Genomic DNA, 55,371 nt, shown 5'->3' on the forward strand with positions numbered 1-55,371 from the left:
GGGTCGGGGCCGGGGGGGGGCCCCCCCGCGGGTCGCCCCCCACGGGGGGGCCCCGGGGGCGGCCCGCCCGCCCAGGACGTGGACGGGCGGCCCGCCGCTTCGTCGTGTCCCGATGGGCCGTCAGGAACGCTGATCCGGCGGCAGCAACAGGACGGCGAGCGCGTCGGCGCAACCGCGGGCGTGACCGAGGAACCAGTCCAGCCGATCGTCGGTGAGGTGCGCGGGCGTCGAGCGGACCGCGAGGGCGAACCGCGCCTGCCCGGCGCCGTCGAGGACGGGCACGGCGACCGTCCGCACCCCGGCGGCCGACTCGCCGTCGTTGAGCGCGTACCCGGCCGCTCGAACCTTCGCCAACTCGTCGTCCAGGAGCGCTGGTTCGGTGATCGTGCGGTCCGTGAAGGAGGGCAGCGGTCCCAGTGCCGCCGGCGCCGTCTCGCCCGGGCGGGGCCAGGCCAGCAGGATCTTGCCGAGGGCTGTGGAGTGCAGTGGCCGACGCAGGCCCAGCCCGGTGTCCGGGCGGACGGAACCGCCGACCAGGATCACGGCGTGGGTGCCGCTGCGGATCGCCAGGTCGGCGGTCGCCTTGGTGCGCCGGGAGAGCAGGTCCAGCTCGGGCCCGGCCAGGTGCAGCCCGCGCTGGTGGAAGGTGAGTTGGCCGAGTTCGGCGACGGCAGGACCGAGCCGGTAGCGGGCGGTCTGTTCGTCCTGCTCCAGGAATCCGGCGCTGACCAGCGTGCGGGCCAGCCGGTGCGCCGTGGAGACCGACAGGCCCATCCGGCGGGCGAGGTCCGAGGCGCTCAGGTCGGGGCCGTTGTCGTGGAAGCAGTGCAGCAGCCCGAGCGCGCGCTGGACGGCCTGCGCACCGGCCGGCGGACTCTGGACGGCGGTGGCGGCCTCGGCCATGGCACCTCGCGTTTCGGTTCGGAACTCCGGACGGAAGGCCGGAGGCGGTCTCAGCGTAGGGCAGCCAGTGCTGCGGGAATGTGTCGACGACGTTGCAATGGAATGGCATTGATGAACAACTGATCCCACGATGTGGCAAAAGCTTGCTTCGGGCTCGTCTGCCGTGGAACGCTCCTCGCATCGCGTCGAACGGCCACTCGGCCTCGGCGGTGACCGTCCCGATTTCCACGGAAGGAGAAGCGCCGTGACGTCCCACCGGTGTCTCCCCTCCCGTGCGTGTTGTCGCTGAACGACCCCTCCCGCGCCGCCCGACCCTCCCGCACCGCCTGCCGTCCTGCACCGTGGCGCACAACTTCTTTGCGCACCAGGCCTCATGGGCCTCCGTGCGGTCATCGATCCCGAGCTCCTCCGGCCGTCGTCGGAGCCCCCGTAGAGGACCAACTCCGTTGTCCAGTCGTACCCAGAACGCCTCCTCGCTTCCCGACACCCTCTGGTTCACCCGTTGCCCGGTGCCCACCGCGACCGGGATCGCCGCCGATCAGGGTTGGCTCGCCCGCGAGTTCGCCACCGACGGCATCGCGGTCCGCTCGCTGCAGGACGCACCGCCCGAGGTGGCCGCGGACCACCACTACACCCACGCGCTGACCGGTCTGTTCCGGGAGGGCGGAAACGTCCCCGCGCTGTGGGCCCGTTCGTGCGGCGAGGCGACCAGGCTGATCGGCCTCACCTGGATCGAGGAGCGCCAGGTGGTACTCGTCCGGGCCGGCAGCGGCATCACCAAACCCGGGCAATTGCGTGGACTGCGACTGGCGGTGCCACATCATGACATCGGCATCGACTTCTGGCGGGCGATGGCGCTGGCCGGCCTCCGGGGCGCCCTCGGGCTCGCGGGCCTCACCCTGGCGGACGCCGAGCTGGTGGACGTCCCCGGTTCCGAGGGCGGCGGGCAGTGGTCCGCCGAGCTGGCCGCGCTGCGGGACGGCACGGTGGACGCGGTGTACGTGAAGGGGGCGCTCGCCGTCGAGGCGGCCCGCCGGGTCGGTGCGGAGGTGGCCGTGGAACTGGACGCGGCGCCGGACCGCCGGGCCCGGGTCAACAACGGCACGCCCCGGCCGATCACCGTCCACCAGCGGCTGCTGGACGAACACCCCGAGCTGGTGGCCCGGTTCCTCGCCGTGCTGCTGGAGGCCGCCGACTGGGCGGCGGAGCGTCCGGAGGAGGTCGTCCGGATCCTGCGGGCCGAGACCGGTGCCGGTGCCGAGGGCGTCGCCGGAGCCTATGCGCCGGGCAGCCACCGAACCCTGCGGCTCGACCTGTCGGCGGAGCGGCTGGAGCTACTCGCGATGCAGGAACGATTCCTCAGGGAGCAGGGCTTCCTTGCCGCGCCGGTGGACGTCCAGGCCTGGGCCGACCCGGAGCCGCTGCGTGCAGCGCGCGAGTTGTTGCGGGTGCGGCGTGCGGGTGAGGCGGCGGGCGCGGGTTCCGGTGCCGGCGGCGTTCGGATCACAGACTTCAGGTAACAGCGTTCAGCTAACAGATTTCGAAAGTTGTCAGCTGTCGGCTGTCATCTGTCACCCCTTGGAGACCCCCGTGAAGACCCCTCGTCCCGCGCTCGCCGCCACCGTTCTGCTCGCCTCCGCCGCCCTCACCGCCTGCGGCTCCTCCGCCGACGGGGCCAAGGCCTCCGCCGACGGCGGGGCCGGCGGCAAGGCCGACGTGGTGCTCCGCCTGCCCGATCCCGGCAACAACGGCTTCCTGGCCCGCGGCAAGAAGGACGGTTCACTGGACCGCACCCTGGCCGCGGTCCACGCCAAGGTCGCCTGGACCGGCAGCGCCGGCCCCTTCGCCCCCGCCGCCCAGGCCCTCTCCGCCGACCAACTGGACATCGCCCAGGGCTCGATCACCTCGGCCGTCGCCGCGCTCGCCCAGAAGCCCGGCTTCAAGCTGTTCGCCCAGACCGCGCCCGACGGCGTCGGCGAGGGGATCCTGGTGAAGAACGACTCGCCCGTCAAGTCCGTCCAGGACCTGGTCGGCAGGAAGGTCGCCGTCTCCCAGGGCGGCACCAGCGAGTACCTGCTGCTCAAGGCACTGGCGAAGAACGGCGTCCCGGCCGACAAGGTGGAGCGGGTCTACCTGCGCGCCGACCAGACCTCCGGCGTCTTCAACTCCGGCCAGGTGGACGCCTGGGCGACCTGGAACACCTTCTCGACCCCCGCCATCGCCAACGCCGGTGCGCACTTCCTGGTCAACGGCCAGGAGGTGGGCTCCGACAACTACGCGGTCTGGGCGGTACGCAACGGCTTCGCCGACAAGCACCCCGAGGTGGTGAAGGCCTTCTACGCCTATCTGCGGGAGAACGGCGCCAAGGAGAAGGCCGACCCGGCCGGCTACCTCAACGTGTTCACCGACGCCGGCCCGACCGCCGTCACCCCCGCCGAGAAGGACGTCGCGGTGAACGTCGGCAAGCAGGGCACCCCGGCCGACGCCATCTCCGACGCCGACATCGCCCGCTTCGGGACGGTCGCCCAGTTCTTCGCCGACCAGAAGGTCACCAAGCAGCCGGTGGACGTCAAGCCGTACCTGATCGACATCAACAAGCTCGGGGACGGTGCCAAGTGACCACCGCAACCCGGCCGTTCACGCCGGAAGACACCCGGGCCGCACTGGACTCCGGCCTGGTCGCCCCGCAGAGCCGGCGGCACCGGCCCCGCCCCCGGGCACTCGCCGTGACCCTGCGCACCATCGGTCCGCTCGCCCTGCTCGGCGGCTGGGCACTCGCCTCGGCCACCGGCGCGCTCACCCAGGACGTGCTCGCCTCGCCCGCCCAGGTCGCGCAGGCGGTGGGGGAGTTGTGGGGCAACGGCCAGCTGACCGACGCCCTGTCGGTCTCCCTCACCCGCGCCGGACTCGGACTGTTCTTCGGCGCGACCACCGGACTGGTGCTCGGCGTGGTCACCGGATTCACCCGCCTCGGCGAGGAGTTGCTCGACTCCGCGATCCAGGTCCTGCGCACCGTGCCCTTCCTGGCCCTCGTCCCGCTGTTCATGGTGTGGTTCGGCATCACCGAGACCGCGAAGGTCGCCCTGATCGGGGTCGCCACCAGCTTCCCGATGTACGTGTCCGCCTCGGGTGGGGTCCGCAGCACCGACCGCAAGTTGGTCGAGGCGATGCGCAGCTTCGGCCTCGGACGCTGGGCGATCGTGCGCACGGTCGTGCTGCCCGGCGCCCTGCCCTCGCTGCTGTCCGGACTGCGCCTGTCGATGACGCTCAGCGTGATCGCCCTGATCGCCGCCGAGGAGATCAACTCCACCGAAGGCATCGGCTACTTGATGGCCCAGGCGCAGAACTACTCGCGCACCGACGTCCTCGCCGTCTGCATCCTGATCTACGGGCTGCTCGGCCTCGCCGCGGACGGTGTCGTCCGGGTCCTGGAGCGCGTGCTGATGCCGTGGCGCCAGGTCGTCCAGGGAGCGGCCCGATGACCGCCGACACGTTCACCACCGCCACGTCCTCGTCCTCCACGCCGTCCTCTCCGTCGGTCTCCTCCGCCTCCTCGGTCTCCTCGGTCTCCTCGGTCTCCTCGGCCTCCTCGGCCTCCGAGGAGACGGTCCCGGCCGTCCACCTGCGCGGTCTGCGCCGGGTGTTCGGCACCCGGGCGGTGCTCGACGGGGTCGACCTCTCCATCGCCCGTGGGGAGTTCGTCGCCCTGCTGGGTGCGAGCGGCACCGGAAAGACCACGCTGCTGCGCATCCTCGGGGCGCTCGACCAGGCGGACGGGGGCACCGTGCTCGTCCCGCCGGTCCGAACCGTGGTGTTCCAGGAGCCCCGCCTGGTGCCGTCGAAGCGGGTGCTGGCGAACGTCACGGTCGGCCTGCCGCGCGGCGCCGCGACCCGGGAGACCGGGCTGAAGGCGCTCGCCGAGGTCGGCCTGGAGCGGCACGCCGAGGCCTGGCCGGCCACCCTGTCGGGAGGTGAGGCGCAGCGCGTCGCACTCGCCCGGGCGCTCGTCCGGGAGCCGCAACTCCTGCTGCTCGACGAACCGTTCGCCGCCCTGGACGCGCTCACCCGGCTGCGCATGCAGGACCTCGTCGGCGACCTGGTGCGCCGCCACCGCCCGGCGGTACTGCTGGTCACCCACGACGTGGACGAAGCCGTGCGGCTCGCCGACCGGGTCGTGGTACTGCGCGACGGCCTGCTCGCCCGGGACGAAGCCGTCACCGTCGAGAGCCCGCGCGACCCGGCCGATCCGGCCTTCGCCGACCTGCGGCGACGGCTGCTCGCCGACCTCGGCGTCCACTGACGCCCGCGATCCACCACGGTCCACCGCGATTCCCCGCAGTTCCCCGAAGTTCCCCGCGGTTCCCCGAGAACCCCCGCTACCCTCCCGATTCCCCCCGATTCACCCTGACTTCCGACCAACCGAGCCCGCACCACCGGAGTTGACCAGATGACCGTCACCCTCGGCGTCCACGCCAGCAACCCGTCGCTCTACTACCTCGCCCGACTCCCCTACCTGGACGAGGAACTGGCCCCGCACGGCGAGACCGGCGCCTTCCACCACTACGCGGACGGCACCCGCACCGGCGCGCTGCTCGCCGAGGGCGTCATCGACTTCGGCGGCACCGGCTCCACCCCGCCGATCACCGCCCAGGCGGCCGGCCACGACCTGGTCTACGCGGCCGTCTCCGCACCCCGCCCCGACCACGGCGCCCTCCTGGTGCTGGACTCCGGCCCGGTGCGGACGGTCGCGGACCTCAAGGGTGCCGCCGTCGTCCTCGCCGTCGGCTCCTGGCAGACCCACCTGCTCGCCAAGGCCCTGCACGCGCAGGGACTTTCGTACGGCGACGACGTCACCCCGGAGCGCCCGGCGGCCGGCCAGGACCAGGCCCGGCGGCTGCGCGACGGCGAGATCGCCGGCTGGATCGCCCAGGGCGCCGAACTCGCCGCCGCCCGCCGCACCGGGGAGTTCCGCGAGCTGATCCGCACCGGTGACGTCATCACCGACCGTTCGGTGTTCTTCACCCGCCGGGACTTCGCGACCAGCCGCCCCGAGGTGGTCGCCGCGATCGCGACCGCGCTGCGCCGGGCGGACGCCTGGGCGGCCGCCAATCCGGCCGAGGCCGCCGCGATCGCCGCCGAGGAACTGGGCGGCACGGCCGCCGACTGGCAGTCCGCGCTGGTCGCGCTGCCCTGGCGGTTGGAGCCCGCCACCGCCGGGTTCGTCGCCGAACAGCAGGAGGCCGCGGACATCTTCCACGGTGCGGGCTTCATCGACCGGGCACTGACCGTCGCCGACGCCCACCTCCCCGCCCTGGAGGCCCCGGTGGCCGCCGCGCTCGCGAAGGCGGTCTGACCCGTGGCCTCCGAAGTCCTCTGGTACATCATTCCGCGCGAGGGGCACTACCCCTGGGAGCCGGCCGGCCGCCGTCCGGTGGACCTCCGCTACCTCCAGCAACTGGCGGGCAGCGTCGAGCGACTGGGCTACACCGGCGCGCTGCTCGCGACCGACCTGTACGACGTCTGGACGCTCGGCAGCGCGCTCGCGGCCGCCACCACCCCGGCCTTCAAGCCGCTGCTGGCCGTCCACCCGGGGCTGGTCTCACCCACCCTGCTGGCCAAGATGGCACTCAGCTTCGACCACCTGCACGGCGGCCGGCTGCGCTTCAACGTGGTGAACGGCTCGACCGCGCAGCTGCGCGAGTACGGCCTGGACGTCGAGCACGACGACCGCTACCGGCTCAGCGGCGAGTACTGGTCGATCGTCAAGCGCCTCACGACGGGTGAAGTCTTCGACCACAAGGGCGAGTTCTACGAGCTGAAGAACGCGGGCGCGAGCCTGCGCGAGCTGACCCCGGTACAGCCCGGCGGCATCCCGCTCTGGTTCGGCGGCAGCTCGGCGGCCGGCATCGAGATGGCCGCCGAACACGTGGACGTCTACCTGACCTGGGGAGAGCCGCCGCACCTGCTCAAGGAGAAGCTGGACCTGGTCCGCGAGCGGGCCGCCGCCCACGGCCGGTCGGTGCGGATCGGGCTGCGGCTGCACCTGATCGTCCGCGACACCGAGGACGAGGCCTGGGCCGCCGCCGACCGGCTGCTGGACGTCACCGGTGAGGCCACCTACGCGCGCCAGCTGGGTGGCGCGACGGCGGAGGACGGGGTCGGCTGGCAGCGGCAGTTCCGCCAGCACGGCGGGAAGGTGCCGGCGCGGGCCCGGGAGCTGGAGGTCTACCCCAACCTCTGGCCGGGAATGAGCCTGTTCCGCCCCGGGCCCGGTACGGCGGTGGTCGGCTCGACGGCCCAGGTGATCGAGCGCCTGCAAGAGTTCGAGGCGCTGGGTGTCGACACCTTCATCCTCTCGGGCAACCCGCTGCTGGAGGAGGCCCATCGGGTTGCAGAAACGGTTCTGCCCGCTCTGGGCATCAAGCGGCCGCACACCGGTAGCTGACTGGTGACAGCTGGCAAGTGACGGATAGCGGATAACGGATGACAGCTGACAGATTTCGAAATCTGTCAGCTGTCATCCGTCGATCGTCAGCTGTCAGCCGTAGCCGTAGCCGTAGCCATCAGCCGCAGCGATCATCCTCGGCCTCCGGTCGGCGCCTCCGCCCCGCTCAGCGGCTCAGCCGGTCGATCTCCGCCAGCTCCTCGGCCGTCAGCGGCCCGCCCGCCAGTGCGTCGAGGTTCTGGTCCAGCTGGGCGACGCTGCTCGCACCGATGATCACCGAGACCACCCGCGGGTCCCGCAGCACCCAGCACAGCGCCAGCTGCGCCAGCGTCTGCCCGCGCCGCTCGGCGACGGCGGCCAGCGCCCGCAGCTGCTCCAGCTTCCGTTCGGTCAGCGCCTCCTCGGTGAGGAACTTCCCGACCGACATCCGCGAGCCCGCCGGAACCGCCCCGGACAGGTAGCGGTCGGTCAGCAGTCCCTGGGCCAGCGGCGAGTAGGCGATGAGGCTGCTCTGGGTGTCGCCCACCGCGTCCAGCACGCCGCCGTCCTCCACGTGCCGGTTGAGGATCGAGTACGCCGACTGGTTCATCAGCACCGGCGTCCCCAGCTCGCGCAGGATCGCCACCGCCTCCCGGTGCTGTTCCGCCGGGTAGTTGGAGATCGCCGCGTACAGCGCCCTGCCCGAGCGCACCGCGCTGTCGAGCGCGCCCATCGTCTCGTCGATCGGGGTGTCCGGGTCGTACCGGTGCGAGTAGAAGACGTCGACGTAGTCCAGCCCCATCCGGTCCAGTGACTGGTCGAGGCTGGCCAGCAGGTACTTGCGGCTGCCGCCGTTGCCGTACGGGCCGGGCCACATGTCCCAGCCGGCCTTGGTGGCGATGAACAGCTCGTCCCGGTACGGCCGGAAGTCCTGGGCGAACAGGTAGCCGAAGTTGCGCTCGGCGCTGCCGTACGGCGGGCCGTAGTTGTTCGCCAGGTCGAAGTGCGTGACGCCCCGGTCGAAGGCCCGGCGCAGCACCGCCCGCTGCACGTCCAGCGGCTGGGCGTCACCGAAGTTGTGCCAGAGCCCCAGCGAGACGGCGGGCAGCTGGACGCCGCTGCGGCCGGCCTTCCGATAGGTCATCGAGTCATAGCGGTCATCCGCGGCGAGGTAGCTCATGCCGGACATCCTGCCAGTCCGTCGCGGCGGATCAAGCCTTGCCCCGTTCCGGGCCGGTGCCTATGCTCGCGGAGGATCGCGTGCGTGCGAGGCGAGGGGGAGGCGAGATGGCAGTCCGGACCGTGGCCGTGGCCGCCGCCGCAGCCCGCTGTTGTTGTCGCCACCGCCGCAGCACCGACCGCTGACGCCACCCGCGAGCCCCGCCGCCCGAGCGGCCCACCGCCCGCCCCGTCGGCCGTTCCGCCGGTGCCGCCCGTAGGAGCGCAGCGCCGGACCGCGCACCGGCTCCCCGCGCTCCGCTCTCCGTGCGGCTCACCGAATCCCGGGACGCTCCGGCCCGCCGGTCCCGTCCCGGTCCTGCTCAGCTCGTTCCCATGCTCAGCCCGTACCCGGCCCGGGGCCCGGTCCTGTACCCGGCCATGGCCCCGGCCCGACCCTGGTCCGGCCCGAACCCGACCCCGGCCCGACCCTGGTCCGGCCCGAACCCGACCCCGGCCCGACCCTGGTCCGGCCCGAGCCCGACCCCGAGCCCGTCCCGAGCGCCCAAGGAGACCGCCGTGCGGTTCACCGTCTCGTCCCTCGTCGCCAACGCCCCCGACCCGGTCACCGGTGTCCGGCGCACCCCGCAGCAGAAGCTGCACAACGTCATCGACCAGGCCGTCCTCGCCGAGCAGCTCGGCTACGACGGCTACGGCGTGGGGGAGCGGCACGGTGAGCCGTTCCTCTCCCCGGCGCCGCCCCTGCTGCTGAGCGCCATCGCTGCCCGCACCTCCACCATCCGGCTGTTCACCACGGTGACGGTGCTCAGCGTCCTCGACCCGGTCCGGGTCGCCGAGGACTACGCGATGCTCGACCAACTCTCCGGGGGTCGACTGGAGTTGATCGTCGGCAAGGGCAACGACCCGCGCCACTTCGGTCTGTTCGGCCTCCCCGAGGAGCGCCAGTGGGAGGCGCTCGCGGAGAACTACGGCCTGCTGCGCAGGCTCTGGCGCGAGGAGAAGGTGACCTGGGAGGGCTCGACCCGCCCGCCGCTCACGGACGTCACGGTCTGGCCGCGCCCGCTCCAGGACCCGATCCCGGTGTGGCACGGCAGCGCGACCAGCACGCGGTCCACCGACCTCGCGGCCCGCCACGGCGACCCGCTCTTCTCCGCCAACTCCTTCCATCCGCTGGAGAAGTACCGGACGCTGGTCGAGCACTACCGCGAGCGCTGGGAGCACTACGGGCACGACCCGGCGCGGGCCCGGGTGGGCGCGAGCTTCGGCGGACTGTTCGTCGCCGAGCGCTCACAGGACGCCGTCGAGGGCTTCCGCCCGTACTGGAACGCACTGTTCGACTCGGCCGCGGGCCGGCACAACAACTCGCCGTTCACCTCGCTGGAGGACGCGCTGGAGCGCGGCTCGGCGCTGGTCGGCAGTCCGCAGCAGGTGATCGAGAAGATCCACCGCTACCACGAGGCCTTCGGCAACGAGGTGGTCGGCATCGGGGTCGACGCCCTCACCGAGGGGGCGCAGCGCGAGCAGTTGGAGCTGTTCGCGAGCGCGGTGGCGCCGGAGATCCGTCGGGCGCTGCCGTAGCGGTCCACGCCCGCCGCGCGCTGCCACGGCAGCCCGGATCCCCCGCCCGCCCGCGCAATGCGCCGTGCACCCCCTACGCGGCGTGACGCCGGCAACCGTGCGTGACGTGACGCGCGCCACCAGGTGCGCCGGAATGCCGTTCGGCGGGGCGGGGGATGACGAACGGTCGAGGGGCCGTGGCCGCCGGGGGGCGGCGCACGGCCCTCAATCGTTCCGCCCGGCGGGGGTCCCGGGGAGCCGCCCGGGCACCCAGAGCCAGGGCCAGGGCCAGGGCCAGGGCCAGAGTCGGCACCGGCACCGGAGCCCTGAGCGCGAGCCCGAGTCGGGTCAGGTCGGTCGGAGTCAGCACTGGCCTTCTGTACCTACTGGTATGTACAGTGGTCCGCATGAGCACCCAGGACCGCCTCATCGAGAGCACCCAGGCCCTCCTCTGGGAGCGCGGCTACGTCGGAACCAGCCCCAAGGCCATCCAGCAGCGCTCCGGGGTCGGCCAGGGCAGCATGTACCACCACTTCGCCGGCAAGCCCGACCTCGCGGCCGTCGCCCTGCGCCGCAGCGCCGAGCAGATGCGCGGCGTCGCCGAGGCCGACCTCGCCGCCCCCGGCAGCGCCTACGACCGGATCGCCGCCTACCTGCAGCGCGACCGTGACGTCCTGCGCGGCTGCCGGATCGGCCGGATGGCCCAGGACCCGGACGTGGTCGCCGACCCGCTCCTGCGCGCGCCCGTCGAGGAGACCTTCGACTGGCTGCGCGGCCGGATCGCCGGACTGATCGCCGACGGCCAGGCGGACGGCGAGTTCGCCCCCGGCCTCGACCCGGCCGACACCGCCGCCGCCGTGGTCGCCGTCGTCCAGGGCGGCTACGTCCTGGCCCGTGCCGCCGACAGCGCCGAGCCGTTCGACCGGGCCGTTCGTGGCGCCCTCGGCCTGCTCGCGGCACACCGCACGGCCTGACCCGCCAAGCCCGCCCGGCCGGCAGCCCGCCTGCCTGCCGGACCCGTCGAACCCGAGGAGCCCAGCCGTGCACGCGATGCAGTACGAGATCACCCTGCCCGCCGACTACGACATGGGCGCCATCCGCAAGCGCGTCGCCGACAAGGGCCACCTGCTCGACGCGCACAGGGGCCTCGGCCTCAAGGCCTATCTGGTCCGCGAGCGCGGCCGACAGGGCTCGCCCGTCAACCAGTACGCGCCGTTCTACCTCTGGCGCACCGTCGAGGGCATGAACGGTTTCCTCTGGGGGCCGGGATTCCGCGGCCTGAGCGCCGACTTCGGCCGCCCCGCCGTCCGGCACTGGCTGGGCGCGGGCCTGACCCGCGGCGCGTCAGGAACCTCGGCGGCCTCGACATCGGCCTCGGCCTCGGAGGCGGCGTCGCCAACGGAGGAGGCGGCCGCGCCGCCGACCACCGCCACCCGCGAGACCGTACGGCTGCCGGAATCCGCCGACCCGGCCGAGGCCGTCGAGCGGGCGCTCGCCGACCTGCCCACGCACCCGGCCCTGCACTCCGCTGCCGTGGCCGTCGACCCGAGCCGCTGGGAGCTGCTCCGCTTCGCCCTCTGGCACGGCCCGGCCCCCGAGGACGAGCCCGGCGTCCGTTACCAGGTGCTGCACCTGTCCCGCCCCGAACTCGACCGGCTGCCGGCCGGCCGCCACTGGTGAAAGGACCCACCGCCCCGATGTCCCCCGCGACCGTTCCCATCGGCACCGACCTCACCCCGGCCCCGACCGACCGCACGGCCGGTTACGCCCTGCTCGCCGAACTCGCGGGTCCCGGCGCCGCCACCACGCTCGGGGGCCTGGACGCCCTCGCCCCCGGCTTCCCCGACTGGATCGTCACCAGCCTCTTCGGCGGTACCTACCAGCGTCCCGGACTCGCCCTGCGCGACCGCCAGATCGCGAACCTGGCCGCGCTCACCGCACTCGGCGGCGTCGAGCCGCAGCTGGCCGACCACGTCCGCTACAGCCGACGGATCGGCCTGACGGAGGCGGAGATCACCGAGGTCATCGTCCACCTCGCGCCGTACGTCGGTCTCCCCAAGGCGCTGGCCGGCCTGCGCGTCGCCACCGCCGCCTTCGCGGACGCCGCGGCCAGGGCCGAGGCCAAGGCCGGGACCGGAACTGGCCCCGAGGCCGCGGTGGAGACCGTCGCCGGGAGCACCACCCCGGAGGCCGACGCATGAGCCGCACCGTCCGCACCGTCCGCACCGTCCTCGGCGACCTGGACCCCGCCGACCTCGGGGTCACCGACTCCCACGACCACCTCTTCATCCGCAGCCCGCTGCTCCCCGGCCAGGAGCTGGACGATCCGGCCGCCGCCGAGGACGTCCTGCGGGCCTACGCCGCCGCCGGTGGCCGTGCCCTCGTCCAGTGGACCCCGCTCGGCCTGGGCCGGGGCGCGGACTCCCTCGCCGCGCTCTCCCTCGCCACCGGCGTCCACGTCGTCGCCGCCACCGGCGCGCACCAGGCGGTCCACTACGCGCCGGGCTTCTTCCCGGACGTCGACGGCGACCCGGCCGAGCGCCCCGGCGCGTACGCCGACCTCGCGGAACGCTTCGTCGCCGAACTCACCACCGGTCTGCCCGGCGCGCCCGAGGGCGTCCGGGCCGGACTGATCAAGGTCGCGGGCGATCCGGGGCCCGTGAGCCGGCACACCCGGTGGACGATGGCCGCGGCGGCCGAGGCCCACCACGCCACCGGTGCCCCGATCGCCGTCCACCTCGAAGCCGACGGCGCTCCGCTCCGGGTCCTGCACCTGCTGCACGACCGGCACGGGGTCCGGCCCGACCGGATCGTCCTCGGCCACCTCACCCGGCTCCCCGACCGCGCGCTGCACCGTGCCCTGGCCGCCGAGGGGGTCCGGCTCGCCCTGGACAGCCCCTCCCGGTCCGGCCGGTCCGGCGACCACCAGGCCTTCGACGTGATCGCCGACCTGGTCGAGGCGGGCCACGCCGACCAACTGCTGCTCGGCGCCGACACCACCACCCGGAGCGCACGCGCGGCCGCCGGCCCGGTCGGTCTGCTCGCCGACCTCGCCCCGCGCCTCGCCCGCAGCTACGGCCCGGAACTGCCCGAGCTGCTCCTCGTCACCAACCCGGCCGCCGCCTTCGCCGCCGACTGGCGCACACCGTAGGCGGGGCTCGTCGCCTGCGGGTCCCATCGGCCGCGGCTGCGGCTGCCGGAGCGGGCATTCGGCAGACGGCCGCCGGGCGGGTCTTCTACGGTGCCGGGCATGGTGATGCTGACGCTCCGAACCCTCACGACCGCCGACTGGCCGCTCTGGCGGGACCTCCGTCTCGCCGCCCTGACCGGCGCGCCGGACGCCTTCAAGGCCGGCCTGGCCGACTGGGACCAGGGCGGTGAGGACCGCTGGCGCGACCGGCTCCGTCTCCCGGACGCCCTCCACGTCGCGGCCCACCTGGACGACGACCCGGTCGGCCTGGTCGGCGGACTGCCCGGATCACCGGACGGCGTGCGGGAGTTGCGCTCGCTCTGGGTCGCCCCGCGGGCGCGCGGCCGGGGCGTCGCGGACCGTCTCGTCGAGGAGGTCGAACGCTGGGCCCGGGCCACCGGCGGCACCACGCTGCGCCTCGCCGTGCTCCCCGGCAACGGGGCGGCGTTCGCCCTCTACCGCCGCCACGGCTTCACCCCACTCGCGGAACCCGGGGACCTGCTCGCCGACGGGGTCGGCCGCGAACTCCTCCTGGCGAAGCCCCTGCGGTGACCGCCGCCGCACCCGGCTCGGTACCGGGGCCGCGGCCGGCCCGGCCTTCCGAGAGCGACGGGACGGCCTGGGGACCACGGGAAGGCGGGGCCTGTGCCGCACGGGGGACGGCACAGGCCCCGCCTTCCCGAGGTCGAGCGGTCAATCGGTCGAGTGGTCTGGCGGGTCGGCGGGTCGACCGGCGTCACATGTGGGTGCCGCCGTCGATGCGGAGCTCGGTGCCGGTGACGAAGGCGCCGTCGTCGGAGGCGAGCATGGCGATCACGCCGGCCACCGTCTCCGGGCCGGCGAAGCCCTGGCCGAGCGCGGGGGAGAGCTTGGCCAGCAGGCTGAGGTCGGCGTCGGCGGGCAGGCCCGGGTTGTGGGTCATGCCGCTGTCGATGCTGCCCGGTGCGACGCAGACCGCGCGCAGGCCCTGCTTCGAGTACTCCGAGGCGATGGCGTGGGTGAAGGACTGGATGCCGCCCTTGGTCGCGGCGTACGCGGCCATGTAGGGGTGGGCGAAGCTCGCGGAGGTGGAGCTGAAGTTGACCACCACGCCCTTGCCGCCGGCGAGCAGCGCGGGGAGCGCCTCGCGGGTCATCAGGAAGGTGCCGGTCAGGTTCACCGCGAGGAGCCTGTTCCAGAACTCCAGGCTGGTCTCGTGGGTGTGCGAGGAGCGGAGGATGCCGGCCGCGTTGACCAGCACGTCCAGGCCGCCCAGGCCGGCGATCGCCTCGGCCACGCCCGCGACGACGGCCGCCTCGTCCGCGATGTCCAGCACCTGGACGGTGAGGCGGTCCGCGGTTCCCTCGGCGGTGGCGCGGTCCAGGGTCTTCTTCAGGCCGTCCTCGTTGACGTCGACGGCGACGATCTTTCCGCCCTCGGCGAGGATCCGGTACACGGTGGCCTGGCCGATGCCCGAGCCGCCGCCGGTGATCAGGACGTTCCGTCCGCTGAAGCGCTCCATGGTGGTACTCCGTTCGTTCGTGCTCTCTCGACCTCAATAGGCACGTTACGCCCATGTGGCACGTTGTGCCAACAAGTCCATTCGTGCCGATTCGTCGTGACGTGCCGCCTTGGCATCCGCCCGCGTAGGCTGACCCCGTGACCGGACGCCCGACCCTGACCCAGCGCCGCCGTGAGGCCACCCGGCTGGAGATCGCCCGTACCGCCGCCGCGCTCTTCGCCGAGCGGGGCGCGGACGCGACCACCGCCGAGGAGATCGCCCTCGCCGCGGGCATCTCGCTGCGCACGTTCTACCGGTACTTCTCGGTCAAGGAGGACGCCGTCGCTCCGCTGCTCGCGGCGGGCGGGCAGGAGTGGGTGGAGCTCTTCACGGCCAGCCCCGCTGACCTGCCGCTGCGCGAGGCGCTGGAGCGTGCTGCGGTCGCGTCGCTGACCCCGGCCGACGAGGTGCGGGTCGAGATGATGCAGTGGGCCCGCGGTCTGCTGCGCGACCCGAAGCTGAACGCCACCTGGCAGCGCGTCCACGCCGACTCGGAGGAGCGGCTGCGGGCCGCCCTCGCCGAGCGCTGCCCGGACGGCACCGACCCGCTGGAGATCCGGCTGGCGGCCGCTGCCGCGACCGCGGCGATCCGGGTGGCCCTGGAGCAGTGGGCCGCTTCCGAGGCGCCCCTCGCCGGTCCGGGTTCCCCGCAGGACCTCGGCGCTCGCTGCATGCGCGAGCTCACGGAGGGGCTGCGGCTGTGGGGGCGGGTCGGCTGAGCCCGGGGCCCGGCCGTCGACCGGCCGGTGACGGCCGACAGCGGACAGCCGACAGCCGACAGATTTCAGATGACAACTTTCGAAATCTGTTATCTGAAAGTTGTCATCCGTCCGCCCGGCTCCCCGTAACCTCCCAGCCGCGGTCGGCTTTCTCCCAGCTGGCGTTAGGGTTGGTCCTCGCGCCCCGGCAGGGGGGAACCGGGGTGACCTCCTCGGATGTCCCCAGCGGAGGGGACTGGAGTTCGAGGCGTGGGAGCAAGCAGGACATGGGTCTGACGAGCCACAAGGTGCTGGCGCTGACCGCACTGATCGCGGTCGTGATGATGGTCGGCACGGTCTGGCTGTGGCCCAGACTCGCGAAGAAGACCTGGCAGGCAGTGCTCGGCCGGATCGGCGCACTGCTCGCCACCCAGCTCACGGTGCTCGCCGCGCTCGGCCTGGTCGCCAACAACTACTTCGCCTTCTACAGCAGTTGGGACGACCTGCTGGGCATCGGCGACACCGGCCCGGTGGTCATCCACAACAAGGCGGACGCCTCCGGCCGGCTGATGGTGGAGACGATGGGCCAGGCCGCGGTCAAGGGCGGCGGCGCGATGGGCCGCGAGCCCGGCCAGTCCGGCGAGATCCGCAGGATCAGGATCGACGGCGCGGTCAGCCGGCTGTCCACCGAGGGCTACGTCTACCTGCCGCCGCAGTACTTCCAGCCGGAGTACGCCCAGAAGCAGTTCCCGGCCGTGATCGTCAGCACCGGATTCCCAGGAATCGCCGAGAATCTGATCACCCGCTTCAACTACCCGGGTGCGGCGCTCAAGCTGCTGCAGGAAGGGCGGATGCAGCCGACCGTCATGGTCCTGGTGCGCCCCTCGCCCGCGCTGCCCCAGGACACCGAGTGCGAGGACGTCCCGAACGGCCCGCAGTCCGACACCTACTTCACCAAGGACGTGCCCTCGGCGATCCAGGCCAGCTACCGGGTCTCCTCCGACCCGCGGGCCTGGGCCTTCATGGGCAACTCGACCGGCGGCTACTGCGCGCTCAAGCTGGCCATGCGTCACCCGGACGTCTTTCCGACCGCCGTCGCCCTCTCCGCCTACTACGACGCGGCCGACGACCCCACCACGGGCGACCTCTTCGGCGGCAGCAAGCAGCGCCGCGACGAGGCCAACCTGATGTGGCGGCTGAAGAACCTGCCGCAGCCGAAGGTGTCCGTGCTGCTGGCCGGCACCAAGAAGGGCGACGGCAGCTACCGGCAGGAGACCGAGGCCTTCGTCGACGCGGTGCAGAGCCCGATGAACGTCTCGTACAGCATGCTGGAGAACGGCGGCCACAACTTCGAGACCTGGAGCGCCCTGCTGCCCTCCTCGCTGGAGTGGCTGTCCCAGCACCTCAAGGTGCCGAACCAGACTGTATGAACCGACCCGGCCGCACCTGGCCGATCTGAACGACCGAACCCCCGGAGCCGCGGCCCCGGGGGGTAGGTCGGCCAGGTCGGCCAGGTTGTTAAGGTCGGGCGGGCCGTTCAGGAACCGTACGGCTCCCGCCCGGCGGTCCGGCCGCTCAGGCCACCCGCTCCAGCGTCCCGGTGTGCAGCTGGCCGACCCGGCCGCCCTCGCCCTCGAAGGTCCAGAAGGCCCGCACGGTCAGCTTGCCGAGGTCCATCACGTGGCTGACGGTGATCCCGCTCTGCTCCGTCCAGCTGATGAAGTAGATCTCCGGCGCGACCTCGGCGACGTGCAGTCGCACGTCCTCCCACTGGCCCGCGGACTCGCCGAGGCCCTCCCAGCGCAGCCGCGTGCCGTCGGCCGAGTAGGTGTTGCGGAAGGCCGCGCCGTTGTCGACCCGGAAGAGGTAGGTGCGGCCGGCGAAGGCGGGCAGGGGCGCGGTCATGGTGGGGCGGGTCCTCGTCTCTGTCAGGTCGTGGCGAGCGTCCGGTCGGGCTCGCCGCTCTTGTGCACGGCGGATGATGTCAGGCTTCCAATTTATCCGACCGGGCGCACTCGGTCAGGCACTCGCCACGGTACGGTCCGCCACGGCGCGGCCGCGCGTGTGCGGCTGGGGCGGGGCCCGGCTCGGGGGCTCTCCGGTCGACGTGGCGGCTCCCGGCGCCGGAGAATGTTCAACTCGACTGCCACGCAGGGCCGTTGATCGACACCACTGTGAGCTGCGCCCTCGCGGACCCCGCCGCCGGGACGTCCACCCCGGCCCCGGCGCCGACCACCACCCCGAGCACCCTGGCGCTGTCCTCCTCGGTCGCCGAAGAGGCGCTGACCTGGTCGGACGAGTTCAACGGCGCGATCAGCTGGGGCCACCTCCGGACCCGGCCACCTCCGGACCCGGCCACCGCCGGGACGGTTCCGCCGGCCGGGCCGGCCCCGCCGGCGGAACCGCGCGACTCAGGAACCGGCAGTCGCCTCGACCACCCTGATGTCGAACGGCTGCCGGTTGTTGCCATCGTTCCGGTCGTCCGCGCTGCGCACCGTGACCGAGCCGCCGCTCAGTCTGCCCACCGGCAGTTCCGGGTCGAGTCGGACCGGGATGAGGGCGGTCGCGCTGCGCCCCTCCCGCAGCCCGGCTCCGAAGACGCACCGCACGACGCGGCCGTGGCCCGTCACCCGGCAGTCGGACGGGAAGTACGGGCCCTCCGGGCTCACGCCCTCCGGCAGGGTGATCACGACCGTGAACGGGGAGGCGGTGGTGTCCGGGCCTCCGTTGCCGACGAAGGCGTGGATGGTGGTGGTGCCGCCGGGCGTGGCCGGGTCCGGGTCGATCCGGACCACCTCCAGGTCGGAGTCGGACGGTCGGGCGGCGGCGGGTGCGGGCAGTGTGGAGGCTCCGGCCGCTTCCGAGCCGGTACCGGTGCCGGTACCGGAAGCGGCCGTCCCCGCCCCGGGCTTGGCCGGTGCCGGCAGGGTGGAGGCGCCGGTCGTCACCGGCGCAGGCAGGATGGACGCCTCGGGCGCGCCCGTCGCGACGACCTCCACCGCAGGCCGGGGCTCGGGGCGTAGCAACGCCCAGGACGGGTCGGTGGCCAGTACCGTCACCGCGCACCCCGCCGCCACGGCCGCGACCAGCCCGGCTCCGCCGAACCCCCTGCCTCCCGCGGCACGCCGGCCGTCGCCCAACAGGCCGGCACTGCGCAGGCCACGTCCCCGCAGACCACGTCCCCGCAGGCGACGGCCCCGCAGGCCACCGCCCGCCGCGACGTCACCTGCCGCGCCACCGCCCGCCGCGCCACCGCCCGGCACGTCGTCACCCCGTACCCCGCCGCCACCGCCCTGAACGGCGCTCCGCACGTCCCGGTGCTGCTGCTCCATCCCCGCTCACCCTGCCCTCGCGTCCCGGCCGCCCGCGCCGTTGCGAGCCGCGTCGGCACCAGGGTGGCGGAGCCGCCGCCGGAGCCCGGCGGCAACCCGCCCGGCGTCCGCTCGAACGGATGACGCGGCACGCCGCTCCGACCGGGTCGACCGGCAACGGTGGTTGACGTGCCGTCAGGGTGCGAGGACCTGACCCAGCCGGGTCGCGATCTGGTGCATCACCGGTACCAGCGAGGCGGCCCCGGCCTGCTCCTCCAGGGCCCGGATGCGGGCCTCCGGTCCGGAGACGGAGAGGGCGGTGGGCGTCGGCGCGCCGGGGACGGCGAGCGCGATGCACCGGACGCCGATCTCCTGCTCCTGGTCGTCGACCACGTAGCCGCGCTCGCGCGCCTCGGCGAGCTGGCGCATCAGCTCCTGCGGGTCGGTGACCGTGTACTCGGTGTGGGCGGGCAGGGGGTTGGGGCCGAGGACGGCGCGGGCCTCGTCCTTGGGCAACTGGGCGAGCAGTGCCTTGCCGACGCCGGTGCAGTGCGGCTGCACCCGTCGGCCGACCTCGGTGAACATCCGCATCGAGCGGCGCGACTGCACCTGTCCGACGTACACCACCTCGCCGCCCTCCAGCACCGCCAGGTTGGCGGTCTCGCCGGTGGCCTCCATGAGCTCGGCCAGGTACGGGCGGGCCCAGCTGCCGAGCAGTCGGCCGGCGGTCTCGCCCAGGCGGATCAGCCGGGGGCCGAGGGTGTAGCGGCGCGCGGTGTCCTGGCGGACATAGCCCTGCTGGACGAGGGTACGAACCAGTCGGTGGATCGTCGGCATCGGGAGGCCGGAACTGGTGGAGAGTTCGCTGAGCGTGGCCACGCCTCCGGAGTCGGCGAGCGCCTCCAGGAGTTGGAAGGCGCGCTCGACGGACTGCACGCCGCCGCTCGCGCGCTCGGTGCCTGTCGTCGATGCTGGGTCGGGGGTCGCAACCACCGGCGTTTCCTTCACTGTCGGGGGAGGAGTAGAGTCCCGGCGACCTCTTCAACAAACCGTTGAAATTCTGTATCGCGGAAACTAGTCTCCACTTTACAGAATCGAACTCGCCGACAGGCGGGTTCCGATCGAGGAAGTTCCCCGGGGAAGTTCCTACCGGAGCTCCCTTCGCCAGGCTCAACCGTCTTAGGAGTGTCCTGCTCATGGCCGCAGATCAAGGGCCCCTCGGCGCCTCCCCCGCCGCTCCGGTCGTCACTGTCGCCGGTCCGCGCGTCCACCGGGCGGAGGAGGTGCTCACTCCGGAGGCGATCGCCTTCGTCGCCGGGCTCCATCGCGCCTTCGAGGGGCGCCGGCAGGAGCTGCTGGCCGGGCGCAAGGCCCGCCGTACCGAGATCGCCGCCGCCGGCACGCTGGGCTTCCTCCCCGGGACCGCCGGGATCCGGGCCGCGGACTGGAAGGTCGCCGAGGCGCCGCGCGCCCTCCAGGACCGCCGGGTCGAGATCACCGGCCCGACCGACCGCAAGATGGTCGTCAACGCGCTCAACTCCGGGGCGCGGATCTGGCTCGCGGACTTCGAGGACGCCACCTCCCCGACCTGGGAGAACGTGGTCGGCGGCCAGGTCAACCTGATCGACGCCTTCGAGGGCCGGATCGACTTCACCAGCACGGCCGGCAAGGCCTACACCCTCAAGCCCGCCGCCGAGCTCGCCACCGTCGTCGTCCGCCCGCGCGGCTGGCACCTGGACGAGAACCACCTGCTGGTCGACGGCACCCCGGTGGCCGGTGCGTTCGTCGACTTCGGGCTCTACTTCTTCCACAACGCCGCCCGGCTGCTGGCCAGGGGCGCCGAGGACCCCAACTCCGGCCCGTACTTCTACCTGCCGAAGACCGAGAGCCACCTCGAAGCCCGTCTGTGGAACGACGTGTTCACCCACGCCCAGGCCGAACTCGGCATCCCGTACGGCACGATCCGGGCGACCGTGCTGATCGAGACCATCACGGCCGCGTTCGAGATGGACGAGATCCTCTACGAGCTGCGCGACCACGCGGCCGGCCTCAACGCCGGGCGCTGGGACTACCTGTTCTCGATCGTCAAGAACTTCCGCGACGCCGGCGAGCACTACATCCTGCCGGACCGCAACAGCGTCACCATGGCCTCGCCCTTCATGGCCGCCTACACCCGGCTGCTGGTGCAGACCTGCCACCGGCGCGGTGCCCACGCGATCGGGGGCATGGCCGCGTTCATCCCGAGCCGCCGCGACCCGGAGGTCAACGCCTCCGCACTGGAGAAGGTCAAGGCCGACAAGGACCGCGAGGCCGGCAACGGCTTCGACGGCTCCTGGGTCGCCCACCCCGACCTGGTGCCGGTCGCCCGGGCCTCCTTCGACGCGGTGCTCGGCGGGCGGCCCCACCAGAAGGACAATCCCGGCCCGGCCGAGCCGGTGACCGCCGCCCAGCTGCTCGACATCGCCGGCGCCGGCGGCACCTGCACCCGTGCGGGGCTGCACAACGCCGTCCAGGTCGGGATCCGCTACATCGAGGCCTGGCTGCGCGGCCTCGGGGCCGTCGGCATCTTCAACATGATGGAGGACGCCGCCACCGCCGAGATCTCCCGCTCGCAGATCTGGCAGTGGATCCACAACGGGGTCGTGCTGTCCGACACCGGCGAGAAGACCACCGCCGATCTGGTCCGCACCCTGGTCGCCGCGGAGCTGGCCGAACTCCTCGCCGAGCTGGGCGAGGAGGCCTACGGTGCCGGCCGCTGGCGCGAGGCCGCCGAGCTCTTCGAACAGGTCGCCCTGGCCGAGGAGTTCGTGGACTTCCTGACCCTCCCCGCGCTGCCCCTGCTGGGCTGATCCCCACCTACCCGCCGGTGTCACCGCTGCCGTCCGCCGGGACGCGGCACTCCGGCGGTCCACCGTTCCGTTCCGTACGGCGACGAATCCGCCTGTCCTCTCGTCGCCGTACGGAACGGTCCGTTCCACGCAAGGAGTTCACCCATGGCGCGCATGTTCTTCAACGGCCAGGCGATGACCGGCGGCCCCTTCCACAGCAAGGTCGCCGACTCGCTGCTCGGGCCGGCCAGGACCGCCCCCGGCTACCGATTCTTCTCCATCGACCACAGCGGCGGGACGGACGTCTGCCCGGGGCTGCTGGCGGACCCGGAGGCGGGCACCGCGATCGAGGGCGAGCTGTACGACATCCCGCTGGAGCGACTGCGCGACGTCATCCTGCCGGGCGAGCCGCGCGAACTGGAACTGGGCGTGATCGAGTTGGAGGACGGCTCGGCCTGCCTGTCGATGCTGCTGGCCCGCGGCGAGGTCGAGCGCGGGGTGCACCGCGAGATCACCCACCACGGCGGCTGGCGCGCCTACCTCAGGACGATCGGACGCGAGGCCTGACGGCGGACGGCCCGCGCCGGCCGGGATGGATGACGGATGACAGCTGACAACTTTCATCATCTGTCATCTGTCATCCGTCCGCTGAAATCCGTCACTGAAATCCGTTCGCCGAAAGCCGTCAGCCCCCCGCCGCGAGGTGCCGGCGCCCCGCCACCACCGCGTCGCCCAGCCGGCTGCGCCGGTACAGCACGCTGCGGCCGAGCCGGTTGCGCTCCAGCAGCCCGGCCGCCGCGAGCGCGCCCAGGTGGCGGCTGACCGCACCCGGGGTGACCCCGAGCCGGTGCGCCAGCTCCGTCGTGCTGGCCGGGGTCTCCAGCAGTGCCAGCAGCCTGGCCCTGGGGGCGCCGATCAGTCCGGCCAGCGGCCCGTCGGCCACCGCCCCTGCCCCGGCGCCGGCGGGCCCCAGGCCCTCGGCCATCGTCGCCTTGCCGCGCGCCGGGTAGCAGACCAGCGGCGGCCCCGCCTGGGTGACATCGGTCTGCGCCCCGAGCCCGAACAGCGTCGGGATCAGCACCAATCCGCGCCCGGCGACCTTCACCGTGGTGCCCACCGCCTTCACCGCCGGGTGCGGGTCGACGAGCCGCAGCACCCCGGCGTGCCAGCTCAGCCTGGCGTCGAGGTCCGCGAACAGCCCGTCCGCCCCGTGCTCCGAGAGCATCCGCCCCCGGTGGGCGATGTCCGCCTCCAGCACCGAGCGGGCGCGCGGCCACCAGGCGGGGGCGAGGCAGCGCGTCCAGTACGCGTCCAGCGCCTCGGCCGTCCGGGCGGCCAGCGCCGCCGGGTCGTCGATCAGCCCGGCCAGCACCGGCGGCAGCGGGCTGGGTTTCCCGCCGCCCCGGTAGGCCTCCAGTACGTCGGCCCGCACCACCTCCGGCGGGGTGGCCGCCAGCCGCGCCAACTCGGCCGAGAAGTCCGGACGGGGGCCGAGCGGACGGGGCGTGAGGAAGTCCGGCACGAAGCCGACCGGCGCGATCATCGACTCCAGCAGTGCGGTGTCCAGCGTCTCGTAGCGGTCCTGCCAGCCGGCGATCCACGGCTGCTGCTCCGGGTAGCGCAGGGGCCAGCGGCGGGCGCGCAGGCTCAACACCGCCTCCTGCAGGGCGGAGTAGCCGAACCAGGTGGCGGCGAGGTCGTCGACGCCCAGATGGAACTCGAACATTGACCGTAACGGTAAAAGAGTTCCGCCGCCGGGGGAAGCCCGCTGTCCTACTGCCATGACCTCTGCCGCGGTGCTTCCCTCCGCCGTCCGACGGCTGCTGCCGGCCGACCCCCTGCTGCGCAGGCTCGCCCTGATGAGCCTGGTGAACACCGTCGGCAACGGTCTGTTCGTGACCGTCGGCGTGCTGTTCCTGACCCGCTCCGTCGGCCTGACCCCGGGCCGGATCGCGCTCGGGCTGAGCGCGGCCGGCGTCTGCGGGGTGTTCGCCGGGCTGCCGATGGGCCGGCTCGCCGACCGGGTCGGCAGCAAGCGGCTGCTGATGGTGGTCGGGCCGCTGGAGGCGCTCGCCGTGGTCGGCTACGCCTTCGTGCACTCCTTCGCCGCCTTCGTCGCCCTGGCCTGTGCGGCCACGGTGCTGGAGCGCGGCGCGGCGGCGGTGCGCAGCGCCCTGATCGCCCGGACGCTGCCGGCCGAGAGCCAGGTGCGTTCACGGTCGCTGCTGCGCTCGGTGATGAACGCGGGGCTGGTGGTCGGGTCCGGCGGCGCGGCGCTGGCGCTGCAGTCCGACAGCTACGCCGGGTACGTCACCGTGATGGTCCTGGACGCCGCGAGCTTCCTGGGTGCGACGGCGCTGCTGGCCGGCCTCCCCGTCCGTGACCTGACGGTCGGCCGGGACGGTGCCCCGGAGGCCGCCGCGGGACGGCGGACGGTGCTGCGCGACCGCCGCTACCTGCTGGTCACCGTGCTGCACGCGCTGCTGGAGCTCCAGCTCCCGGTGCTCACCGTGGGGATCCCGCTGTGGGTCGTGCTCGCGACGGACGCGCCGGCGGCGGTGGTCGCGGCGGTCAGCGTGGTCAACTGCCTGCTGGTGGTGGTGTTCCAGGTCCGGGCGAGCCGGGATGTGGACGACGTTCCGTCGGCGGCCCGGGCCTGTGCCCGGGGCGGCCTGCTGCTGGCGGGCGGCTGCCTGCTCTACGCGGCGGCGCAGTCGGGCCCGGCCGCGGTCGCCACCGCGGCGATCCTGGTCGGCGCCCTGGTGCACAGCCTCGGCGAGCTGCTCACCTCGGCGGGCGGTTGGACGCTGAGCCTGGACCTGGCCGATCCGCGTTCCCACGGCGAGTACCAGGGCGTGTTCATGAGCGGCCAGGCGGCGGCCCACGTGATCGGCCCGCTGGTGATCAGCCTGACCGTGGTCGACCACGGCGTGGTCGGCTGGGCCGTCCTGGCCGGTGTGTTCGTCCTCGCGGGCGCCGCTCTCCCGGCCGCCGTCCGGTACGCGGAGCAACCGGCCGCCGCCCGCTGACCACGAACCCTGGTCAACCGGCCCCGGTCAACGGGCCCTGCTCCGCGGCCCCGGTCAACGGCCCCCGGTCAACGGGCCCGGTCAAACGAGACCCGAACCGCGGCCCCCGATCGTCCGGCCCGCTTCCCACGGGGGTGGGAGCGGGCCGGAGGCACGCCGCGGCCCCGGATCCTCGCCGTGGATCCGGGGCCGGGGTCCGCACACCCGTCGGGGTGTGCGGAGTCCGGGGGCGCACCGTCCCTGGGCGCTCCCGGAGTCAGGGGTGGGCATCAGAGCGGACGGGCCGCCAGTTCGCGGGCGGCGCGCGCGCAGTCGCGCGCGATCCGGTCCTCGTCGACGGTGGTCAGGCGCCCCTTCTCGACCACCGCGTTGCCGTTGACGAACACCACCGACAGCGGCGGGAGCGCCCCGAAGGTGAGCGCGGCGACCGGGTCGGCGATGGACGAGTGCATGATCCCGTCGATCTTCCACAGCGCCAGGTCGGCGAGCTTGCCGGCCTCGATCGAGCCGATCTCGTCCTGCCGGCCGAGCACCCGGGCGCCGCCCATGGTGCCCAGGCGCAGTGCCTGCCGTCCGGTCAGTGCGGTGGGGGAGCCGTGCAGGCGGTTGATCAGCAGCGCGTTGCGCAGCTCCGTGCCCAGCTCGCCGGATTCGTTGGAGGCGGTGCCGTCGACGCCGAGCCCGACCGGGACGCCGGCCCGGAGCATGTCGGGCACCCGGGCGATGCCGGCCGCCAGGCGGGCGTTGGAGGACGGGCAGTGGGCGACGCCGGTGCCGGTCTCGGCGAACTTGGCGATGTCGGAGTCGTTCATGTGCACGCAGTGCGCCATCCAGACGTCCTCGCCGAGCCAGCCGACCGACTCGAAGTAGTCGGTCGGCCCCATGCCGAACAGCTCCTTGCAGAACTGTTCCTCCTCGGCCGTCTCCGAGCCGTGGGTGTGCAGCCGGACGCCCTTGCGGCGGGCGAGTTCGGCGGACCGGCGGAGCAGGTCGGTGGAGACGGAGAAGGGGGAGCAGGGCGCGATGGCGATGTGCAGCATCGAGCCGAAGGAGGAGTCGTGGTACCGGTCCACGGCGGCCTCGGAGGCGGTCAGGATGTCGTCCAGTTCCTCGACCGCGTGGTCCGGCGGCAGTCCGCCGTCCTTCCGGGAGCGGTCCATCGAGCCGCGCAGCGCGGTGAAGCGCAGGCCGAGTTCCCGGACGGCCTCGATGGAGGCGCCGAGGACGTCGCCGCCACCTTTCGGGAAGACGTAGTGGTGGTCGGAGGCCGTGGTGCAGCCGGACTTGAGCAGTGCGGCGGCGGAGCCCTGGGCGGCGGCGTGCACGAGCTTGTCGTCGATCCGGGCCCAGGTCGGGTAGAGGGCGACCAGCCAGTCGAACAGGATGTGGTCCTGGGCCAGGCCGCGGGTGATCCACTGGTAGAAGTGGTGGTGGGTGTTGACCAGGCCGGGGGTGATCAGGTGGCCCTCGCCGTTGATCCGGCGCACCACGTTGTCCAGCCACGCGGGGGCGGGGCCGTCGCCCACCGTCTCGATGGTGTTGCCGAGGACGACCACGTGGCCGCGGGCGTACTCGGTGTCGTTCGCGTCCACGGTGGCGATCGCGGCGTTCTCGATCACGATCCGCTGGTCGGCGGGCGGGGGCTGGACTGCCATGGTGTGACTCCTTGGGGGAGGGCCGGGAAGGGCCGGGGGAGGGCGCGCACCGCACGGTGCACGCCCCTCCCGGGCCGGTCAGGACGGTGTCGCCGTCGGTACCGTCGCGCCGGGGCCTGGCCGGACCGGGACCGCGGGCGGCTCCGACGTGGTGGAAGAGCAGGTTGAGCAGGACGGCCATCACGCAGCCGGCCGAGATCCCCGAGTGCATCAGGGTCCGGACGGCCTCCGGGAAGGAGTCGTAGAACGTCGGCACGGCGATCGGGACGATGCCGACACCGAGCGAGACCGACACCAGGATGGTGTGCGAGCCGGACTCCATGCCGGCCTCCGCGAGGGTGCGGATGCCGCTGGCCGCGACCGTGCCGAAGAGCACGATCCCGGCGCCGCCGAGGACGGGCTGCGGAACCAGGGAGACGACCGAGCCCAGCACGGGGAACAGCCCCAGCAGGACCAGGATGCCTCCGCCGGCCGCCGCGAGGCAGGCACGAACTCCGGTGGGTGGGGGGTGGGGGTGGAGAAACCGCTGGTGCGGACGGAACCGCTGGAGCGGATGGAACGGCTGGTGCGGGTGGAACCGCGGGAGCGGTTGCCGTGGATGGAGCGGTCCGCCCGCACCCGACCGGTCCGTGGGGGCCGGAGGTGCGGCGATTTCCGGGCGGCGTCCACCGGGTGGGGGAGGTCAGGCGACCGGGATGACCGGGACGACGCCCTCGCGGTGCACGGTGCCCTCGATCAGGCCGTACATGCGGTCCGCGGCGAAGTAGACCTCGTTGTCGTTCTTGAGGCCGAACGGTTCCAGGTCGACCAGGAAGTGGTGCTTGTTCGGCAGTTCGAGGCGGACCTCGTCCACCTCGGCGCGGTTGTTGAGGACCCGGGTGCCCATCGCGTGCAGGGTCTGCTGCAGCGAGTAGGAGTAGGTCTCGGCGAAAGCCTCCAGCAGGTGCCGCCTCACCCGGGTGTAGGAGCGGTTCCAGTGGGGCTGGGCCTCGCCGTCCTTCCCGCTGTAGCCGAACTTCCAGCGGGCGGTGACCTGGGTGGCGAGGATGCGGTCGTACGCCTCCTGGAGGGTGGTGTAGCCGTCCTTGATGTAGCCCCAGAACTCCGAGTTGGTGGAGTTCATGACGACGAGGTCCTTCAGGCCGGAGACGACCTGGACGGACTCCCCGTCGTAGACGATCTCGCTGGTGCGCACCTCCTGGCCGCTGCGGACGAAGGAGTGGCCCACCTCCTCCGAGCCGATGAAGCGGGCCGAGCTGTCCGGCGTCCTGATCCGGTCCCAGGCGTACTCCTCGATCCGGATCCGGGCGCTGTGCACGACGCCGCGCTCGGTGTCGTCGACGAAGTGGCGCGCCAGGAGGATGCCGAACGCCTCGGCCGACTCGATGCCGTGCTCCTTGGCGAAGGCGTAGACGGTGTTCTTGGTGGTGTCGGTGGGGAGGCAGTTGGCGTTGGACCCGGTGAGGTGGACGTCCTCGAACTCGCCGCGGAGCGAGACCGAGACGTTCAGGTCCTTGATCTCGTGCCGGGAGGAGTCGCGGTGGATCCGGACGATGCGGTTCTCCGCCTTGCCGTACTGGTTCTGACCGAGCACGTGGGCCATGACGTGGCTCCTAAGCTTTTCAAGGTCGGTCCACTAGCTTCCGCGGTAGACCGAGTATCCGAACGGGTTGAGCAGCAGCGGCACGTGGTAGTGGTGCTGTTCGGGCGCGACCGTGAAGACGATCGAGACCTCGGGGAAGAACGGCGGTTCGGCGGACTTGAGCGCGTGGTACGCGCCGGTGCCGAAGAGCAGCCGGACGACCGAGCCCGCCTCCACGGCCGGCAGGTCCGCGACCCGGCCGTCGGAGTCCGTGGCGGAGGTGCCGAGCACCTGCCAGCCACCCTCGGTGTGCAGTGCGAGCTCGACCGGGACGCCTTCGGCCGGCCGGCCGAGGCTGGTGTCGAGCACGTGGGTGGAGATGCCGGTCATGGGTGAAGTGGCCTTACTGATGGCGGAGGTGATGATGCGTCAGATTTTCGCTGGGATTCCCGGGAAGGTTCGGTGCGACAGCATGTGACGGTACGTCAGAAAGTGTCGAGCAGGCGGTCGAGCCGGATGTCGTTGATCTTGCGCAGCTCCTCGCGGACGGTCTCCGCCTCGGCGGCGGCGTCGTTGGGGTGGCGCTCGCGCAGGGCGGCGAGCATGCCGACCGCGGTGCGGCCGGTCGCGCAGATCAGGAACACGTGGCCGAACTTGGCCTCGTAGGCGGCGTTGGCCTCGCGCAGTTCGTCGAGGACCGCCTGGTCCACGCCCCGGATCCCGGCCTGTTCGCGCTCGGAGGTGGCGTCGCCCGCCACGGGCGTGCCGATCCGGGCGTGTCCGGCCATCGCGTCGCGCAGGTCCTCGGTCGTCAGCGACGCCATGGCCGCCGCGTTGGCGGCGAGCAGGGCCTCACGGTCGGACCACGGCTGGGCCGCCGCGACCGCGGCGGCCCAGCGGGGGCTGGAGCACACCTCCAGCAGGATCTCTTCCAGCTCCGCGGCGTCGGCCGCGGCCAGGGCGTCAAGGGCGTGGGGGTGGTTGGTCACGGGTGGACCTCCTGAAGAGTGGTGCCACCCGGACAAGCTAGATCGACCCCACCCGGCCGTCAACACTTTGTTGAACTGTTGGTGGTTACGTTTTGAACCGGGCCGCGATGCCGGGCCCTTTCGTGTGCGATTCGCCAAGTGTGCCCCGCCGCAGGCCGATCCACTCCTGCCGTGCCGGCGGGGTCACCCGTTCGGAAGCCCCCGGGGCGGGGGCCCGCACGTGCCCCGGAGGGCGTCGAACCGGGGCGTCAGGACGGCTTGGCGCCGTCCTGGCGATTCAGGTAGTTGTACACGGTGAAGCGGCTGACGCCCAGGGCGGAGGCGACGGTCTCCACGCCGTGGCGGACGGTGAAGGCGCCGCGCTCCTCCAGCAGGGCGACGACCCGCTGCTTCTCCAGCCGGTCGAGCCCGGCCAGCGGGCGGCCGTCGAACTGGCGGGTCATCTCGGTGAGCAGCCGGTCCAGCGCGCTGCCCAGGTGGGGCAGTCGGACGGCCAGGGCCGGGACGCCCTCCCACTCCAGGACCACGTCGTCGGGCTTCGCCTCGTCCAGGGGGACGGGCGTCGCGCCGACCGCGGCCAGCAGTGGCTTCACCGCCGCGGCGAGCGGGTGTTCCACGTTCTCGGTCACGGCGTACCGTCCTCCTCGCCCAGCACGCTGACCTGGACCGAGATCCGGGTCGCCCCGGCGTCCAGGGTCTCCCTGAGCAGCTTGGTCACCGCCGCGAGGACCTGCTCGGCCCCGCCCTCGGCGCCGGTGCCGAAGGGGCCGACCGACACGGCCAGGCCGGCCTCGTCGACGACCTTGCGGGCCGCCGCGGCGTGCTCCGGGAACGTGTCCAGTTCGAACGGTTCTGTCGTGAACTCCACCATCAATCGCACGGGGTCACTGTAGCGAGCGGGGGTGCGGGCGGGCAGGGCCCGGGTGATCGAACAGTCCGGCCCCGGGCGGCGGCATGCCCATGAGGCGGCTTCAACAAATTGTTGCGACTCCCTTGACGCTCGCTCGGCGGGCCGGAAATGCTTCCATCACACAGAACCCCTCTTTCGGATCGTGGAAGTTGCGGATGAAGGAAGAGGGAAGAGAGGTGAGCGACGTGACGGCGGCAGCCCAGCACGGCTTCACGGTCAACCTGTCGATCCTGTTCGGCGAACTGCCGCTCCTGGAGCGCCCCGCCGCGGCCGCCGCGGCCGGCTTCACGGCCGCCGAACTGTGGTGGCCCTTCGGGGCGGAGCACGACCCCTCGCAGGCCGAACTGGACGCGCTGCGCAAGGCGTTCACCGACGCCGGCGTACGGCTCACCGGCCTGAACCTCCTGGACGACCTGAGCCGGGGCGCCCGCGGCACCGTCTCGGTGCCGTCCGAGCGGGACCGCTTCCGCGCCAACCTCCCGGTCGCCGCGGAGCTCGCCGCCTCGCTCGGCGCCACCGCGCTCAACGCGCTGTACGGCAACCGGGCCGAGGGCGTCGACCCGGCCGAGCAGGACGCGCTCGCGCTGGAGCACCTGGTGCTCGCCGCGCGGGCCGCGCACGGGATCGGCGCGATCCTGCTCGTCGAGGCCCTGAACAAGGACGAGTCGCCGCACTACCCGCTGGTCTCGGCCGCCGCCGCCGTCGAGGTCGTCGACAAGGTCAACGCCGCCACCGGCCTCGGGAACGCCAGGTTCCTCTGCGACCTGTACCACCTGGCCAGGAACGGCGAGGACCTGCCGGCGGTCATCGACGCGTACGCCGACCGGATCGGCCACGTGCAGATCGCCGACCACCCGGGCCGCAACGAGCCCGGCACCGGCGACCTGGACTTCGAGGACCTCTTCGCCAGGCTCACGGCCGCGGGTTGCAGCGGTTCGATCGGCCTGGAGTACCGCCCCTCCACCGGCGTCAGCGCCGACAGCTTCGGGTGGCTGCCGCGCGAGCTGCGCGCCGTCGGGTAGCCGGCCGCGCGGCGGAGTCGATGAGCGCCGCCGAGCCGCATGCCGCCGGCGTGCGCGCCGCCGAGCCGTGTGCCGCCGACGTGCGCGCCGCCGAGCCGCATGCCGCCGACTCGCGCGGCGTCGCCGGGCCTCGCCGGGCCTCGCCGCCGACCCACCCGACCTCCCACCCGCACACGTAAGGAAACTCGACGCGATGAGCCGCAAGATCGCCTTCATCGGCCTCGGCATCATGGGCAGCCCGATGGCCGCCAACCTGGTCAGGGCCGGCCACCACGTCACCGGCTTCAACCTCACCCGGCCGCCGATCGACGCCCTGGTCGCGGCCGGCGGCCACGGTGCCACCAGCATCGCGGACGCGGTGAAGGACGCCGAGGTGGTCATCACCATGGTCCCGGCCGACCCGCAGGTCGAGCAGGTCGTCCTGGGCGAGGGCGGGGTGGTGGAGAACGCCGCGCCCGGCGCCCTGGTGATCGACATGTCCTCGATCACCCCGCAGACCTCGATCAAGGTCGAGGCCGCCGCCGGGGAGAAGGGCGTCCGCACCCTGGACGCCCCCGTCTCCGGCGGCGAGGCCGGTGCCGTCGAGGCCGTCCTGTCGATCATGGTCGGCGGCGCCGCCGAGGACTTCGCCGAGGCCAGGCCGCTGTTCGACGCGCTGGGCACCACGGTCGTCCACGTCGGCCCGGCCGGCGCCGGCCAGACCGTCAAGGCCGCCAACCAGCTGATCGTCGCGGTCAACATCCAGGTGCTCGCCGAGGCCGTCGTGTTCCTGGAGAACGCCGGCGTCGACCTGGCGGCCGCGCTGGACGTGCTCGGCGGCGGCCTGGCCGGCTCCACGGTGCTCAACCGCAAGAAGGCGAACATGCTGAACCGCGAGTTCGCCCCCGGTTTCCGGATCGACCTGCACCACAAGGACATGGGCATCGTCACCGACGCCGCCCGCGCCGTGGGCGCCGCGCTGCCGGTCGGCGCCGTGGTGGCCCAGCTGGTCGCCTCCGCCCGGGCCAACGGCGACGGCTCGCTCGACCACTCGGCGCTCCTGCGCGGCGTCGAGCGGCTCTCCGGGCGCGGGGCCGCACAGGGCGGGTCCGACCGGCCCTGATCCCCGGGGGCTCCCTCGCGGAGCCCCCGGCCCGAGCTCCTCCTGGCGGCGTGTACCCATTCCGGTCGTGCCCGCGCCGCCAGGAGGCCAGGCCCGGCCGGCGTGCGGGCCGGGGCTCATCCGTCCGCCCGCCGGCCGCCCCGGCCCGGGCACTGGCCCCCCGGGACACCCGGGCCCATGCTGGACGCACACCGCAGAGCCACCGCCGGACCCGTACGGAAGCGAGGACCGCACCATGCCCGCCATCCCCCACCAGGGCCATGTGGTCGTCGCCCCCGACAAGTTCAAGGGCAGCCTGGAGGGCGCCGAGGCGGCGGCCCGGATCGCCGCCGGCATCCGGCGTGCCGCGCCCGGCACCGAGGTGCGCGAACTGCCCGTCGCCGACGGCGGCGAGGGCACCCTGGCCGCCGCGCTCGCGGCCGGGTTCGACCGGGTCCCGGCCAAGGTGGCCGGCCCGACCGGCCTGCCGGTGGACGCCGCGCTGGCCGTCCGGGACGACACCGCCGTGGTCGAGCTGGCGCAGGCCTCCGGCCTCGCCCGGCTGCCCGGCGGTCGCGCCGCCCCGCTCACGGCCGGGTCCTACGGGGTCGGCCAGCTGATCGCCAGGGCGGTCTCGCTCGGCGTGAAGCGGATCGTGCTGGGCCTGGGCGGCAGCGCCGGTACGGACGGCGGCGCCGGCATGGTGCAGGCGCTCGGGGTACGGCTGCTCGACGCCGGCGGCGCCGAACTGCCGCCCGGCGGCGCCGCGTTGCGCCGGCTCGCGGAGATCGACCTCGGCCCGCTGGCCGAGGCCCTGGGCGGGGTCGAGGTCGTGGTGGCCTGCGACGTGGACAACCCGCTGCTCGGCCCGCGCGGCGCCCCGGCCGTCTACGGCCCGCAGAAGGGCGCCGACGGCGAGGACCTGGTGGTGCTGGAGGAGGGGCTGACCCGGTTCGCCGACCTGGTGGCCGAGGCCACCGGGCGGGACCTTCGGGAGGCGCCCGGCGCCGGCGCCGCGGGCGGGGTGGGCTTCGCCGCCCTGGCCCTGCTCGGCGCCACCATGCGCCCGGGCATCGAGCTGCTGCTCGACCTGTTGGGCTTCGACGGGGCCGTGCGCGGGGCACGCCTCGTCGTGACCGGCGAGGGCTGCCTGGACGCGCAGACGCTCCACGGCAAGGCCCCCGCCGGAGTCGCCGCCGCGGCCGCCCGGGCGGGGGTTCGGGTGGCCGCCGTGGCGGGCCGGCTGGAGCTCTCCGAGCCCGAGTGGCGGGCCGCCGGTTTCACCGCCGCGATCGCCCTGACCGATCTGGCCGAGCGGCCGGGGGAGAGCATGACCAGGGCCGGTGAGCTGGCCGAACTCGCGGGGGAGAGGCTGGCCGGCGAGCTGCTGCCGGGCTGAACCCCGGCACGTACCGGACCGTCCGCGGGCCCGCGCCTCACGCGTTCAACCATTGACGTTTTGTTGAAGGCGGGCCTAGGCTCCCGGCAATCCTTCGCCTCCACCCTGCTCCACCACCCTCGACTCCCAGGTTTCGGAGGTCCCCCATGCCTTTCGGCCGGCCCACGGTGATCCGCTCCCGCCGGGCGGTCCTGCCCGACGGCGAGCGCCCCGCGGACGTGCTGATCCAGGGCGGGACGATCACCCGCACGGCCCCGCACGGCTCGCTGGCGGCCGCCGGGGGCGAACTCGTCGACCTCGGTGACACCGCCCTGCTGCCCGGCCTGGTCGACACCCACGTGCACGTCAACGAGCCCGGCCGCACCGAGTGGGAGGGCTTCGCCTCCGCCACGCGGGCCGCCGCGGCCGGTGGCGTCACCACGATCATCGACATGCCGCTCAACTCGATCCCGCCCACCACCACGGTGGCGGGGCTGGCGCTCAAGCGGAGGACCGCCGAGGGCCAGGCCTGGGTCGACCTCGGCTTCTGGGGCGGCGCCGTCCCCGGCAACGTCGCCGACCTCGAACCGCTGCACCGGGAGGGCGTGTTCGGCTTCAAGAGCTTCCTCGCCCCCTCCGGGGTGGACGAGTTCCCGCCCGTCGAGGCCGCGGACCTGGAGGCGGCGCTGGCGGAGCAGGCCCGGATCGGGGCGCTGGCGATCATCCACGCCGAGGACCCGGCCGTGCTCGCCGCCGCCCCGCAGCAACCCGGCGTCCACTACCGGGACTTCCTGGCCTCCCGGCCCGCCGGCGCGGAGACCGCGGCGGTCGCCCGGCTGCTCGACGCGGCCCGGCGCACCGGCGCCCGGGTGCACGTCCTGCACGTCTCCTCCGCCGCCGTCCTGCCGCTGCTGCGGCAGGCCCGCGAGGACGGCGTACGGGTGACCGCCGAGACCTGTCCGCACTACCTGACGCTCGCGGCCGAGCAGGTGCCGGACGGCGACACCGCCTTCAAGTGCTGTCCGCCGATCCGCGACGAGTCCAACCGGGACGCGCTCTGGGAGGCCCTGGCGAACGGCGAGTTCATCGCCGTCGTCTCCGACCACTCGCCGTCCACCCCCGATCTCAAGCTGCTGCCCGAGTACGGTGGCAGCGGCGACTTCGCGGCCGCCTGGGGCGGCATCGCCTCGCTCCAGCTCGGCCTGCCGGCCGTCTGGACCGAGGCCCGCCGCCGCGGCCGCACCCTGTCCGACGTGGTGCGCTGGATGGCCGCCGGACCGGCCGAACTGGTCGGCCTCACCGGCACCAAGGGCGCCATCGCCGCCGGTCACGACGCGGACCTGGTCGCCTTCGACCCCGAGGGCGGCTTCGCCGTCCGGGCGAGCGGGCTGCACCACCGCAACCCGGTGACCCCCTACGCCGGCCGGACCCTCACCGGCGCGGTGCGCACCACCTGGCTGCGCGGCCGCGAAGTGGACCCCGCGGCCCGCCCCTTCGGCCGGCAGCTCGCCCGGCCCCGATCCCGTCCCACCACCACCCCGCCCGTACGCGCCTGAAGGAGAGTCAGTGACCACTGCCGACACCCCGAGTGCTCCCTTCACCGAGCTGGTCGACCTGGCCTCCCGACTGCTCGGCGCGGGCGTCGTCGCCACCAACGAGGACACCTTCGCGGACGCCGAGAACCTGCTGGTCGCCAAGCCGGCCGAGTTCCGCCCGCACACCTTCGGCCACAAGGGCCAGATCATGGACGGCTGGGAGTCCAAGCGCCGTCGCGGGGTCTCCGCCGAGCAGCCGCACCCCACCGACGAGGACCACGACTGGACGATCGTGCGGCTCGGCGTCGCCGGGGTGGTCCGCGGCGTGATCGTGGACACCGCCCACTTCACCGGCAACTACCCGGAGTCCGCCTCGGTCGAGGCCGCGTCCGTCCCCGGCCACCCCTCGCCCGAGGAACTCCTGGGCGCCGAGTGGACCACGATCGTGCCGCGCACCGCGCTGAGCGGCGACACCGCCCACGAGTTCGCCGTCGCGGACGGCACCCGTTACACCCATGTGCGGCTGAACATCTTCCCGGACGGCGGCGTCGCCCGGCTGCGGGTGCACGGCGAGGTGCTGCCCGACCCGCGCGAACTGGACGGTCTCACCTTCGACCTGGCCGCCCAGGAGTACGGCGGCGTGGCCGAGGCGGCGTCCGACCGCTACTTCTCCTCCCCGCACAACCTGAACGCTCCCGGCCGTGCCTCCGTCATGGGCGACGGCTGGGAGACCCGGCGTCGGCGCGACAAGGCCAACGACTGGGTGCAGATCGCCCTGGCCGGGGGCGGTGAGGTCCTGGCCGCCGAAGTGGACACCTCCTGCTTCGTCGCCAATGCCCCCGGCTGGGCCGACCTGATCGGCTTCGACGCCTCGACCGGGGCGGACCCGGCCGACGGCGAGTGGTTCGAACTCCTGCCCCGCACAAGGCTCCAGCCCGACACCCGGCACCGCTTCCGGCTCGACGCCGGCCGCCCGGTGACCCACGTGCGCATCAACGTCCACCCGGACGGCGGCCTGGCCCGCCTCCGGCTCACCGGCCGCCTCACCGGGGCCGGCCGCGCGGCCCTCGCGCTGCGCTGGTTCAACGCCCTCCCGGCCGCCGAGGCCGTCGCGGCCCTCACCGGGGCCGGTGCCGCCGCGCAGGAGGCCGCCGCGCTGACCGCCGCCCGTCCCGCGGCCGACCCGGTGACGGCCGCGACCGTCGTCCGGAGCCTGTTCGGCGGCTGACGATCCGTCGGCTTCCTCGCCCGGAGCCCGTGGAACCCATGGAACCCGTCCGGGCGGGGATCTGACGATACGTCATTCACGCCTCGGCGCACCGCCCTACGGCGTGGTGGAGCGCAACCTCGCCCACTTCCACGCCGCGGACGAGGAGTTCGGCGCCCGGCTGGCCGCCGCCGTCACCACCCTGCGGGCGGGCGACGAGGGCTGAGCGCCGGCGGCGGGCCGGCCCACCATCCGCACCACCGTCCCCACGGCCGCCGGGCCCGCACCCGGCGGCCCCGCGGGCGGGCTCCTCCCCCCTGGGCAGTGGGGGAGGGGCCCGCCGCGTCGTCCCAGGTCGGGCGGCGGGGCGCCACGGATTGTCCACGGATATGCACGGACGGCAGCCGTCGGAGCCGCCGGGTCGATAGGCTGGTGGGTGCCCGCGGTCGCTCCGTGGGGGGACATCGGAAGGGGACGACATGTCGACACCAGCCCCGGGTCGTCACGCCGCTTTGGACCAGGGCCCGACGGGCTCGTTCACCTCCCTCCAGCACGCCCTCAGACTGCTGGAGGCGGTCGACCGCCACCCCGACGGTGCCACCCTGGTGGCCCTCGCCCGGGAGACCTCGCTCGGGCTGCCCACCGTGCGCAGGCTCGCCGAGATCCTGGAGGTCGAGGGCTATCTCCAGTGCCAGGACGGCGGTTGGCTGCTGGGCGGCACCTTCGCCCTGCTCGGCCAGCACAACCGGGAGCAACTGGTGAAGGCCCGGCTCAACCGCAAGCTCGCCGAACTCCGGGACGAGCTGGGCGCCGCCGTGTACTTCAGCCGGTACCACGACGGCGAGTTGTCGGTGGAGGCGGTCTCGGCCGCCGACTACGCGCCGGCCGTGCAGGAGTGGGTGGACTTCCGGGCCACCGCGCACGCCAGCGCGATCGGCAAGTGCCTGCTCGGTCAGCTGGACGCGGACGCCCGGCGGGACCACCTCTCCCGGCACCCGGTCGCCCGGCTCACCTCCCGCACCGTCACCGACGCCGACCAGCTGATGCACCGGTTGGAGCGGCAGCCGGCCACGGTGCCGGTGCTGGACATCCAGGAGTACGCGCTGGGCACGGTGTGCGCGGCGGTGCCGATCACGGCGGGCAGTACGGTCGGCTGCCTGGCCACCTCGATGCCGGCGGACAGTGTCCACAAGCTGAAGGCGGCCGCCGAGCTGCTGGCGGCCCGGGCGGCGCCGCTGATGCTGGCGATGGCGGTCTGACGTCAAGCCGGCGGTCGCGCACACGAGTTCGAGGAGGCCCTGCCGGGAGACCGGTGGGGCCTCCCGCGTTTCCCGTGGTGGCCGCCGGTGCGCGGCACTTATTAGACTCGATGTCGATAAGGGTGGCCGAACCCCTTGTCCTGACCGCTACCCGCGAGTACGTTTCCCTGGAGCCGAGCCGCCGCCCCCAGGTCAGGAGGGCCTGCCATGCCCCGTTCCACCCCCGTCCCCGCCCTCGCCGCCCCCGCCGCGCGCGTGCACGACAGCCTCGTGCTGGAACCCCGGGACGTCCGCTTCGACTGGGCCCAGCTGCCGCTGCACTGGATCCCGGACGAGCCGATGGCCACCCACGTCATCAACGTGCTGCACCTGCTGCTGCCCGAAGGGGAGCGGTGGTTCGTCAAGGTGTTCAAGGAGGCGCTGCCGCTCATCCGGGACGAGCAACTGCGCGAGGAGGTCCTCGGGTTCATCGGACAGGAGGCCATCCACGCCGAGGCGCACCAGGAGGTCCTGGACCACCTGCTCGGCCAGGGGCTCGACCCGCGGCCGTACGTCCGGCAGATCTCCTGGCTGTTCCAGCGCGTCCTCGGCGACAAGCCGGGCCTGACGCCGGACCGGCGGCGGGAGAACGTCATCGAGCGGGTCGCCTTCATCGCGGCGATCGAGCACTTCACCGCCTTCCTCGGCAACTGGGCGCTCAACTCCCCGGGCCTGGACCGGGCCAAGGCCGACCCGACGATGCTCGACCTGCTGCGCTGGCACGGCGCGGAGGAGGTCGAGCACCGCAGCGTCGCCTACGACCTGATGGTCCACCTGGACCCGGGCTACCTGCGCAGGGTGCGCGGAATGGCGGTCTCCGGGCCGCTGCTCGTCCACCTCTGGGTGCGCGGCGCCCGCTTCCTGCTCGCCGCCGACCCCTCCCTCGAAGGCCGGCTCAAGCCCACCTGGCGGGAGGCCGGCCGGATCGCCAGGCGCGGACTGCTGCCGGACCCGGTCAAGTCGATCCGCTCCGGACTGCGCTACCTGCGACCGGGCTACCACCCGACCCAGGAGGGCTCGTCCAGCCAGGCGCTGGGCTACCTCGCCACCTCCCCGGCCGCCCGCGCGGCCGCCGGGCGCTGAGCCCGGTCCCTCTCCCACCCACCCCGAGGACCCCGCCGGATGGACCAGCTCACCCCGCCCCCCGACCTCTACGGCCGCCCCCGCACCGACGGCTTCATGCGCCGGCTCACCGCCTTCGGCGACCGCTACTCCCCGGCCCTCGGCGGCCCGCTGCTGCGCCGCAACCCCCGCCGGCCGCTCAGCCGCCCCACCCCGCCGCTCCAACTGGTCGTCGCCGAGCGCCGCCGACCGGCCGTCGACGTCGTGGAGCTGCTCCTCGCCGACCCCTCCGGCGGCCCGCTGCCCGGCTGGCAGCCCGGCGCCCACCTGCGCCTCGTCCTGCCCTCCGGCCGCGAACGCCACTACTCCCTCAGCGGCGACCCGGCCGACCGCACCGGCTACCGCATCGCCGTCCGGCGGCTGCCCGAGGGCGGCGGCGGATCCGTCGAGGTCCACGACGCCCTGCACCCCGGCACCCGGCTCACCGCCCGCCGCCCGCGCAACGGCTTCGCCTTCTGCGCCGAGCCCGCCGTCCTCCTGCTGGCCGGCGGCATCGGCATCACCCCGCTGCTCCCGATGGCCCGCGAGGCGCAGCGGCACGGCCTGGACTGGCGCCTGGTGCACGTCGGCCGCAGCGCCGACACCCTCCCGTACACGGACGAGCTGCGCGCCCTCGACCCGCGCCGGGTGGTGCTGCGCACCGACGACGAGCACGGCGGCGTCCCCACCGGAGCCGAACTGCTCGCCCACGCCCCGCGCGGCGCCGCCGTCTACTGCTGCGGCCCGGCGCCGATGCTCACCGCCGTGCAGCGCGCCCTGGACGCCTCCCCGGCCGCCTCCCTGCACTTCGAGCGCTTCGGCGCCGCCCCGGTCACGGACGGCGAGCCGTTCGCCGTCCGCCTCGGCGCCGACGGTCCGGACCTCGACGTCCCCGCCGACCGCTCCGCCCTCGACGTGCTGCGCGAGGCCCGCCCGGACCTCCCGTACTCCTGCCACCAGGGCTTCTGCGGCACCTGCGAGGTCCGGGTGCTGGCCGGCTCGCCCGACCACCGGGACCGCCGCCTCACCCCCGAGCAGCGTGCCGCCGGCGCCCTGCTGCCCTGCGTCTCCCGGGCCGCCGAGGGCGAGACCCTCGTGCTCGATCTCTAGAAGGAGCCCTCTCCATGGCGAAAGCGACCCCCGCCTTCCGCTACACCGAGCGCGACCTCGCCCGCTTCCGCGAGACCCAGCAACTCGCCTACGCCTGCGCCGAACAGGTCGCCGCCTGGATCGAGCCGGGCGTCACCGAGCGGCAGGCCACCGCGGAGCTGCGCCGCCGCCTGGTCGCCGCCGGGGTGCAGGACTTCTTCCACGTCCCCTTCGCCTGGTTCGGCGACCGGACGGCGTTCCGGCACTTCCACACCCCGCTGCAGTTCTTCGCCGGCAACCGCCGCCTGGAGGAGGGCATGCCGTACGTGCTGGACTGCGCGCCCGTGATGGACGGCTACACCGCCGACATCGGCTACGGCGGCAAGGTCGGCGAGAACCGGGTCTGGGACCGCCTGGCCGCCGACCTGAAGGTGTACCGCGAGCTGATCCTCGCCGAGGTGCGGGCCCGCAGGCCGCTCGCCGAGGTGTACGCGGCGGTGGACGCCCAGATCGCCGCGCACGGCTACGACAACCGCCACCAGGTCTACCCGGGCCGGGTGATCGGCCACCAGGTCACCCGCACCACCGCGCGCGGTCCGGCCGGGGTGAACGTCCTCGGCTTCGGCGTGCGCACCCTCCAGACCCTCGGCCGCGAGCTGATCTCCGAGCGGCTGCACGGCCGTTCACCGCTCTGGGCGGACGGCCGGTCGTCCCGGCACGCGCCCACCCCGGGCCTGTGGGCGGTGGAGCCGCACATCGGCTTCCGGGGCGTGGGCATCAAGTTCGAGGAACTGCTGGTCGTCACCGAGGACGACGCCTACTGGCTCGACGACGACCTGCCGCACGTCCGCCGCTGGACCGCCGGGACCGGGCAGACTGCCACCGGGCAGGCCGTCACCGAGCAGGCGGCCGTCCCGACCGCCGCCGAGCCGACCACGGCCGAGCCGACCGCCCTCCCCCCGACCACCCTGGAGGCCACCCGATGACGAGCCCGACGAAGCGTCCGGCGCAGCCCCCGGCGGCGCCCCCGGTCCGCCGCCGGACCGTCCGCTCCGGCGGCCTCCCGCTCGCCGTCTTCGAGCAGGGCGACCCGGACGCCCCCACCGTCCTGCTCGTGCACGGCTACCCCGACACCCACGCCGTCTGGGACGACATCGCCGCCGACCTCGCCCGCGACCACCACGTGGTCCGCTACGACGTGCGCGGCGCCGGGGAGTCCGCCGCCCCCGCCGACCGGTCCGGTTACCGCCTGGAGCACCTCGCCGAGGACCTGTTCGCCGTCGCCGACGCCGTCAGCCCGGACCGCCCGGTGCACCTGGTCGCCCACGACTGGGGCTCGATCCAGTCCTGGGAGGCCGTCACCGAACCCGGCGCCGGGCGCCGGATCGCCTCGTACACCACCCTGTCCGGCCCCAGCCTGGACCACATGGGCCACTGGCTGCGCCACCGGGTGCGCCGCCCCACCCCCCGCCACCTCGGGCAACTGCTGCACCAGGGCCTGCACTCCTGGTACATCACCGCCTTCCACCTGCCCTACCTCGCCCCCGGCGTCTGGCGGCTCGGCCTGGCCCGGGCCTGGCCGCGGGTGCTGCGCGACCTGGAGCACGTCACCCCGCGCGCCGACCACCCGCAGTCCACCCTGCGCCGCGACGCGGTCCGCGGCATCGAGCTGTACCGGGCCAACTTCCGCCCCACCCTGGGCAGTCCGCGCGAGCGGCCGACCGAGGTGCCGGTCCAGCTGATCACCCTCACCCGGGACCGGTACGTCGGCACCTACCTCTCCGAGGGGCTGGAGCGCTGGGTGCCCGATCTGACCCGCAGGACGCTGCACGCCGGCCACTGGTCGGCGCTGCTGGAGAAGGGAGCCATCGTGGCCGGGATGGTCCGCGAGTTCACCGCCCGCATCGACGCGGGGCGGGCCCGACCGGCCGGGGACGACGGCCGGCTGGTCGTGGTGACCGGCGGCGGCAGCGGCATCGGCCGGGCCACCGCGCTCGCCTTCGCCGAGGACGGCGCCCGGGTGGTGGTCTGCGACCTCGACCTCGCGGCCGCCGAGCGCACCGCCGAACTCGCCTCGCTGATCGGCCCGAAGGCGCACGCCTACCGGGTGGACGTCTCCGACGGCGCCGCGATGGACGCCTTCGCGCAGACCGTCGCCGCCGAGCGCGGGGTGCCCGACGTCATGGTCAACAACGCCGGCATCGGCCACTCCGGGACGTTCCTGCAGACCACCGAGAAGGAGTGGCAGCGGGTCCTGGACGTCAACCTCTGGGGCGTGATCCACGGCTGCCGCGCCTTCGGCACCCTGATGGCCGACCGCGGCCAGGGCGGCCACATCGTCAACGTCTCCTCCGCCGCCGCCTACCTGCCGTCCAAGGCGCTCACCGCCTACGCCACCAGCAAGGCCGCGGTGTTCATGCTCTCCGACTGCCTGCGGGCCGAGTTCGTCGGCCACGGCATCGGCGTCTCCACCATCTGCCCGGGCATCGTCAACACCAACATCACCCGCACCTCCACCTTCTCCGCCACCACCTCCACCGAGCAGGCCGCCAAGCAGGCCCGCGCCGCGAAGCTCTACGCCCGCCGCGGCTTCCCCCCGGAGAAGGTCGCGAGCGCCATCCTCACCGCCGTCCGCACCGGCAGGCCCGTCGTCCCCGTCACCCCCGAGGCCAAGGTCGCCCGTTTCCTCTCCCGCCTCAGCCCCGGCCTGCTCCGCCTCGCCGCCCGCCTCAACCTCACCTGACCGGGTGAACATCGACTGATCAGGGCATACGGGCCTGTGATATCAAGTACCGTCGATATTGATATCGCAGGCTCGCTCCGCTTGGGAGGCCGACCATGGCCCGTACCGTGATAGACGTCAACGACGAACTGCTGGCCGAGGCCGCCGAGATCCTTGGTACGACGACCAAGGTGGCCACCGTCAACGCCGCCCTTGAAGATCTCGTGAAGCGCCGCAAGCGTGAGACTTTCATGGACTGGCTCGCCGAGGGCGGACTGCCTGACCTCACCGGACCGGTGGAAAAGGGATGAGCGAGCGCTTCCTGATCGACAAGTCGGCTTTCGCTCGCTTCTCCAAGCCGACGGTCAGGTCGGTCCTCAGGCCGAGGATCGTCAGAGGACTCGTCGCCATCTGCGGCGCTGTCGAACTGGAGATCATGCACAGCGCCCGTTCCAAGGCCGACGCCCTTCGGATCCGGGAGGGCCTGAGCGGCTTCGACTGGCTGCCCACGCCCGACGAGGTGTGGGACCGCGCCATCGAGGTGCAGGCCCTCCTGACCTCGTCGGGCAACTGGCGGGCGCTGTCGGTGCCGGACCTCGTCGTCGCGGCCACCGCCGAGCGTCACGGGGCCACGGTGCTCCACTACGACGGTGACTTCGACATGATCGCCGCGGTCACCGGCCAGCCCACCGAGTGGGTCGTGCCTCCGGGATCGGCGGACTGACGGATCAGGCGGCCGGGCACCGTCCGCCCCGGCGGGCGGGGGCCGGCCGGGGCTGTGAGAGCATCGAGGTCCATGGAGATGACAACGGCTCTGTGGTCCTTCGCCCTCGTCGTGGGGCTGCTCACCCTCACCCCCGGTCTCGACACCGCGCTGATCCTGCGGACCTCCGCCCTGGGGCGGCGCCGGCAGGCGTGGGGGGTCGTGCTGGGGATCCAGACCGGGACGCTGCTCTGGGGGACGCTGACCTCGGCCGGGGTGACGGCGCTGCTGACCGCCTCGCAGGTCGGGTACGAGATCCTGCGCTGGGCGGGCGCGGCGTACCTGGTGTGGATGGGCATCGGGATGCTGCGCAACCGGGGCGGCGAGGCGGCGGCCGAGGAGGAGCCGGAGGACGGCGGGTTCGCGCACGGCTGGCGGCGGGGCACGCTGACCAACCTGCTGAACCCCAAGGTCGGGGTCTTCTACGTGGCCGTGCTGCCGCAGTTCATCCCGGCCGGGGCCCCGCACTTCGCCGCCGGTGTGGCGCTGACCTGCGTGCACGTCGTGGAGGGCCTGCTCTGGTCGACGGTCCTGGTGGGCTTCGCCCAGGTGCTGCGCGGCTGGCTGCGCCGCCCGGCCGCCCGGCGGCTGATGGACCGGGTGACCGGCGCGGTCGTGGTGGGCTTCGGCGTGAAGCTGGCGCTGAGCGACTGACGTCCCTCCGTGCTCAGCCGCCGGGCCGCTCAGCCGCCGAGCCGCTTGAGCCCCTCCATGAGTTCGTCGGCGTTCATGCAGGGGCGGATGTCGACGGTGGCGTTGAGCTGAAGCCAGAACGGCTCGGCGAGGGACGGGATCGAGGCCTCGTCCGTGATGTCGACGACGAAGATCATGGCCCGGTGCCCGTTGCGGCTGAGGAAGTAGGCCGCCTCCGGCCTCCCGCCGTGCCGGTGGCCACGCAACGTGCGTGGTACCGGAGCCGATCCCGGTTCAGGCCGCGTGGGGGCGGGGTGCCGGGCCGTCGGCCGGGCGACCCTCGTCACCCTCCGTTCCCGTCCGCGGCAGGTCGTGGTGGATCGGCCCGTCCGAGGCGCTCAGCGGCAGGCAGCTGCCGCCGCGCCGGTGGGCGACGATCTCGGCGGCGACCGAGACCGCCGTCTCCTCCGGGGTGCGCGAGCCGAGGTCGAGGCCGATCGGGGAGCGCAGCCGGGCGAGTTCGGCCTCGGTGATCCCGGTCTCGCGCAGCCGGGCCACGCGGTCCCGGTGGGTGCGGCGCGAGCCCATCGCGCCGACGTAGCCGACCGGCAGTCGCAGGGCGCGCTCCAGCAGCGGGATGTCGAACTTGGCGTCGTGGGTGAGTACGCAGAGCACGGTGCGTCCGTCGATCCGGCCGAGCTGGGAGTCCAGGTAGCGGTGCGGCCAGTCGACCACCACCTCGTCGGCGCCGGGGAAGCGACGGGCGGTGGCGAAGACCGGCCGGGCGTCGCAGACGGTCACGTGGTAGCCGAGGAACTTGCCGATCCGCACGACCGCGGCCGCGAAGTCGATCGCCCCGAACACCAGCATCCGCGGCGCCGGTACGTACGACTCGACGAAGCAGGTGACGGTGCCCCGCCCGTGTTCGTCGCAGGGGCGGCCGTCGAGGCCGAGCACGAGCCGGCCGGTGCGTCCGGCCTCCAGCATCGCCCGGGCCCGGGCGACGATCGCCCGCTCCAGCCCGCCGACCGTGGAGGGCGTCGGGGAGAGCGCGCCGGTGACGTCGTCGGCGGTGACCGCCAGCACGGCCCCGACCAGGCCGCCCGGCCCGGCGATCACCCGGACCAGCGCCACCGGGGTGCCGGCCGCGATGCGGGCGATCCCGACGTCCAGCCCGGCGTCGGCCCCCGGCACCACCGGCTGGACGAACACGTCCAGGACGCCGCCGCAGGTCAGACCCACCGCGAAGGCGTCCTCGTCGCTGTACCCGAAGCGTTCCAGCGCCGGCTCGCCGCTCGCGATCGCGGCCTGGCACAGCTCGTACACCGCGCCCTCGACGCATCCGCCGGAGACGCTGCCGACCGCCTCGCCGTCCGCGTCCACGGCCAGCGCCGCCCCGGGGTCGCGCGGTGCGCTGCCGGAGACGCCGACGACGGTGGCCACGGCGAAGGAGCGGCCGGCCGCGTGCCAGGCCCGCAACTGCTCGGCGATGTCCTGCATGGGGGCTCCTTACACGGTTTCGACAGTAGCGGGAGACGCCGCCGTACGGGAAACGATCCCGGACGGCGGCGGTGGTGCCCATGCCGTGAGCGCCGAAGGCGCCGAACAGGTCGACGTGGCCGAACAGGCCGAAGTCGGGTGCCGAGACCGGGCTGCCGGGCCAGACCGGCACCGAGTTCTTCCAGGCCTCGGCCGGTACGTGCGCGGCCCGGTTGACGATCATCGCGAGCACGGTGCCGCCGGCGACGCCGATCAGGATCGCGCCGCGGACGCCGCGTGCCATCAGCACGAAGATCGCCAGCAGGGTGACGCAGAAGACGAGCACCGGCCAGCCGGCCAGCGAGGGTCGATCCGCGGGCCGAGATCTTGAAGTAGGCGTCCAGTGCGCCGGTGGGGCGCGGTGCCGGGGACGACGGGTGGGGGGCGTCCGCGGCGGGTCCGCCGTCGGCGGGTCTGTCTTCGGTGGTGCCGGGTTCCGTGGGGATCCTGGTCATGTCCACTCCCAAGTGTCAAAGGGGGTTGGGGTGGGCGAGCCGACCTGACTGCCGGTCAACGAGGCGGCACAGGGGGACGTATCGACTCACGGGGGGCACTCGCGGAAAGGGTGGAGTGCGGGCGGTGCGGGCGAGGGTGGTGCTGGTGCGCACCGCTGCGGACCCCGGCGTGGGCAGGGCGGCGGGTGTGGGGGTGCCCCGGGGCGGCGGGGCGGCGGGGATGACGGTCACCGCCCCGGGGAGGGCGAACTCCGGCCGTCGGCCCGGCGGCAGGGTGCCCGGCCGGGCCCGACGGCGAGGCGTTCGGCCGGGCCTCAGCCGGGCTGTTCGGTGGTCAGGTGCTCCGGCCGGACCGGGATCCGGTTGAGCGCCAGCCCGGTGGCGTTGCGGATGGCGGCCACGATGGACGGCGTCGCGGAGACGGTCGGTGCCTCGCCGACCCCGCGCAGCCCGTACGGCGCGTTGGGGTCGGGCAGTTCGAGCAGTTCCACCGGGATCGGCGGGGTGTCCAGGATGGTGGGGATCAGGTAGTCGGTGAAGGAGGCGTTGCGCACCTTGCCGTCCCGCACGATGATCTCCTCCATCACCGCGAGGCCCAGCGCCTGGGTGCAGCCGCCCTGGATCTGGCCGACCACGGAGAGCGGGTTGAGTGCCTTGCCGACGTCCTGGACGGCGGTGAGCTCGACCACCTTGACCAGGCCCAGTTCCACGTCCACGTCCACTACCGCGCGGTTGGCGCAGAAGGTGTACTGGACGTGGCCGAAGCCCTGGCCGGTCTCCTTGTCGAAGGGCTGGGTGGGCCGGTGGTGGTGCTCGCGGGTCTGCTCGATGACGTCGTCGCCGAGCAGGTCGACGATGGAGACCAGCGTGCCGGTCCCGGCCGAGACCACCTTGCCGCCGGTCAGTACCAGGTCGTCGTGGGTCCAGCCGTAGCGTCGGCGTCCCCGGTCGAACAGTTCCCGGCGCACCGCCTCGGCGGCCAGCTTCACCGCGCCGCCCGTCATGTACGTCTGGCGCGAGGCGGAGGTCGAACCGGCCGACCCCACCTCGGTGTTGGCCGGGTGGATGGTGACCTGCTCGACGCCCAGCTCGGTGCGGGCGATCTGGGCGTGCACGGTGACGCCGCCCTGGCCGACCTCGGCCATCGCGGTGTGCACCATGGCGACCGGCTCGCCGCCGATCACCTCCAGCCGCACCCGGGCGGTGGAGTAGTCGTCGAAGCCCTCGGAGAAGCCGACGTTCTTGATGCCGACCGAGTAGCCGACGCCGCGCACGATCCCCTCGCCGTGCGAGGTGTTGGACAGGGCGCCGGGCAGCCGGCGGATGTCCGGGTGCTCGGTGTCCAGCGGCGGCGGCAGCGGCATCTCCTTGGCCCGCCGGAGCAGTTCGGCCACCGGCGCGGGCGCGTCGATCTCCTGCCCGGTGGGCATGAAGTCGCCCTGCGAGACGGCGTTGAGCTGCCGCAACTCCACCGGGTCCATGCCCAGTTCGACGGCCAGCCTGTCCATCTGCGACTCGTAGCCGAACGCCGCCTGCACCGCGCCGAAGCCGCGCATCGCCCCGCAGGACGGGTTGTTGCTGTACAGGGCGATGGCGTGCATCCGCACGTTCGGGATGACGTACGGGCCGTGCCCGAGCGAGGCCGCGTTGCCGACCACGGCGGGGGAGGTGGAGGCGTAGGCGCCGCCGTCCAGCACGATCCGGCAGTCGGCGAAGACCAGTCTGCCGTCCCGGGTGGCGCCGTGCTCGTAGTGCATCCGCGCCGGGTGGCGGTGGACGTGGCCGAAGAAGGACTCGTCCCGCGAGTAGACGATCTTGACCGGCTTGCCGGTGTGCTGGGCCAGCAGACAGGCGTGGATCTGCATCGACAGGTCCTCGCGGCCGCCGAACGCGCCGCCGACGCCGGCCAGCGTGAGCCGGACCTTCTCCTCCGGGAGGTCGAGCACCGGGGCCATCTGCCGGCGGTCGACGTGCAGCCACTGGGTGGCGATGTAGAGGTCGATGCCGCCGTCCTCGGCGGGCACCGCGAGGCCGGACTCCGGGCCGAGGAAGGCCTGGTCCTGCATGCCGACCTCGTAGTCGCCGCTGACGATCACGTCCGCCAGCGCCCGCACCTCGTCGGTCACGCCGCGGCCGGAGACCAGCCGCTGCTCGTGGCAGATGTTGCCGTACGCATGGGACTTGTACTCGTGCGGCTCGTGCACGTACCCGTGGGTCTCCGGGTCGAGGCACTGCTCCTCGGTGACGATCGGGGTGAGCACCTCGTACTCGACCGCGATCCTCTTCACCGCGCGGCGGGCCGTCTCCGGGTGGTCGGCGGCGACCAGGGCGATCGCCTCGCCGTGGTACCGGATCCTGTCGATGGCCAGGGCCGGCTGGTCCTGGATCTCCAGGCCGTAGTACTTCGAGCCGGGGATGTCCTCGTGCGTCAGCACCGCGTACACCCCGGGCACCTTGAGCGCCTCGGAGATGTCCACCGAGAGGATGTTCGCCCGGGGGTGCGGCGAGCGCAGCGCGGTGCCCCAGAGCATGTCCTCGTGCCACAGGTCGGAGGAGTAGGCGAACTCGCCCCGGACCTTCAGGTTGCCGTCCGGGCGCAGCGGGGAGCCGCCGATGCCGTCCTTGGAGGCCTGGTTGATGTTCTGGAGGTTCTTCTGTCCCTGGATCGTCCGCTGGACCGTCCGCCCGCTCATTCCGAGGCCCCCGCTCCCGCGCAGGTGCGGGCCGAGGCCAGCCGCACCGCGTCCATGATCTTCTCGTAGCCGGTGCAGCGGCACAGGTTGCCGGACAGCGCCTCGCGGATGTCGTCGTCGCTCGGCTGCGGATCGGCGGCCAGCAGCGCGTCGGTCTGCACCAGCAGGCCGGGGGTGCAGAAGCCGCACTGGACGGCGCCGGCGTCGACGAACGCCTGCTGGACCAGGCCCAGTTCGCCGTCCTCCGCGCCCAGGCCCTCGACCGTGCGCACCTCGCGGTCCTGCACCTGGCCGGCCGCGACCAGGCAGGAGCAGACCGGGACGCCGTCCAGGTAGACCGTGCAGGAGCCGCACTCGCCCTGCTCGCAGGCGTTCTTCGAGCCCGGCAGGCCGACCCGCTCGCGCAGCACGTACAGCAGGCTCTCGCCCTCCCACACGTCGTCGGCCTCGACCGGCTTGCCGTTGGCGGTGAAAGTGACCCTCATGCCGCGCTCCTGATCTGCTTGCCGTAGTCGTTCCAGGTCCAGGTGAGGGTGCGGCGGGCCATCACGGCGAGCGCGTGCCGGCGGTAGTCGGCGGTGCCCCGCACGTCGTCGATCGGCGAGGCCGCGGCCTTGACCAGCTCGCCGAAGCGCTGGACCACCTCGGTGCCCAGCAGTTCCCCGGACTCCCACAGGCCGCGCTCGGCGAGCACGCCCCGGAGGTACTCCTCGGCCTCGACGGCGCGGCGCGGCGTGGGGGCGGCCGAACCGATGCCGGTGCCGACGGTTCCGTTCTTCGGGTGCAGGGCGAAGCCGAACGCGCAGACCGCGATCACCATGGCATTGCGGGTGCCGATCTTCGAGAACTGCTGGGGCCCGTCCGCCACCGGGATCCGCACGGCCCGGATCAGCTCGTCGGCCTCCAGGCAGTTGCGCTTCACCCCGACGTAGAAGTCGTCGATCGGGATCAGCCGGGTGCCGCGCACCGAGGCCGCCTCGACGAACACGTCCCGTCCGGCCGCCAGCAGCGCCGGGTGCGCGTCGCCGGCCGGGGAGGCCGCGCCGAGGTTGCCGCCGACGCTGCCGCGGTTGCGGATCTGGGGGGATCCGACGGTGCGGGCCGCCAGTGCCAGCCCGGGCAGCGGACCGGACAGCTCCGCGATGATCCGGGCGTACGGGACCGCGGCGCCGAGCCGCACGCCGCCGCCGTCGTTCGACCATTCGGTGAGCTCGGTGATGCGGTTCAGGTCGAGGATCGCGGATGGCCGGTGCACGTCGAAGTTCAGCTCGACCATGACGTCCGTGCCGCCCGAAAGGGGCAGCGCGGTCGGGTACTCGGCCTTCGCCGCGAGTGCCTCGTCCCAGGTGGCGGGCCGAAGGAACTCCATGCGGGTGTCTCCTCAAGTCTTCGCCCGCCGGGTGTCCGGCGGCGTGTCGCCCAGTGAACCGCTGTGACGCGGCCCACTGGCAGTCACCGATGGCATGAAGCCCCGGCTGTGAGCCCGCCCGGCATCCTGTACGTTCCTCTAAGGAGGGGAATCTCGCAGCCCGGGTGTTCGCCGGGTGCTACCTACGACCGTAGTCCGGCCGGGATGCGCGGGCTACGGACCCGCGCGCACGCCCGCTCGGTCAGGCCCTATCGTTACCCCTTCACCCCTCCCCCCAAGCCCCGTTAAGGAGTCCGCGGATGCGCGTCCGTGACCTGCTCGCCCCCGGTGCCCCGCGACTGCGCCTGCTCGCGGCCGAGGAAGAGCTGGACCGGCAGGTCAGCGGCGTGATGACGACGGACCTCCAGGACCCGGGCCGCTACCTGCACGGCGGCGAACTGGTGCTCACCGGCATGCTCTGGCGCACCGTCCCGGCCGACTCCGAGCGTTTCGTCCGCACCCTGGCGGCCGGCGGCGCGGTGGCCCTGGCGGCCGGCGAGGCCGAGGTCGGCCCGGTGCCCGAGGACCTGGTCGAGGCCTGCCGGCGGCACCGGATGCCGCTGCTCGCCGTCCCCGACGACATCGCCTTCGGCACCGTCACCGAGTTCATCGGCCGCCAGGTCTCCGCGGACCGCGCGGCCGACCTCGCCGCCCTGGTCGACCGGCACCGCCTGCTGGTCTCGGCGGCCGGCGGCGGTGGACTGGACGCGGTGCTGGACCTGCTCGGCGGTGACCTCGACCTGGACTGCTGGGTGCTCACCCCGACCGGCGCGGTGATCGCGGGCCCCGCCGAACGGCTCTCCGCCCAGGACCGCGACCAGCTGGTCCGCGCCCACCTCGCCGCCCAGCGCCAGCGCCGCCGCCCCCCGCACCGGGCCCGGCTGGCGGCCGGCTCCTACTCGCTGCTGCCCGCCCCGGTCTCCGCCGAGCACGACGCGCCGCTCGTCGACTGGGTGCTCGCGGTGGCCGGCGACGTCACCGAGTGGACCGCCAAGCGCCAGCAGCTCGCCGAGAACCTGGCCCGGCTGGTGGCCGCCGAGCGCCACCGCCGCGACGAGGGCCGCCGGCTGCGCCGCCGCCTCGCCGACGAGGTGCTCGCCCTGCTGCGCCGCGACGCCGACCCGGCCGAGATCAGCCGCACCCTGTACGCCTCCTCGGCGATGGCCGTCGGCTACGAGGTCCCCGATCCCAAGTCCCGGGCGCAGGAAGGCTCCTGGCTGGTGCTCAGCGCCGAGGGCGCCGGCCTGCCGGAGGGCACCGTACGGGCGGTGCTGGAGGAGGCGCTCGGCGGCGCCACCGACCGCGCCCTGGTCGCCGGGACGGGCACCGGTGCCGTGGTGGTGCTGCCCGCCCCGGAGGGCCCGGTGCCCGCCGACGCCCTGCGCGAGCTGCTCGCCCCGCTGGCGGCCGGGCTCGGCTCGGAGGGCCGGATCACCCTCGGGGTCTCCGCCCCCGCCTCCGGGGCCGGCGGTCTGCGCGGCGCCCTGGAGGAGGCCCGGCATGCCCGCCGGATCGCCGCCTCCCGGGTCGGCCGGGTCTGCGTCGCGGGCCCCGAGGAGCTCGCCTCGCACGTGCTGCTGCTGGCCGCCGTCCCGGACGAGGTGCGCCGCGCCTTCCGCGGCCGGCTGCTGGACAAGGTGATCGCGTACGACATCGAGCACCAGGCGGACCTGGTCCGCACCCTGGAGGCCTTCCTGCGTTCGGACGGTTCCTGGACCCGTTGCGCCGCGCAGCTGCACGTCCACGTGAACACCCTGCGGTACCGGATCGGCCGGATCGAGGAGCTGACGGGGCGTGACCTCTCCCGGCTGGAGGACCGGGTGGACTTCTATCTGGCGCTGGAGCTGGCCTGACGCCGCGCCCGGACATGCGGCAGGGCCCGGCGCGGCCCCGGGCGGGGCGGGGGCCGCCCCGACGGGTGGCGGCGGGCCGCCGGCCCACAGCACCCGGAGAAACGAGGGCAACCCCAGGAAAGCGGCCGGAACCATCTTCTTCCACTGCTCGGTGGTGTGCGGGCCGGTGCCCTCCTCGACCTGGACGGTGGTCGGGGCCTTGGCGGCGGCGCGGATCGCCTCGCCGTCCTCGTAGCCGTCGCCCTTGGAACCGCTGACCAGCAGGGCGACCTTCGGCGGCTGCGGGGCGGTCTTCAGGATGTTGACCGGGTTGTTGGCCTCGCGCAGCTTGGCGTCCTTGCCGACCAGGGAGTCCGGCTCCTGGGCCGGGTCGTTGTAGCCGGACATCGCGATGGCGGCCCGGTACCGGTTGGGGTGGGACAGCGACAGCTTGGCGGCGCAGTGCGCGCCGGCCGAGTAGCCGGCGATCGCCCAGCGGTCCGCGGACGGGTCCGCCCGGAAGTTGTCCAGCACCATCTGCGGGACGTCGCGGGTGACCCAGGCGTCGGCGTTGATCTTGCCGGGGATGTCGGTGCAGCCCGCGTCCTGGTTGTTCAGCAGCTTCGTGCGGGGCGAGACCAGGATGAACGGGGCGACCTTGCCCTGCTGCATCAGCGGCTTGAGCTGCTCGGAGACCTTGAGGGTGCCGTACCAGGTGGAGGAGGAGCCGGGGTAGCCCGGGATCAGCTCGACCACGGGGAACTTCTTGTCCTTGAACGCCGGGTCGTTGTACTGCGGCGGCAGCCAGACCAGCACCTCGCCGTCGACCCCGGACACCTGGCCCTTGAGCTCGGTCCGCTGCACGTCGTTCGGGACGAGCGGGTCGTTCACGCCGCCGAAGCTCTGCTTGACCTTCGGCGGCTCCTTGGCGGCCTCACCGCCCTGGCCCGCCGTGGCGGCCGGGTCGACCGGCGTCAGGACGGGCACCGCGCGGACGTGGTTCCCGGTGCCGAGCAGGTCGTCCCAGTTGCCGTAGATCAGGTTGGCGTTGTTGACCATCACGAACACCATCAGGACGGCCGTGACCTGGCAGAACATGATCATGACGATCCGGGTGAGGTAGCGCACCGGCTGCGGGCCGCCGACCTTCCCCCAGAACAGCAGCGCCACTGTGATGGACACCGGCACCAGGATGACGGTGAGGAGGAAGAATGGCGTACCTGTCAGTTCCATCGAGTTCTCGTATCGGGTCGCACGCCGCCCGGGCCCCACTCGCCCGAACGCACGTCAATGGCATCAGACGGTGATGGACCGATGATCGGTTGCCGTCCGAATCTGTGCGGAACCTGAGAGGAACATCACGTTCTCGCGATGAACCCGTTCGGATCGGCGCCTAAGTCTGCCACCCGGACAGACGTCGTCCGGACCAGATGTTCAGCGAACTACCAGGAAAGGTCCCCCGGGGCACCTTACCTCCCAGGCCATCGGGCCTGCCGGGCGAGGCGGTGCGATCCCGCGCGACCAGGGAAGGGAGACTATGGGGATGAGCATCACCCGCTTTCGCCCGTCCCGCCGCTTCTGGCCCGTGTGCGCCGTCCTGGCACTCGCGGTCACCGCGGCCGGTTGCAGCAGTACCGGAGGCAGACGCGCCGAGGAGGCCCGCGCCAAGGCCGCGGCCACCGGCGGCAGCGCCGTCACCACCCCGCGTTGGAAGGTCGCCATGGTGACCCACGCCGGAGCCGGCGACGCCTTCTGGGACACTGTGCGCAAGGGCGCCGAGCAGGCCGCCGCCAAGGACAACATCACCTTCCTGTACTCCAACGACGCGCAGACCCAGAACCAGGTCCAGCTCGTCCAGGCCGCCATCGACCAGAAGGTCGACGGCCTGCTGGTCACCCTCGCCAAGGGCGACGCCATGGCCGACGTCCTCGGCAAGGCCAAGGCCGCGGGCATCCCCGTGATCACCATCAACTCCGGCCAGGAGTTCTCGCAGAAGTTCGGCGCGCTGACCCACATCGGCCAGGACGAGTCCACCGCCGGCCGGGCGGCCGGTGCCGAGCTGGCCTCGCGCGGCCGCAAGAACGTGCTCTGCGTGATCCACGAGCAGGGCAACGTCGGTCAGGAGCAACGCTGCTCCGGAGCCCAGTCCAAGGCCGGCGGCGCCTTCCAGGTGCTCTACGTCAACGGCGTCGACATGCCCGACGCCCGCGCCGCGATCTCCGCCAAGCTCCAGGCCGACCCGGCCATCGACACCGTGCTCACCCTCTCCGGCCCGATGGCCGCCACCGGTCTCCAGGCCGTCCAGGACGCCCGCCGCAGCGTCGAGCTGGACACCTTCGACCTGGGCACCCAGGTGGTGTCCGGGCTCAAGTCCGGCAGCGTCGGCTTCGCCGTCGACCAGCAGCCCTACCTCCAGGGCTACACGGGCGTCGACCTGATCTGGCTGTACAAGTACAACCTGAACATGCTCGGGGGCGGCAAGCCCGTCGAGACCGGTCCGCAGATCCTGACCAAGGACAACGCCGACGCGCTCGCCGAGTACGTCGCGAGGGGGACCAGGTGAGCAGCCCCGACCTCCTCGCCCACGACGGCCTGGTCGACGGCCGCCCGGCGGCCCTGCGGCGGCTCCTCGCCCGCCCCGAGCTGGGCGCGCTGATCGCCGCCGTCGCGGTCTTCGTGGTCTTCGCCGCCGTCGCCGAACCCTTCCTGCGGGTCTCCTCGCTGGGCACCGTGCTGTACGCGGCCTCCACCATCGGGATCATGGCGGTGCCGGTCTCGCTGCTGATGATCGGCGGCGAGTTCGACCTCTCGGCCGGCGTGCTGGTCACCACCGCGGCGCTGACCTCCTCGATGGTCTCGTACCAGTTCACCGCGGTGACCTGGGTCGGCGTGCTGGTCTCGCTGGCGACCACGCTGGCCGTCGGCTGGTTCAACGGGTGGATGCTCGGCCGCACCAGGCTGCCCAGCTTCATCGTCACGCTCGGCACCTTCCTGATGCTGACCGGCGCCAACCTGGGCGTCACCAAGGCGATCTCCGGCACCGTCTCCACCAAGTCGATCTCCGACATGGAGGGCTTCGCCTCCTGCCGCTGGCTGTTCGCCTCCGAGGTCACCGTCGGCGGGCTGACGATCAAGGCCACCGTCTGGTGGTGGCTCGGCCTGCTCGCGGTCGGCAGCTGGGTGCTGCTGCGCACCCGCTTCGGCAACTGGATCTTCGCGGTCGGAGGCGACGCGGAGGCGGCCCGCGCGGTCGGCGTGCCGGTCGCCCGGACGAAGACCCTGCTCTACCTGGGCGTCGGCTTCGGCGCCTGGGTGCTCGGCCAGCACCTGCTGTTCTCCTTCGACACCGTGCAGTCCGGCGAGGGCGTCGGCAACGAGCTGATCTACATCGTCGCGGCCGTCATCGGCGGCTGCCTGATCACCGGCGGCTACGGCTCGGTGGTCGGCTCCGCGCTCGGCGCGCTGATCTTCGGCATGGTCAGCAAGGGGATCATCTACGCCCAGTGGAACCCGGACTGGTTCAAGTTCTTCCTCGGTGCGATGCTGCTGCTGGCCGCGCTGCTGAACGCCTACGTCAAGCGCCGGGCCGAGCGGGGGCCGCGATGAGCACGGACATGACGAGCGCGGCCGCGGCGGGCACCGAACTGCTCTCCCTGGAGGGCGTCGGCAAGAGCTACGGCACCGTCCGCGCGTTGCAGGACGTCTCGCTGACCCTGCGGGCCGGCGAGATCAGTTGCGTGCTCGGCGACAACGGGGCCGGCAAGTCCACCCTGATCAAGATCATCGCGGGGCTGCACCAGCACGACGAGGGCACCTTCAC

54 protein-coding genes and 2 pseudogenes (1 of these 56 only partly in view) are annotated in these 55,371 nt (G+C 73.3%); 35 read left to right on the plus strand and 21 right to left on the minus strand.

All coding sequences use genetic code 11. The annotated features are described in order from the left end of the window. Positions 1 to 120: 120 nt before the first annotated feature. Entirely contained in the window at positions 121 to 903 is a 783-nt protein-coding gene (locus ACWGKU_RS16520) for an IclR family transcriptional regulator (RefSeq protein ID WP_359898563.1), read from the minus strand. Between the two features lie 446 nt (positions 904 to 1,349). Between ACWGKU_RS16520 and ACWGKU_RS16525 the strand changes: the two genes are divergently transcribed. From ACWGKU_RS16525 to ACWGKU_RS16550, 6 genes are all read left to right on the plus strand, one after another. Further along, positions 1,350 to 2,423, plus strand: coding sequence for an ABC transporter substrate-binding protein (locus ACWGKU_RS16525; protein WP_452177440.1), 1,074 nt, complete (start codon positions 1,350 to 1,352; stop codon positions 2,421 to 2,423). A gap of 70 nt (positions 2,424 to 2,493) precedes the next feature. After that, positions 2,494 to 3,522, plus strand: coding sequence for an ABC transporter substrate-binding protein (locus ACWGKU_RS16530; RefSeq protein ID WP_401050378.1), 1,029 nt, complete (start codon positions 2,494 to 2,496; stop codon positions 3,520 to 3,522). Next, positions 3,519 to 4,385: an ABC transporter permease gene (locus tag ACWGKU_RS16535; RefSeq protein WP_401050375.1), complete on the plus strand. Its 867-nt coding sequence runs from the start codon at positions 3,519 to 3,521 to the stop codon at positions 4,383 to 4,385. Before ACWGKU_RS16530 ends, ACWGKU_RS16535 begins: the two co-directional genes overlap by 4 nt. Next, complete coding sequence (locus ACWGKU_RS16540; protein ID WP_452177441.1) at positions 4,382 to 5,203, plus strand: ABC transporter ATP-binding protein; 822 nt, start codon at positions 4,382 to 4,384, stop codon at positions 5,201 to 5,203. The genes ACWGKU_RS16535 and ACWGKU_RS16540 overlap by 4 nt, the downstream gene beginning before the upstream one ends. Positions 5,204 to 5,350: 147 nt before the next feature. Then, on the plus strand, positions 5,351 to 6,256 hold the full coding sequence (locus ACWGKU_RS16545; RefSeq protein ID WP_452177442.1) for an ABC transporter substrate-binding protein: 906 nt from the start codon (positions 5,351 to 5,353) through the stop codon (positions 6,254 to 6,256). A 3-nt stretch (positions 6,257 to 6,259) separates the two neighbouring features. Beyond that, on the plus strand, positions 6,260 to 7,348 hold the full coding sequence (locus ACWGKU_RS16550) for an LLM class flavin-dependent oxidoreductase (protein ID WP_452177443.1): 1,089 nt from the start codon (positions 6,260 to 6,262) through the stop codon (positions 7,346 to 7,348). A 166-nt stretch (positions 7,349 to 7,514) separates the two neighbouring features. Here ACWGKU_RS16550 and ACWGKU_RS16555 read toward each other — a convergent pair whose 3' ends face one another. After that, positions 7,515 to 8,507, minus strand: coding sequence for an aldo/keto reductase (locus ACWGKU_RS16555; protein ID WP_401053982.1), 993 nt, complete (start codon positions 8,505 to 8,507; stop codon positions 7,515 to 7,517). A gap of 557 nt (positions 8,508 to 9,064) precedes the next feature. Here ACWGKU_RS16555 and ACWGKU_RS16560 point away from each other — a divergent pair. The 6 genes from ACWGKU_RS16560 to ACWGKU_RS16585 all read left to right on the plus strand — a co-directional run bounded on the left by ACWGKU_RS16560 (position 9,065) and on the right by ACWGKU_RS16585 (position 13,805). Further along, on the plus strand, positions 9,065 to 10,084 hold the full coding sequence (locus ACWGKU_RS16560; RefSeq protein ID WP_359898555.1) for an LLM class flavin-dependent oxidoreductase: 1,020 nt from the start codon (positions 9,065 to 9,067) through the stop codon (positions 10,082 to 10,084). Between the two features lie 386 nt (positions 10,085 to 10,470). Further along, positions 10,471 to 11,037, plus strand: a complete 567-nt coding sequence (locus ACWGKU_RS16565; protein WP_452177444.1) for a TetR/AcrR family transcriptional regulator — start codon at positions 10,471 to 10,473, stop codon at positions 11,035 to 11,037. A gap of 67 nt (positions 11,038 to 11,104) precedes the next feature. After that, positions 11,105 to 11,743, plus strand: a complete 639-nt coding sequence (locus ACWGKU_RS16570; protein ID WP_452177445.1) for a DUF4865 family protein — start codon at positions 11,105 to 11,107, stop codon at positions 11,741 to 11,743. A gap of 17 nt (positions 11,744 to 11,760) precedes the next feature. Continuing rightward, positions 11,761 to 12,264 carry a carboxymuconolactone decarboxylase family protein gene (locus ACWGKU_RS16575; protein ID WP_452177446.1) on the plus strand — a complete coding sequence of 168 codons (504 nt, stop codon included), beginning with the start codon at positions 11,761 to 11,763 and terminating at the stop codon, positions 12,262 to 12,264. Beyond that, positions 12,261 to 13,214, plus strand: a complete 954-nt coding sequence (locus ACWGKU_RS16580) for a phosphotriesterase family protein (RefSeq protein ID WP_452177447.1) — start codon at positions 12,261 to 12,263, stop codon at positions 13,212 to 13,214. Before ACWGKU_RS16575 ends, ACWGKU_RS16580 begins: the two co-directional genes overlap by 4 nt. Positions 13,215 to 13,313: 99 nt before the next feature. After that, entirely contained in the window at positions 13,314 to 13,805 is a 492-nt protein-coding gene (locus ACWGKU_RS16585) for a GNAT family N-acetyltransferase (RefSeq protein ID WP_452177448.1), read from the plus strand. Positions 13,806 to 13,989: 184 nt separating this feature from the next. Here ACWGKU_RS16585 and ACWGKU_RS16590 read toward each other — a convergent pair whose 3' ends face one another. Continuing rightward, entirely contained in the window at positions 13,990 to 14,754 is a 765-nt protein-coding gene (locus ACWGKU_RS16590; protein WP_452177449.1) for an SDR family NAD(P)-dependent oxidoreductase, read from the minus strand. 137 nt (positions 14,755 to 14,891) lie between these two features. On the opposite strand from ACWGKU_RS16590, the gene ACWGKU_RS16595 reads away from it, so the two are divergent. Continuing rightward, the gene (locus ACWGKU_RS16595) at positions 14,892 to 15,512 is read left to right on the plus strand and encodes a TetR family transcriptional regulator (RefSeq protein ID WP_452177450.1); all 621 of its coding nucleotides are present in this window, start codon (positions 14,892 to 14,894) and stop codon (positions 15,510 to 15,512) included. A gap of 266 nt (positions 15,513 to 15,778) precedes the next feature. After that, positions 15,779 to 16,921: an alpha/beta hydrolase gene (locus tag ACWGKU_RS16600; protein ID WP_452177451.1), complete on the plus strand. Its 1,143-nt coding sequence runs from the start codon at positions 15,779 to 15,781 to the stop codon at positions 16,919 to 16,921. Between the two features lie 145 nt (positions 16,922 to 17,066). Here the strand turns inward: ACWGKU_RS16600 and ACWGKU_RS16605 are convergent, their stop codons facing one another. The 4 genes from ACWGKU_RS16605 to ACWGKU_RS16620 all read right to left on the minus strand — a co-directional run bounded on the left by ACWGKU_RS16605 (position 17,067) and on the right by ACWGKU_RS16620 (position 19,795). Further along, positions 17,067 to 17,396 (minus strand): MoaF-related domain-containing protein, encoded by a 330-nt coding sequence (locus ACWGKU_RS16605; RefSeq protein WP_359898547.1) that lies wholly within the window; start codon positions 17,394 to 17,396, stop codon positions 17,067 to 17,069. Between the two features lie 229 nt (positions 17,397 to 17,625). Then, positions 17,626 to 17,796 carry a hypothetical protein gene (locus tag ACWGKU_RS16610; protein ID WP_401050219.1) on the minus strand — a complete coding sequence of 57 codons (171 nt, stop codon included), beginning with the start codon at positions 17,794 to 17,796 and terminating at the stop codon, positions 17,626 to 17,628. Positions 17,797 to 17,902: 106 nt separating this feature from the next. After that, positions 17,903 to 18,550, minus strand: coding sequence for a hypothetical protein (locus ACWGKU_RS16615; protein WP_452177452.1), 648 nt, complete (start codon positions 18,548 to 18,550; stop codon positions 17,903 to 17,905). Between the two features lie 447 nt (positions 18,551 to 18,997). After that, positions 18,998 to 19,795: an IclR family transcriptional regulator gene (locus ACWGKU_RS16620; protein WP_452177453.1), complete on the minus strand. Its 798-nt coding sequence runs from the start codon at positions 19,793 to 19,795 to the stop codon at positions 18,998 to 19,000. A 203-nt stretch (positions 19,796 to 19,998) separates the two neighbouring features. Here ACWGKU_RS16620 and aceB point away from each other — a divergent pair, with 203 nt between their 5' ends. Further along, positions 19,999 to 21,651 carry a malate synthase A gene (aceB, locus tag ACWGKU_RS16625; RefSeq protein WP_452177454.1) on the plus strand — a complete coding sequence of 551 codons (1,653 nt, stop codon included), beginning with the start codon at positions 19,999 to 20,001 and terminating at the stop codon, positions 21,649 to 21,651. Between the two features lie 144 nt (positions 21,652 to 21,795). Further along, entirely contained in the window at positions 21,796 to 22,197 is a 402-nt protein-coding gene (locus ACWGKU_RS16630) for an allophanate hydrolase-related protein (RefSeq protein ID WP_359898542.1), read from the plus strand. A 118-nt stretch (positions 22,198 to 22,315) separates the two neighbouring features. Here ACWGKU_RS16630 and ACWGKU_RS16635 read toward each other — a convergent pair whose 3' ends face one another. Next, positions 22,316 to 23,356, minus strand: a complete 1,041-nt coding sequence (locus ACWGKU_RS16635; RefSeq protein WP_452177455.1) for a helix-turn-helix domain-containing protein — start codon at positions 23,354 to 23,356, stop codon at positions 22,316 to 22,318. A gap of 55 nt (positions 23,357 to 23,411) precedes the next feature. Between ACWGKU_RS16635 and ACWGKU_RS16640 the strand changes: the two genes are divergently transcribed. Beyond that, a complete protein-coding gene (locus tag ACWGKU_RS16640) occupies positions 23,412 to 24,659 on the plus strand; it encodes an MFS transporter (protein WP_401055359.1) in 1,248 nt (415 codons plus the stop codon). A 269-nt stretch (positions 24,660 to 24,928) separates the two neighbouring features. Here ACWGKU_RS16640 and ACWGKU_RS16645 read toward each other — a convergent pair whose 3' ends face one another. From ACWGKU_RS16645 to ACWGKU_RS16675, 7 genes and pseudogenes are all read right to left on the minus strand, one after another. Further along, positions 24,929 to 26,314 carry an 8-oxoguanine deaminase gene (locus ACWGKU_RS16645; RefSeq protein WP_452177456.1) on the minus strand — a complete coding sequence of 462 codons (1,386 nt, stop codon included), beginning with the start codon at positions 26,312 to 26,314 and terminating at the stop codon, positions 24,929 to 24,931. A 310-nt stretch (positions 26,315 to 26,624) separates the two neighbouring features. After that, a pseudogene (locus ACWGKU_RS16650) lies at positions 26,625 to 26,747 on the minus strand (solute carrier family 23 protein); the annotation flags it as partial. 249 nt (positions 26,748 to 26,996) lie between these two features. Next, on the minus strand, positions 26,997 to 27,917 hold the full coding sequence (pucL, locus tag ACWGKU_RS16655; RefSeq protein WP_401052017.1) for a factor-independent urate hydroxylase: 921 nt from the start codon (positions 27,915 to 27,917) through the stop codon (positions 26,997 to 26,999). 33 nt (positions 27,918 to 27,950) lie between these two features. Next, positions 27,951 to 28,286: a hydroxyisourate hydrolase gene (gene uraH / locus ACWGKU_RS16660; protein WP_359911797.1), complete on the minus strand. Its 336-nt coding sequence runs from the start codon at positions 28,284 to 28,286 to the stop codon at positions 27,951 to 27,953. Positions 28,287 to 28,381: 95 nt separating this feature from the next. Further along, entirely contained in the window at positions 28,382 to 28,885 is a 504-nt protein-coding gene (gene uraD / locus ACWGKU_RS16665; protein WP_401052014.1) for a 2-oxo-4-hydroxy-4-carboxy-5-ureidoimidazoline decarboxylase, read from the minus strand. Positions 28,886 to 29,133: 248 nt separating this feature from the next. After that, entirely contained in the window at positions 29,134 to 29,514 is a 381-nt protein-coding gene (locus tag ACWGKU_RS16670; protein WP_452177457.1) for a helix-turn-helix domain-containing protein, read from the minus strand. Further along, entirely contained in the window at positions 29,511 to 29,765 is a 255-nt protein-coding gene (locus tag ACWGKU_RS16675; protein WP_359911788.1) for a thiamine-binding protein, read from the minus strand. Before ACWGKU_RS16675 ends, ACWGKU_RS16670 begins: the two co-directional genes overlap by 4 nt. A gap of 206 nt (positions 29,766 to 29,971) precedes the next feature. Here ACWGKU_RS16675 and ACWGKU_RS16680 point away from each other — a divergent pair, with 206 nt between their 5' ends. The 13 genes from ACWGKU_RS16680 (at position 29,972) to ACWGKU_RS16740 (ending at position 43,645) form a co-directional block, all read left to right on the plus strand. Further along, on the plus strand, positions 29,972 to 30,817 hold the full coding sequence (locus tag ACWGKU_RS16680) for a TIM barrel protein (protein WP_452177458.1): 846 nt from the start codon (positions 29,972 to 29,974) through the stop codon (positions 30,815 to 30,817). A gap of 193 nt (positions 30,818 to 31,010) precedes the next feature. Beyond that, entirely contained in the window at positions 31,011 to 31,919 is a 909-nt protein-coding gene (locus tag ACWGKU_RS16685) for a 2-hydroxy-3-oxopropionate reductase (RefSeq protein ID WP_452177459.1), read from the plus strand. A gap of 235 nt (positions 31,920 to 32,154) precedes the next feature. After that, on the plus strand, positions 32,155 to 33,297 hold the full coding sequence (locus ACWGKU_RS16690; protein WP_452177460.1) for a glycerate kinase: 1,143 nt from the start codon (positions 32,155 to 32,157) through the stop codon (positions 33,295 to 33,297). Between the two features lie 146 nt (positions 33,298 to 33,443). Next, positions 33,444 to 34,832 carry an allantoinase AllB gene (gene allB / locus ACWGKU_RS16695; RefSeq protein WP_452177461.1) on the plus strand — a complete coding sequence of 463 codons (1,389 nt, stop codon included), beginning with the start codon at positions 33,444 to 33,446 and terminating at the stop codon, positions 34,830 to 34,832. Positions 34,833 to 34,842: 10 nt separating this feature from the next. Then, positions 34,843 to 36,039, plus strand: a complete 1,197-nt coding sequence (alc, locus tag ACWGKU_RS16700) for an allantoicase (protein ID WP_452177462.1) — start codon at positions 34,843 to 34,845, stop codon at positions 36,037 to 36,039. Between the two features lie 458 nt (positions 36,040 to 36,497). Further along, entirely contained in the window at positions 36,498 to 37,277 is a 780-nt protein-coding gene (locus ACWGKU_RS16705) for an IclR family transcriptional regulator (RefSeq protein WP_380547145.1), read from the plus strand. 207 nt (positions 37,278 to 37,484) lie between these two features. Beyond that, complete coding sequence (locus tag ACWGKU_RS16710) at positions 37,485 to 38,399, plus strand: metal-dependent hydrolase (protein ID WP_452177463.1); 915 nt, start codon at positions 37,485 to 37,487, stop codon at positions 38,397 to 38,399. Positions 38,400 to 38,438: 39 nt separating this feature from the next. Next, complete coding sequence (locus tag ACWGKU_RS16715) at positions 38,439 to 39,527, plus strand: PDR/VanB family oxidoreductase (RefSeq protein WP_452177464.1); 1,089 nt, start codon at positions 38,439 to 38,441, stop codon at positions 39,525 to 39,527. Positions 39,528 to 39,541: 14 nt separating this feature from the next. After that, positions 39,542 to 40,492 carry a M24 family metallopeptidase gene (locus tag ACWGKU_RS16720; protein ID WP_452177465.1) on the plus strand — a complete coding sequence of 317 codons (951 nt, stop codon included), beginning with the start codon at positions 39,542 to 39,544 and terminating at the stop codon, positions 40,490 to 40,492. Beyond that, positions 40,489 to 42,249 (plus strand): SDR family oxidoreductase, encoded by a 1,761-nt coding sequence (locus tag ACWGKU_RS16725; RefSeq protein ID WP_452177466.1) that lies wholly within the window; start codon positions 40,489 to 40,491, stop codon positions 42,247 to 42,249. Before ACWGKU_RS16720 ends, ACWGKU_RS16725 begins: the two co-directional genes overlap by 4 nt. A 95-nt stretch (positions 42,250 to 42,344) precedes the next feature. Next, on the plus strand, positions 42,345 to 42,539 hold the full coding sequence (locus tag ACWGKU_RS16730) for a type II toxin-antitoxin system VapB family antitoxin (RefSeq protein ID WP_401046265.1): 195 nt from the start codon (positions 42,345 to 42,347) through the stop codon (positions 42,537 to 42,539). Continuing rightward, the gene (locus ACWGKU_RS16735) at positions 42,536 to 42,952 is read left to right on the plus strand and encodes a PIN domain nuclease (RefSeq protein WP_359911749.1); all 417 of its coding nucleotides are present in this window, start codon (positions 42,536 to 42,538) and stop codon (positions 42,950 to 42,952) included. The genes ACWGKU_RS16730 and ACWGKU_RS16735 overlap by 4 nt, the downstream gene beginning before the upstream one ends. A 72-nt stretch (positions 42,953 to 43,024) precedes the next feature. Continuing rightward, positions 43,025 to 43,645 carry a LysE family translocator gene (locus ACWGKU_RS16740; protein WP_359911746.1) on the plus strand — a complete coding sequence of 207 codons (621 nt, stop codon included), beginning with the start codon at positions 43,025 to 43,027 and terminating at the stop codon, positions 43,643 to 43,645. A 29-nt stretch (positions 43,646 to 43,674) separates the two neighbouring features. Here the strand turns inward: ACWGKU_RS16740 and ACWGKU_RS16745 are convergent, their stop codons facing one another. Both ACWGKU_RS16745 and ACWGKU_RS16750 read right to left on the minus strand, forming a co-directional pair. Then, positions 43,675 to 43,890: a hypothetical protein gene (locus ACWGKU_RS16745; RefSeq protein WP_401055064.1), complete on the minus strand. Its 216-nt coding sequence runs from the start codon at positions 43,888 to 43,890 to the stop codon at positions 43,675 to 43,677. Between the two features lie 28 nt (positions 43,891 to 43,918). Further along, entirely contained in the window at positions 43,919 to 45,124 is a 1,206-nt protein-coding gene (locus tag ACWGKU_RS16750; protein ID WP_452177467.1) for an XdhC family protein, read from the minus strand. An 85-nt stretch (positions 45,125 to 45,209) separates the two neighbouring features. On the opposite strand from ACWGKU_RS16750, the gene ACWGKU_RS16755 reads away from it, so the two are divergent. Beyond that, positions 45,210 to 45,494 (plus strand): hypothetical protein, encoded by a 285-nt coding sequence (locus ACWGKU_RS16755; RefSeq protein WP_401055062.1) that lies wholly within the window; start codon positions 45,210 to 45,212, stop codon positions 45,492 to 45,494. A 438-nt stretch (positions 45,495 to 45,932) separates the two neighbouring features. Here the strand turns inward: ACWGKU_RS16755 and pucD are convergent, their stop codons facing one another. Genes pucD through ACWGKU_RS16770 form a run of 3 tightly spaced genes read right to left on the minus strand, consistent with a single transcriptional unit; the run spans position 45,933 to position 49,680 of the window. Further along, on the minus strand, positions 45,933 to 48,311 hold the full coding sequence (pucD, locus tag ACWGKU_RS16760; protein WP_401053858.1) for a xanthine dehydrogenase subunit D: 2,379 nt from the start codon (positions 48,309 to 48,311) through the stop codon (positions 45,933 to 45,935). Beyond that, entirely contained in the window at positions 48,308 to 48,796 is a 489-nt protein-coding gene (locus ACWGKU_RS16765; protein WP_380547127.1) for a (2Fe-2S)-binding protein, read from the minus strand. The genes pucD and ACWGKU_RS16765 overlap by 4 nt, the downstream gene beginning before the upstream one ends. Then, positions 48,793 to 49,680, minus strand: coding sequence for an FAD binding domain-containing protein (locus ACWGKU_RS16770; RefSeq protein ID WP_452177468.1), 888 nt, complete (start codon positions 49,678 to 49,680; stop codon positions 48,793 to 48,795). The genes ACWGKU_RS16765 and ACWGKU_RS16770 overlap by 4 nt, the downstream gene beginning before the upstream one ends. 299 nt (positions 49,681 to 49,979) lie before the next feature. On the opposite strand from ACWGKU_RS16770, the gene ACWGKU_RS16775 reads away from it, so the two are divergent. Then, entirely contained in the window at positions 49,980 to 51,572 is a 1,593-nt protein-coding gene (locus ACWGKU_RS16775; protein ID WP_452177469.1) for a PucR family transcriptional regulator, read from the plus strand. Between the two features lie 255 nt (positions 51,573 to 51,827). Here the strand turns inward: ACWGKU_RS16775 and ACWGKU_RS16780 are convergent. Then, positions 51,828 to 52,784 (minus strand): annotated as a pseudogene (locus ACWGKU_RS16780) (alpha/beta hydrolase); the annotation flags it as partial. Positions 52,785 to 53,100: 316 nt separating this feature from the next. On the opposite strand from ACWGKU_RS16780, the gene ACWGKU_RS16785 reads away from it, so the two are divergent. The 3 genes in view from ACWGKU_RS16785 to ACWGKU_RS16795 are tightly spaced (at most 8 nt apart) and all read left to right on the plus strand, a layout consistent with a single transcriptional unit that may run on beyond the window. Next, positions 53,101 to 54,114: a substrate-binding domain-containing protein gene (locus ACWGKU_RS16785; RefSeq protein ID WP_452177489.1), complete on the plus strand. Its 1,014-nt coding sequence runs from the start codon at positions 53,101 to 53,103 to the stop codon at positions 54,112 to 54,114. Beyond that, positions 54,111 to 55,157: an ABC transporter permease gene (locus tag ACWGKU_RS16790; protein ID WP_401047008.1), complete on the plus strand. Its 1,047-nt coding sequence runs from the start codon at positions 54,111 to 54,113 to the stop codon at positions 55,155 to 55,157. The genes ACWGKU_RS16785 and ACWGKU_RS16790 overlap by 4 nt, the downstream gene beginning before the upstream one ends. 8 nt (positions 55,158 to 55,165) lie before the next feature. Then, on the plus strand, positions 55,166 to 55,371 hold the 5' end (the start) of the coding sequence (locus ACWGKU_RS16795) for an ATP-binding cassette domain-containing protein (protein WP_380547115.1). Its footprint extends 655 nt past the window's final position; 206 of the gene's 861 nt are visible here — the first part of the coding sequence; it begins with the start codon at positions 55,166 to 55,168; its stop codon lies beyond the right edge, outside the window.

The sequence above is a fragment of the Kitasatospora sp. NPDC054768 genome (assembly GCF_053612025.1).

What these genes read in the sequence shown, in the direction of transcription:
- ACWGKU_RS16520 (WP_359898563.1), bottom strand. Translation starts at nt 903, where the DNA reads ATGGCCGAGGCCGCCACCGCCGTCCAGAGTCCGCCGGCCGGTGCGCAG.
- ACWGKU_RS16540 (WP_452177441.1), top strand. Translation starts at nt 4,382, where the DNA reads ATGACCGCCGACACGTTCACCACCGCCACGTCCTCGTCCTCCACGCCG.
- ACWGKU_RS16545 (WP_452177442.1), top strand. Translation starts at nt 5,351, where the DNA reads ATGACCGTCACCCTCGGCGTCCACGCCAGCAACCCGTCGCTCTACTAC.
- ACWGKU_RS16555 (WP_401053982.1), bottom strand. Translation starts at nt 8,507, where the DNA reads ATGAGCTACCTCGCCGCGGATGACCGCTATGACTCGATGACCTATCGG.
- ACWGKU_RS16565 (WP_452177444.1), top strand. Translation starts at nt 10,471, where the DNA reads ATGAGCACCCAGGACCGCCTCATCGAGAGCACCCAGGCCCTCCTCTGG.
- ACWGKU_RS16575 (WP_452177446.1), top strand. Translation starts at nt 11,761, where the DNA reads ATGTCCCCCGCGACCGTTCCCATCGGCACCGACCTCACCCCGGCCCCG.
- ACWGKU_RS16580 (WP_452177447.1), top strand. Translation starts at nt 12,261, where the DNA reads ATGAGCCGCACCGTCCGCACCGTCCGCACCGTCCTCGGCGACCTGGAC.
- ACWGKU_RS16585 (WP_452177448.1), top strand. Translation starts at nt 13,314, where the DNA reads ATGGTGATGCTGACGCTCCGAACCCTCACGACCGCCGACTGGCCGCTC.
- ACWGKU_RS16590 (WP_452177449.1), bottom strand. Translation starts at nt 14,754, where the DNA reads ATGGAGCGCTTCAGCGGACGGAACGTCCTGATCACCGGCGGCGGCTCG.
- ACWGKU_RS16600 (WP_452177451.1), top strand. Translation starts at nt 15,779, where the DNA reads ATGGGTCTGACGAGCCACAAGGTGCTGGCGCTGACCGCACTGATCGCG.
- ACWGKU_RS16605 (WP_359898547.1), bottom strand. Translation starts at nt 17,396, where the DNA reads ATGACCGCGCCCCTGCCCGCCTTCGCCGGCCGCACCTACCTCTTCCGG.
- aceB (WP_452177454.1), top strand. Translation starts at nt 19,999, where the DNA reads ATGGCCGCAGATCAAGGGCCCCTCGGCGCCTCCCCCGCCGCTCCGGTC.
- ACWGKU_RS16630 (WP_359898542.1), top strand. Translation starts at nt 21,796, where the DNA reads ATGGCGCGCATGTTCTTCAACGGCCAGGCGATGACCGGCGGCCCCTTC.
- ACWGKU_RS16635 (WP_452177455.1), bottom strand. Translation starts at nt 23,356, where the DNA reads ATGTTCGAGTTCCATCTGGGCGTCGACGACCTCGCCGCCACCTGGTTC.
- ACWGKU_RS16640 (WP_401055359.1), top strand. Translation starts at nt 23,412, where the DNA reads ATGACCTCTGCCGCGGTGCTTCCCTCCGCCGTCCGACGGCTGCTGCCG.
- ACWGKU_RS16645 (WP_452177456.1), bottom strand. Translation starts at nt 26,314, where the DNA reads ATGGCAGTCCAGCCCCCGCCCGCCGACCAGCGGATCGTGATCGAGAAC.
- pucL (WP_401052017.1), bottom strand. Translation starts at nt 27,917, where the DNA reads ATGGCCCACGTGCTCGGTCAGAACCAGTACGGCAAGGCGGAGAACCGC.
- uraH (WP_359911797.1), bottom strand. Translation starts at nt 28,286, where the DNA reads ATGACCGGCATCTCCACCCACGTGCTCGACACCAGCCTCGGCCGGCCG.
- ACWGKU_RS16685 (WP_452177459.1), top strand. Translation starts at nt 31,011, where the DNA reads ATGAGCCGCAAGATCGCCTTCATCGGCCTCGGCATCATGGGCAGCCCG.
- ACWGKU_RS16690 (WP_452177460.1), top strand. Translation starts at nt 32,155, where the DNA reads ATGCCCGCCATCCCCCACCAGGGCCATGTGGTCGTCGCCCCCGACAAG.
- allB (WP_452177461.1), top strand. Translation starts at nt 33,444, where the DNA reads ATGCCTTTCGGCCGGCCCACGGTGATCCGCTCCCGCCGGGCGGTCCTG.
- ACWGKU_RS16705 (WP_380547145.1), top strand. Translation starts at nt 36,498, where the DNA reads ATGTCGACACCAGCCCCGGGTCGTCACGCCGCTTTGGACCAGGGCCCG.
- ACWGKU_RS16710 (WP_452177463.1), top strand. Translation starts at nt 37,485, where the DNA reads ATGCCCCGTTCCACCCCCGTCCCCGCCCTCGCCGCCCCCGCCGCGCGC.
- ACWGKU_RS16715 (WP_452177464.1), top strand. Translation starts at nt 38,439, where the DNA reads ATGGACCAGCTCACCCCGCCCCCCGACCTCTACGGCCGCCCCCGCACC.
- ACWGKU_RS16720 (WP_452177465.1), top strand. Translation starts at nt 39,542, where the DNA reads ATGGCGAAAGCGACCCCCGCCTTCCGCTACACCGAGCGCGACCTCGCC.
- ACWGKU_RS16725 (WP_452177466.1), top strand. Translation starts at nt 40,489, where the DNA reads ATGACGAGCCCGACGAAGCGTCCGGCGCAGCCCCCGGCGGCGCCCCCG.
- ACWGKU_RS16730 (WP_401046265.1), top strand. Translation starts at nt 42,345, where the DNA reads ATGGCCCGTACCGTGATAGACGTCAACGACGAACTGCTGGCCGAGGCC.
- ACWGKU_RS16735 (WP_359911749.1), top strand. Translation starts at nt 42,536, where the DNA reads ATGAGCGAGCGCTTCCTGATCGACAAGTCGGCTTTCGCTCGCTTCTCC.
- ACWGKU_RS16740 (WP_359911746.1), top strand. Translation starts at nt 43,025, where the DNA reads ATGGAGATGACAACGGCTCTGTGGTCCTTCGCCCTCGTCGTGGGGCTG.
- ACWGKU_RS16750 (WP_452177467.1), bottom strand. Translation starts at nt 45,124, where the DNA reads ATGCAGGACATCGCCGAGCAGTTGCGGGCCTGGCACGCGGCCGGCCGC.
- pucD (WP_401053858.1), bottom strand. Translation starts at nt 48,311, where the DNA reads ATGAGCGGGCGGACGGTCCAGCGGACGATCCAGGGACAGAAGAACCTC.
- ACWGKU_RS16765 (WP_380547127.1), bottom strand. Translation starts at nt 48,796, where the DNA reads ATGAGGGTCACTTTCACCGCCAACGGCAAGCCGGTCGAGGCCGACGAC.
- ACWGKU_RS16770 (WP_452177468.1), bottom strand. Translation starts at nt 49,680, where the DNA reads ATGGAGTTCCTTCGGCCCGCCACCTGGGACGAGGCACTCGCGGCGAAG.
- ACWGKU_RS16775 (WP_452177469.1), top strand. Translation starts at nt 49,980, where the DNA reads ATGCGCGTCCGTGACCTGCTCGCCCCCGGTGCCCCGCGACTGCGCCTG.